General features: G+C 68.3%; 61 protein-coding genes (1 of these 61 running past the window's edge). 28 read left to right on the top strand and 33 right to left on the bottom strand.

Annotated elements, in window-relative coordinates; translation table 11 throughout:
* The first annotated feature begins 54 nt into the window (after nt 1-54).
* Complete coding sequence (locus RQG82_RS08290; protein WP_311258621.1) at nt 55-381, top strand: hypothetical protein; 327 nt, start codon at nt 55-57, stop codon at nt 379-381.
* Between the two features lie 37 nt (nt 382-418).
* Here the strand turns inward: RQG82_RS08290 and dinB are convergent, their stop codons facing one another.
* Together dinB and RQG82_RS08300 are read right to left on the bottom strand one after the other, a co-directional pair.
* Complete coding sequence (dinB, locus tag RQG82_RS08295; RefSeq protein ID WP_311258622.1) at nt 419-1,615, bottom strand: DNA polymerase IV; 1,197 nt, start codon at nt 1,613-1,615, stop codon at nt 419-421.
* An 81-nt stretch (nt 1,616-1,696) separates the two neighbouring features.
* Nucleotides 1,697-2,440, bottom strand: a complete 744-nt coding sequence (locus RQG82_RS08300; RefSeq protein ID WP_311258623.1) for a hypothetical protein — start codon at nt 2,438-2,440, stop codon at nt 1,697-1,699.
* Nucleotides 2,441-2,643: 203 nt separating this feature from the next.
* Between RQG82_RS08300 and RQG82_RS08305 the strand changes: the two genes are divergently transcribed.
* The 4 genes from RQG82_RS08305 to RQG82_RS08320 all read left to right on the top strand — a co-directional run bounded on the left by RQG82_RS08305 (nt 2,644) and on the right by RQG82_RS08320 (nt 5,416).
* Nucleotides 2,644-3,351 (top strand): hypothetical protein, encoded by a 708-nt coding sequence (locus RQG82_RS08305; RefSeq protein WP_311258624.1) that lies wholly within the window; start codon nt 2,644-2,646, stop codon nt 3,349-3,351.
* Entirely contained in the window at nt 3,329-3,742 is a 414-nt protein-coding gene (locus RQG82_RS08310; RefSeq protein WP_311258625.1) for a phage holin family protein, read from the top strand. The genes RQG82_RS08305 and RQG82_RS08310 overlap by 23 nt, the downstream gene beginning before the upstream one ends.
* A complete protein-coding gene (locus RQG82_RS08315) occupies nt 3,739-4,302 on the top strand; it encodes a DUF3618 domain-containing protein (RefSeq protein WP_311258626.1) in 564 nt (187 codons plus the stop codon). The genes RQG82_RS08310 and RQG82_RS08315 overlap by 4 nt, the downstream gene beginning before the upstream one ends.
* A gap of 61 nt (nt 4,303-4,363) precedes the next feature.
* On the top strand, nt 4,364-5,416 hold the full coding sequence (locus RQG82_RS08320) for a YihY/virulence factor BrkB family protein (protein ID WP_311258627.1): 1,053 nt from the start codon (nt 4,364-4,366) through the stop codon (nt 5,414-5,416).
* Nucleotides 5,417-5,427: 11 nt separating this feature from the next.
* On the opposite strand, the gene RQG82_RS08325 is transcribed toward RQG82_RS08320, so the two are convergent.
* Together RQG82_RS08325 and RQG82_RS08330 are read right to left on the bottom strand one after the other, a co-directional pair.
* Nucleotides 5,428-6,144, bottom strand: a complete 717-nt coding sequence (locus RQG82_RS08325) for a TetR/AcrR family transcriptional regulator C-terminal domain-containing protein (protein ID WP_311258628.1) — start codon at nt 6,142-6,144, stop codon at nt 5,428-5,430.
* A gap of 18 nt (nt 6,145-6,162) precedes the next feature.
* Nucleotides 6,163-6,825, bottom strand: a complete 663-nt coding sequence (locus tag RQG82_RS08330; protein WP_311258629.1) for an ArsR family transcriptional regulator — start codon at nt 6,823-6,825, stop codon at nt 6,163-6,165.
* 116 nt (nt 6,826-6,941) lie between these two features.
* Between RQG82_RS08330 and RQG82_RS08335 the strand changes: the two genes are divergently transcribed.
* From RQG82_RS08335 to RQG82_RS08345, 3 genes are read left to right on the top strand one after another with little or no spacing between them, the layout of a single operon-like run.
* The gene (locus tag RQG82_RS08335) at nt 6,942-7,202 is read left to right on the top strand and encodes a DUF6458 family protein (protein WP_042540012.1); all 261 of its coding nucleotides are present in this window, start codon (nt 6,942-6,944) and stop codon (nt 7,200-7,202) included.
* Nucleotides 7,203-7,209: 7 nt separating this feature from the next.
* A complete protein-coding gene (locus tag RQG82_RS08340; RefSeq protein WP_311258630.1) occupies nt 7,210-7,884 on the top strand; it encodes a phosphatase PAP2 family protein in 675 nt (224 codons plus the stop codon).
* Nucleotides 7,881-8,693: a DUF1206 domain-containing protein gene (locus RQG82_RS08345; protein WP_311258631.1), complete on the top strand. Its 813-nt coding sequence runs from the start codon at nt 7,881-7,883 to the stop codon at nt 8,691-8,693. Before RQG82_RS08340 ends, RQG82_RS08345 begins: the two co-directional genes overlap by 4 nt.
* A gap of 28 nt (nt 8,694-8,721) precedes the next feature.
* Here the strand turns inward: RQG82_RS08345 and RQG82_RS08350 are convergent, their stop codons facing one another.
* The 3 genes from RQG82_RS08350 to RQG82_RS08360 all read right to left on the bottom strand — a co-directional run bounded on the left by RQG82_RS08350 (nt 8,722) and on the right by RQG82_RS08360 (nt 10,563).
* Nucleotides 8,722-9,042, bottom strand: a complete 321-nt coding sequence (locus RQG82_RS08350; RefSeq protein ID WP_311258632.1) for a carboxymuconolactone decarboxylase family protein — start codon at nt 9,040-9,042, stop codon at nt 8,722-8,724.
* Nucleotides 9,039-9,449 carry a cupin domain-containing protein gene (locus tag RQG82_RS08355; protein ID WP_311258633.1) on the bottom strand — a complete coding sequence of 137 codons (411 nt, stop codon included), beginning with the start codon at nt 9,447-9,449 and terminating at the stop codon, nt 9,039-9,041. Before RQG82_RS08355 ends, RQG82_RS08350 begins: the two co-directional genes overlap by 4 nt.
* Nucleotides 9,450-9,537: 88 nt before the next feature.
* Nucleotides 9,538-10,563 carry a zinc-dependent alcohol dehydrogenase family protein gene (locus tag RQG82_RS08360; RefSeq protein ID WP_311258808.1) on the bottom strand — a complete coding sequence of 342 codons (1,026 nt, stop codon included), beginning with the start codon at nt 10,561-10,563 and terminating at the stop codon, nt 9,538-9,540.
* A 147-nt stretch (nt 10,564-10,710) separates the two neighbouring features.
* On the opposite strand from RQG82_RS08360, the gene RQG82_RS08365 reads away from it, so the two are divergent.
* On the top strand, nt 10,711-11,613 hold the full coding sequence (locus RQG82_RS08365) for a helix-turn-helix transcriptional regulator (RefSeq protein WP_311258634.1): 903 nt from the start codon (nt 10,711-10,713) through the stop codon (nt 11,611-11,613).
* 18 nt (nt 11,614-11,631) lie between these two features.
* On the opposite strand, the gene RQG82_RS08370 is transcribed toward RQG82_RS08365, so the two are convergent.
* Nucleotides 11,632-12,570, bottom strand: coding sequence for a DUF1214 domain-containing protein (locus RQG82_RS08370; protein WP_311258635.1), 939 nt, complete (start codon nt 12,568-12,570; stop codon nt 11,632-11,634).
* 102 nt (nt 12,571-12,672) lie between these two features.
* Between RQG82_RS08370 and RQG82_RS08375 the strand changes: the two genes are divergently transcribed.
* The 10 genes from RQG82_RS08375 (at nt 12,673) to RQG82_RS08420 (ending at nt 20,993) form a co-directional block, all read left to right on the top strand.
* Nucleotides 12,673-14,451 carry an MDR family MFS transporter gene (locus RQG82_RS08375; RefSeq protein ID WP_311258809.1) on the top strand — a complete coding sequence of 593 codons (1,779 nt, stop codon included), beginning with the start codon at nt 12,673-12,675 and terminating at the stop codon, nt 14,449-14,451.
* Nucleotide 14,452: 1 nt separating this feature from the next.
* Nucleotides 14,453-14,908, top strand: a complete 456-nt coding sequence (locus RQG82_RS08380; RefSeq protein WP_311258636.1) for a MarR family transcriptional regulator — start codon at nt 14,453-14,455, stop codon at nt 14,906-14,908.
* Between the two features lie 123 nt (nt 14,909-15,031).
* Nucleotides 15,032-15,766: an ABC transporter permease gene (locus tag RQG82_RS08385; protein ID WP_311258637.1), complete on the top strand. Its 735-nt coding sequence runs from the start codon at nt 15,032-15,034 to the stop codon at nt 15,764-15,766.
* The gene (locus tag RQG82_RS08390; RefSeq protein ID WP_311258638.1) at nt 15,763-16,536 is read left to right on the top strand and encodes an ABC transporter permease; all 774 of its coding nucleotides are present in this window, start codon (nt 15,763-15,765) and stop codon (nt 16,534-16,536) included. The genes RQG82_RS08385 and RQG82_RS08390 overlap by 4 nt, the downstream gene beginning before the upstream one ends.
* Complete coding sequence (locus RQG82_RS08395) at nt 16,533-17,480, top strand: ABC transporter substrate-binding protein (RefSeq protein ID WP_311258639.1); 948 nt, start codon at nt 16,533-16,535, stop codon at nt 17,478-17,480. The genes RQG82_RS08390 and RQG82_RS08395 overlap by 4 nt, the downstream gene beginning before the upstream one ends.
* A 57-nt stretch (nt 17,481-17,537) precedes the next feature.
* Entirely contained in the window at nt 17,538-18,041 is a 504-nt protein-coding gene (locus RQG82_RS08400; RefSeq protein WP_311258640.1) for a MarR family transcriptional regulator, read from the top strand.
* Between the two features lie 93 nt (nt 18,042-18,134).
* Nucleotides 18,135-18,710 carry an NADPH-dependent FMN reductase gene (locus tag RQG82_RS08405; protein WP_311258641.1) on the top strand — a complete coding sequence of 192 codons (576 nt, stop codon included), beginning with the start codon at nt 18,135-18,137 and terminating at the stop codon, nt 18,708-18,710.
* 62 nt (nt 18,711-18,772) lie between these two features.
* Nucleotides 18,773-19,408, top strand: coding sequence for a DUF1684 domain-containing protein (locus RQG82_RS08410; protein WP_311258642.1), 636 nt, complete (start codon nt 18,773-18,775; stop codon nt 19,406-19,408).
* 61 nt (nt 19,409-19,469) lie between these two features.
* Nucleotides 19,470-20,558 (top strand): alkene reductase, encoded by a 1,089-nt coding sequence (locus RQG82_RS08415; RefSeq protein WP_311258643.1) that lies wholly within the window; start codon nt 19,470-19,472, stop codon nt 20,556-20,558.
* 90 nt (nt 20,559-20,648) lie between these two features.
* Nucleotides 20,649-20,993 (top strand): cytoplasmic protein, encoded by a 345-nt coding sequence (locus tag RQG82_RS08420; RefSeq protein ID WP_311258644.1) that lies wholly within the window; start codon nt 20,649-20,651, stop codon nt 20,991-20,993.
* Between the two features lie 39 nt (nt 20,994-21,032).
* On the opposite strand, the gene RQG82_RS08425 is transcribed toward RQG82_RS08420, so the two are convergent.
* The 3 genes from RQG82_RS08425 to RQG82_RS08435 all read right to left on the bottom strand — a co-directional run bounded on the left by RQG82_RS08425 (nt 21,033) and on the right by RQG82_RS08435 (nt 23,880).
* Nucleotides 21,033-22,436: a threonine/serine exporter family protein gene (locus tag RQG82_RS08425; RefSeq protein WP_311258645.1), complete on the bottom strand. Its 1,404-nt coding sequence runs from the start codon at nt 22,434-22,436 to the stop codon at nt 21,033-21,035.
* A 19-nt stretch (nt 22,437-22,455) separates the two neighbouring features.
* The gene (locus RQG82_RS08430) at nt 22,456-22,800 is read right to left on the bottom strand and encodes an ATP-dependent DNA ligase (protein ID WP_311258646.1); all 345 of its coding nucleotides are present in this window, start codon (nt 22,798-22,800) and stop codon (nt 22,456-22,458) included.
* A 129-nt stretch (nt 22,801-22,929) separates the two neighbouring features.
* Nucleotides 22,930-23,880 carry a manganese catalase family protein gene (locus tag RQG82_RS08435; RefSeq protein ID WP_311258647.1) on the bottom strand — a complete coding sequence of 317 codons (951 nt, stop codon included), beginning with the start codon at nt 23,878-23,880 and terminating at the stop codon, nt 22,930-22,932.
* Between the two features lie 269 nt (nt 23,881-24,149).
* Here RQG82_RS08435 and RQG82_RS08440 point away from each other — a divergent pair, with 269 nt between their 5' ends.
* Entirely contained in the window at nt 24,150-25,253 is a 1,104-nt protein-coding gene (locus RQG82_RS08440) for an acyl-CoA desaturase (RefSeq protein ID WP_311258810.1), read from the top strand.
* An 83-nt stretch (nt 25,254-25,336) separates the two neighbouring features.
* A complete protein-coding gene (locus RQG82_RS08445; RefSeq protein ID WP_311258648.1) occupies nt 25,337-26,521 on the top strand; it encodes an alcohol dehydrogenase catalytic domain-containing protein in 1,185 nt (394 codons plus the stop codon).
* A gap of 19 nt (nt 26,522-26,540) precedes the next feature.
* Here the strand turns inward: RQG82_RS08445 and RQG82_RS08450 are convergent, their stop codons facing one another.
* Together RQG82_RS08450 and RQG82_RS08455 are read right to left on the bottom strand one after the other, a co-directional pair.
* Nucleotides 26,541-27,362 (bottom strand): CPBP family intramembrane glutamic endopeptidase, encoded by an 822-nt coding sequence (locus tag RQG82_RS08450; RefSeq protein WP_311258649.1) that lies wholly within the window; start codon nt 27,360-27,362, stop codon nt 26,541-26,543.
* Nucleotides 27,363-27,419: 57 nt separating this feature from the next.
* On the bottom strand, nt 27,420-27,863 hold the full coding sequence (locus tag RQG82_RS08455; protein WP_311258650.1) for an SRPBCC family protein: 444 nt from the start codon (nt 27,861-27,863) through the stop codon (nt 27,420-27,422).
* A gap of 153 nt (nt 27,864-28,016) precedes the next feature.
* Here RQG82_RS08455 and RQG82_RS08460 point away from each other — a divergent pair, with 153 nt between their 5' ends.
* Nucleotides 28,017-29,363, top strand: a complete 1,347-nt coding sequence (locus RQG82_RS08460) for a cytochrome P450 (protein WP_311258651.1) — start codon at nt 28,017-28,019, stop codon at nt 29,361-29,363.
* Between the two features lie 55 nt (nt 29,364-29,418).
* Nucleotides 29,419-30,702, top strand: coding sequence for a hypothetical protein (locus tag RQG82_RS08465; RefSeq protein WP_311258652.1), 1,284 nt, complete (start codon nt 29,419-29,421; stop codon nt 30,700-30,702).
* Between the two features lie 350 nt (nt 30,703-31,052).
* On the opposite strand, the gene RQG82_RS08470 is transcribed toward RQG82_RS08465, so the two are convergent.
* From RQG82_RS08470 to RQG82_RS08500, 7 genes are all read right to left on the bottom strand, one after another.
* Nucleotides 31,053-31,610 (bottom strand): hypothetical protein, encoded by a 558-nt coding sequence (locus tag RQG82_RS08470; RefSeq protein WP_311258653.1) that lies wholly within the window; start codon nt 31,608-31,610, stop codon nt 31,053-31,055.
* Entirely contained in the window at nt 31,607-32,326 is a 720-nt protein-coding gene (locus tag RQG82_RS08475) for a hypothetical protein (protein WP_311258654.1), read from the bottom strand. Before RQG82_RS08475 ends, RQG82_RS08470 begins: the two co-directional genes overlap by 4 nt.
* A 36-nt stretch (nt 32,327-32,362) precedes the next feature.
* Nucleotides 32,363-33,268, bottom strand: coding sequence for an endo alpha-1,4 polygalactosaminidase (locus RQG82_RS08480; RefSeq protein ID WP_311258655.1), 906 nt, complete (start codon nt 33,266-33,268; stop codon nt 32,363-32,365).
* Nucleotides 33,172-33,867 (bottom strand): DUF899 family protein, encoded by a 696-nt coding sequence (locus tag RQG82_RS08485; RefSeq protein ID WP_311258656.1) that lies wholly within the window; start codon nt 33,865-33,867, stop codon nt 33,172-33,174. Before RQG82_RS08485 ends, RQG82_RS08480 begins: the two co-directional genes overlap by 97 nt.
* Before the next feature lie 61 nt (nt 33,868-33,928).
* Entirely contained in the window at nt 33,929-35,332 is a 1,404-nt protein-coding gene (locus tag RQG82_RS08490) for an MFS transporter (protein WP_311258657.1), read from the bottom strand.
* Between the two features lie 38 nt (nt 35,333-35,370).
* Entirely contained in the window at nt 35,371-36,441 is a 1,071-nt protein-coding gene (locus RQG82_RS08495; protein ID WP_311258658.1) for a YbdK family carboxylate-amine ligase, read from the bottom strand.
* 13 nt (nt 36,442-36,454) lie between these two features.
* Complete coding sequence (locus tag RQG82_RS08500; protein ID WP_311258659.1) at nt 36,455-36,721, bottom strand: Rho termination factor N-terminal domain-containing protein; 267 nt, start codon at nt 36,719-36,721, stop codon at nt 36,455-36,457.
* Nucleotides 36,722-36,844: 123 nt separating this feature from the next.
* On the opposite strand from RQG82_RS08500, the gene RQG82_RS08505 reads away from it, so the two are divergent.
* Nucleotides 36,845-37,009, top strand: coding sequence for a hypothetical protein (locus RQG82_RS08505; protein ID WP_164481676.1), 165 nt, complete (start codon nt 36,845-36,847; stop codon nt 37,007-37,009).
* 45 nt (nt 37,010-37,054) lie between these two features.
* Here the strand turns inward: RQG82_RS08505 and RQG82_RS08510 are convergent, their stop codons facing one another.
* The 3 genes from RQG82_RS08510 to RQG82_RS08520 all read right to left on the bottom strand — a co-directional run bounded on the left by RQG82_RS08510 (nt 37,055) and on the right by RQG82_RS08520 (nt 38,239).
* Nucleotides 37,055-37,261, bottom strand: a complete 207-nt coding sequence (locus RQG82_RS08510) for a CsbD family protein (RefSeq protein WP_079113471.1) — start codon at nt 37,259-37,261, stop codon at nt 37,055-37,057.
* Nucleotides 37,262-37,428: 167 nt separating this feature from the next.
* The gene (locus RQG82_RS08515; RefSeq protein ID WP_311258660.1) at nt 37,429-37,791 is read right to left on the bottom strand and encodes a hypothetical protein; all 363 of its coding nucleotides are present in this window, start codon (nt 37,789-37,791) and stop codon (nt 37,429-37,431) included.
* Nucleotides 37,792-37,891: 100 nt separating this feature from the next.
* Nucleotides 37,892-38,239 (bottom strand): hypothetical protein, encoded by a 348-nt coding sequence (locus RQG82_RS08520; protein ID WP_311258661.1) that lies wholly within the window; start codon nt 38,237-38,239, stop codon nt 37,892-37,894.
* Between the two features lie 312 nt (nt 38,240-38,551).
* On the opposite strand from RQG82_RS08520, the gene RQG82_RS08525 reads away from it, so the two are divergent.
* The gene (locus RQG82_RS08525; RefSeq protein ID WP_311258662.1) at nt 38,552-39,037 is read left to right on the top strand and encodes an FBP domain-containing protein; all 486 of its coding nucleotides are present in this window, start codon (nt 38,552-38,554) and stop codon (nt 39,035-39,037) included.
* A gap of 97 nt (nt 39,038-39,134) precedes the next feature.
* Nucleotides 39,135-39,761: a Type 1 glutamine amidotransferase-like domain-containing protein gene (locus RQG82_RS08530; RefSeq protein ID WP_311258663.1), complete on the top strand. Its 627-nt coding sequence runs from the start codon at nt 39,135-39,137 to the stop codon at nt 39,759-39,761.
* A gap of 52 nt (nt 39,762-39,813) precedes the next feature.
* Here the strand turns inward: RQG82_RS08530 and RQG82_RS08535 are convergent, their stop codons facing one another.
* The 4 genes from RQG82_RS08535 to RQG82_RS08550 are packed head-to-tail and all read right to left on the bottom strand — an operon-like array spanning nt 39,814 to nt 45,346.
* Nucleotides 39,814-42,114, bottom strand: coding sequence for a glycoside hydrolase family 3 N-terminal domain-containing protein (locus tag RQG82_RS08535; protein ID WP_311258811.1), 2,301 nt, complete (start codon nt 42,112-42,114; stop codon nt 39,814-39,816).
* 52 nt (nt 42,115-42,166) lie between these two features.
* Nucleotides 42,167-43,048 (bottom strand): carbohydrate ABC transporter permease, encoded by an 882-nt coding sequence (locus tag RQG82_RS08540; protein WP_311258664.1) that lies wholly within the window; start codon nt 43,046-43,048, stop codon nt 42,167-42,169.
* Nucleotides 43,045-44,070 carry a sugar ABC transporter permease gene (locus tag RQG82_RS08545; protein WP_311258665.1) on the bottom strand — a complete coding sequence of 342 codons (1,026 nt, stop codon included), beginning with the start codon at nt 44,068-44,070 and terminating at the stop codon, nt 43,045-43,047. The genes RQG82_RS08540 and RQG82_RS08545 overlap by 4 nt, the downstream gene beginning before the upstream one ends.
* A complete protein-coding gene (locus RQG82_RS08550; protein ID WP_311258666.1) occupies nt 44,051-45,346 on the bottom strand; it encodes an extracellular solute-binding protein in 1,296 nt (431 codons plus the stop codon). Before RQG82_RS08550 ends, RQG82_RS08545 begins: the two co-directional genes overlap by 20 nt.
* 163 nt (nt 45,347-45,509) lie before the next feature.
* Here RQG82_RS08550 and RQG82_RS08555 point away from each other — a divergent pair, with 163 nt between their 5' ends.
* Nucleotides 45,510-46,508, top strand: a complete 999-nt coding sequence (locus RQG82_RS08555) for a LacI family DNA-binding transcriptional regulator (RefSeq protein ID WP_311258667.1) — start codon at nt 45,510-45,512, stop codon at nt 46,506-46,508.
* Here RQG82_RS08555 and RQG82_RS08560 read toward each other — a convergent pair.
* From RQG82_RS08560 to RQG82_RS08585, 6 genes are all read right to left on the bottom strand, one after another.
* A complete protein-coding gene (locus RQG82_RS08560; protein ID WP_311258668.1) occupies nt 46,486-47,403 on the bottom strand; it encodes a PaaX family transcriptional regulator C-terminal domain-containing protein in 918 nt (305 codons plus the stop codon). The two genes, RQG82_RS08555 and RQG82_RS08560, sit on opposite strands and share 23 nt — an antisense overlap.
* The gene (locus RQG82_RS08565) at nt 47,393-48,646 is read right to left on the bottom strand and encodes an aminotransferase class V-fold PLP-dependent enzyme (protein ID WP_311258669.1); all 1,254 of its coding nucleotides are present in this window, start codon (nt 48,644-48,646) and stop codon (nt 47,393-47,395) included. The genes RQG82_RS08560 and RQG82_RS08565 overlap by 11 nt, the downstream gene beginning before the upstream one ends.
* Before the next feature lies 1 nt (nt 48,647).
* The gene (locus RQG82_RS08570; RefSeq protein WP_311258670.1) at nt 48,648-49,745 is read right to left on the bottom strand and encodes a hydrolase; all 1,098 of its coding nucleotides are present in this window, start codon (nt 49,743-49,745) and stop codon (nt 48,648-48,650) included.
* Nucleotides 49,745-50,599 carry a tryptophan 2,3-dioxygenase family protein gene (locus RQG82_RS08575; RefSeq protein ID WP_311258671.1) on the bottom strand — a complete coding sequence of 285 codons (855 nt, stop codon included), beginning with the start codon at nt 50,597-50,599 and terminating at the stop codon, nt 49,745-49,747. Before RQG82_RS08575 ends, RQG82_RS08570 begins: the two co-directional genes overlap by 1 nt.
* A gap of 86 nt (nt 50,600-50,685) precedes the next feature.
* Nucleotides 50,686-52,401 (bottom strand): amidase, encoded by a 1,716-nt coding sequence (locus RQG82_RS08580; protein ID WP_311258672.1) that lies wholly within the window; start codon nt 52,399-52,401, stop codon nt 50,686-50,688.
* Nucleotides 52,398-53,438, bottom strand: a complete 1,041-nt coding sequence (locus RQG82_RS08585) for an agmatine deiminase family protein (RefSeq protein WP_311258673.1) — start codon at nt 53,436-53,438, stop codon at nt 52,398-52,400. The genes RQG82_RS08580 and RQG82_RS08585 overlap by 4 nt, the downstream gene beginning before the upstream one ends.
* Before the next feature lie 92 nt (nt 53,439-53,530).
* Here RQG82_RS08585 and RQG82_RS08590 point away from each other — a divergent pair, with 92 nt between their 5' ends.
* Nucleotides 53,531-54,055, top strand: partial view of a TetR/AcrR family transcriptional regulator gene (locus RQG82_RS08590; RefSeq protein ID WP_311258674.1) — the 5' portion only. The gene runs 207 nt beyond the window's last position; 525 of the gene's 732 nt are visible here — the first part of the coding sequence; it begins with the start codon at nt 53,531-53,533; its stop codon lies off the right edge, out of view.

The raw sequence follows: 54,055 nt of genomic DNA on the forward strand, positions 1-54,055 counted from the left end.
CCGGGCCGGGGCAAGGGGCGGACGGAACGGCCCGAACTGCTCTAGAACGGAACCATGCAGACGATCATCTACGGCGGCGACGCCTATCTCACGGGGGACGACATCGCAGATGCGCTGCTGGCATACGGGCGCGCACTGGGCGAAGAAGAGCGTGCCGAGCTCGTGGAGATCCCGGTGCAGGAGCCGGACGGCGCGATCGTCACGGCGAAGTTCCTGATCGGACCCGCCAGCCAGATCGTGGCCAAGGAAGTGCCCGGCAGAGGGCCCGAACTCGAAGACCCCGAGCTGGTCGACCGGTTGCGCACACTCACTCGCGGCGTCGAATCGCCCACGACCTCTCCGATGGAGATGCCCGACGACGGCTCGTACGACCTCGGCTAGAGACGCGGCTGTCGCACCCGCGCGACGCCCCCATGGGTCACTCGTGCTCGGGGAGTATCGGGCTCGACCACCCCGGGTCGCGACCCATCTGCGCCGCGCGCGAGACGGACGTCGCGCCGAACCTATCGCGCAGGGTGTCGAGAACCGTGTCGAGTCGTTCTTCGTCGCCCCAGTCGATCGGCAGCTCTGGCTGCGCGCGGTCTGCGTGGTCGAGGTGCGACAGCGACAGCCCGATGAGGGTGATGCCACGCTCGGCGATCTCGGGGAGCGCGGCGGCGAGCAGTGCTCGAGCCACCGTGAGCAGGATCGCCGTGCGATCGGTGGCGGATCCGAGCGTGCGTGATCGGGTGGCCTTCGCGAAGTCGCCGAAGCGCAGGCGCAGCACCACCGACCGGCAGACCCGGTCTCCGTCACGCAGCCGCCGCGCGAGTCGGTCGACGATCTGCGTGAGGGTCAGATCGAGCTCCTCGGCCGAGCGCGGGCCCTTGCCGAGTGCGCGCTGCGAGCCGATCGAGCCACGGCGCCGAGTCGTGTCGACCGGACGCGGATCCCGCAGACGGGCGAGGGCGTGCAAGTGCGCGCCGACGGCCTTGCCCAGCATCCGCTCGGCCGACGACGACTCGAGCTCGGCCAGCTGACCGACGGTGCGGATGCCATAGCGCTGCAGTTTCTCAGCGGTGACGGCGCCCACGCCCCACAGTCGCTCGACCGGCAGCGGCAGCAAGAACTCCTCTTCGCGGTCGGGTTCGACCACGAGCAGTCCGTCCGGTTTGCTGACGGCGCTCGCGACCTTGGCGAGGAACTTCGTGCGCGCGACGCCGACCGAGATGGCCAGCCCGACCTCGGTGCGCACCCGCTCGCGCAGACGCACGGCGACCTCTTCGGGGGTGCCGACGATGCGCCGGAGCCCCCCGACCTCGAGGAACGCCTCGTCGATCGAGAGCCCCTCGACGAGCGGCGTCGTGTCGCGGAAGATCGCGAAAACGTCGTGGCTCGCGGCCGAGTACGCCTCCATGCGCGGGGGCACCACCACGGCGTCCGGACACAGCTGCAGCGCCTGTCGCCCGCCCATCGCCGTGCGCACCCCGCGGGCTTTGGCCTCATAACTCGCGGCAAGCACGACCCCGCCCCCGACGATGACCGGCCGGCCGCGCAGCTCGGGGGCATCGCGCTGCTCGACCGAGGCGTAGAACGCGTCGAGATCGGCGTGCAGCACGGTGGCTTCGCCCCGCATCCTGTTCTCCCGTCGACGTGCAGATCGTCGCACGCACCGGGGACATCGGCTCAGGCCGGCAGGGCGACCTCTCGGCAGCGCCTAGGCCCCGAGGCCCACGCGGTCGACCTTGCGGTGGTACCGCATTCCCGCGAGGCCGCCGAGCACAGCGCCGACGAGGGTGACGACGGCGGCGCCGAGTGCGGTGAGGATGCCGGTGATGGTCGCGGTCTCGGCGGTGACCGGAATGCGGGGGAAGCCCTGCAGGTTGCCGAGGATGTCCCACTGCGAGCCGGCGATCGCGGCGATGATGGCCACGACGATCGCGATCGCGACCGCCCAGATCCAGACCGCGATGCCCTGCTTGGCTCCGCTGAAACGGGCCATGCGGCCGGCGACGTATCCGCCGGCGAAGTAGGCGACGAACAGCACGACGCCGATGACGATCGCGGCGATGATGGCTCCGCCGCCCACGGCGGCCTCTGCCGCCTCATCGGCTGTGACGTCGCCACCGAGGCCGAGTGCTGCGCCGATCGCCGAGACGAGGGCGGTCAGCAGCACCGTGGCTCCCATCGCGGTCAGCCAGCCGAAGAACGCCGATCCGAACTTGAATCCGCCGAACTCGGCCTTCTCACGATCATGGACCTCTCCGCGGTGCACGACATCGCGATCGGCGGGCACGACCCGATCGGCGGGCGCGACATCGCGATCGGCGGGCAGGACCCGATTGCCGGGCGCGACATCGCGATCGGCAGGCACGACGAGGTGCTCGGAGTTCGAAGCGGCGGCCGGGGTGCCGACCTCGCGGGGCGGACGGGGATCTGGCGTGCTGTTGGTTGCGCTCATGCTGCGACGGTAGGGATTCGACGCCCGTCGAAGAAGGCGCTTGTTCGCAGCCCGACATGCGCGTATAAGGCCTGAGCTTACGCCGTAAGCCCGCGCGGTTTACACCGTAAGTCTGATGTGCGCAAGGGACGTGGTGAGATGCGATCAGGGGGTTTAGAAAGGGCCGACCGATCGCATCCGATCGGACCGCGAAAGGAGCCCCCATGTCGGACAACTATGAGACGACGAGCCCCCGAGGCTCGGACGTGCACTCCCAGAATCCGTCAGGCACGGTCGATGCTGCGAAGCACGAGGCCGCTGACCTGAAGGACACCGCCTCCGCCCAGGCGCACGACGTCGTCGGCACAGTCAAGGATGAGGCTGCCAGCGTCGTCGGAGAGGCGAAGACCCAGGCCAAAGACCTCTACGCGCAGACTCAGCGCGAGCTGAAGGAGCAGGCCGACACCCAGCAGCAGCGGCTCGCGGGCGGTCTCCGCTCGGTCAGTGACGAGCTCGGCTCGATGGCCTCGAACTCGACCGGCAGCGGAATCGCCGGCGATCTGGTGCAGCAGGTCTCCGGCCGCCTGTCCGCGATGTCGACGTGGCTCGGCGACCGCGACCCCAGCTCCGTCCTCACCGAGGTCAAGGGCTATGCGCGGCGCAAGCCCGGAACGTTCATCCTCGCGGCCGCCGTCATCGGCGTCGTCGCGGGCAGGCTCACCCGGGCCCTCGCCGCGAACGCATCCGACGACAAGGATGCCTCCCCGGCACCCGTGCCGCCGCCCGCGCAGGTGCATCCGGATCCGTCGGTCGCTGTCCCGGTCGGTGCGCCCGCAGGCGCATCGGGCGCGACCCCGCTCTACGCGCAGACCGCGTCGGAGCGACCGGACATCCTCGGAGAGGCCGGTCATGACCGACCCCACGCCCTCTGAAGCCAAAGCCGCGTCGACCTCGCTCGGCGATCTGCTCGGTGAGGTGACCCGTGACATCTCTACGCTGATGCGCCAGGAAGTCACGCTCGCCAAGGCAGAGCTCAAGGACTCGGCCGCGAAGTCCGCCAAGGGGGCGGGGCTCATGGGCGCTGCCGGCTACGGCGCGCTGATGGCCGTGTTCTTCCTGTCCGTCGCCCTGTGGTGGGCGCTGGGCACTCTGATCGGCGGCGGGTGGTCCGGCGTCGTCGTCGCAGCGATCTGGGCGATCATCGCCGCGATCCTGTTCGTCGTCGGCCGTGGCCAGTTCTCGCAGGTCGAGGGCGCCCCCCAGACGGTGGACACCCTGAAAGAGATACCCGAAACGTTGAGAAGGAATGAGGAGAACCGATGAGTGATTCACCCGATGCCATCCGCGCCGACATCGAGCGCACCCGTGAAGACCTGGGCCTGGACGTCGACGCCCTCGCCGACAAGGTCTCGCCCTCGAAGATCGTCGACCGTCAGGTGGACCGCGTGCGCGGTGCCTTCGGCTCGATCCGCGAGCGTGTCATGGGGGCCGCCGACGATGCGGGCTCTTCGCTTTCGGGTGCGGGGTCGCACATGGGAGATGTGAAGGACCGCGCAGTGGCCAAGGCCGAAGGCAACCCCATGGCGGTCGGCTTGATCGCCTTCGGCGCAGGCCTCCTGCTCGCCTCGCTGTTCCCGGCGTCATCGAAGGAGAAGGGCCTCGCCGCGTCCGTCAAGGATCAGGCTCAGCCCCTCGTCGACGAGGTCACGGATGCTGCGAAGGAGGTCGGCGAGCACCTCAAGGAGCCCGTCAAGGCTTCGGTCGCATCCGTGCAGGAGTCCGCGCAGGATTCCATGGCCACGGTCAAGGACGACGCACAGACCGCGGCAGGCGAAGTGAAGGACCAGGCGCAGCACTCTCGCGAGAACCTCGCGAGCAGCTGACCCGGTTGGATCAGGCGGACCCGCCTCGCGGCGGGTCCGCCTTCACGATGGAGGAACCCCGATGACCAGCACCACGCGCGGTCGCGACCGCACCGCCCCGGATCCCGAGGCATCTGACAAGCCCGACTCCCCGGATGAGCTGCACAAGCGCTCGTGGAAGTACGTCCTGCAGAAGACGATCCGCGAGTTCTCGTCCGATCAATGCACCGACATCGCCGCAGCGCTGACGTACTTCGCGGTGCTGTCGATCTTCCCCGGCCTCATCGCGGTCTTCTCCTTGCTCGGAGTGTTCGGGCAGGGACAGGCCGCCAGCGACGCGGTGCTCGAGATCGTCGAGCAGATCGCTCCGGGCGACACGGCAGACGCGATCCGCGGGCCCATCGAGCAGTTCGCGGGTTCTCCGGCCGCCGGATTCGCTCTGGTGACCGGCATCCTCTTGGCGATCTGGTCTGCCTCCGGCTACGTCGGGGCGTTCAGCCGGGCCATGAACCGCATCTACGAGATCGAAGAGGGGCGGCCGTTCTGGAAGCTCAAGCCGACCCAGCTGCTCGTCACGATCATCACTATCGTGCTCCTCGTGGTCGCTGCGGTGATCCTCGTCGTCTCGGGCCCTGTCACCGACGCGGTGGGAGACGCGCTGGGCGTCGGCGAGGTGCCGAAGACGATCTGGTCCATCGCCAAGTGGCCGGTGCTCGCCCTGCTCGTCGTGCTGATCGTCGCGATCCTCTATTACGCCACCCCGAACGCCAAGCAGCCGAAGTTCCGCTGGATCAGCATCGGCGCTCTCCTGGCGATCATCGTCCTGGGCCTGGCCACCCTCGGCTTCGGGTTCTACGTGGCGAACTTCTCCAACTACGACCGCACCTACGGCTCTCTCGCCGGGATCATCGTCTTCCTGCTCTGGCTGTGGATCGCTAACCTCGCTCTGCTGTTCGGTGCGGAGTTCGACGCCGAGCTCGAGCGCGGGCGCCAGCTGCAGGCCGGGATCGCGGCCGAAGAGGACATCCAGCTCCCTCCCCGCGACACGCGCAAGAGCGACAAGGCGGCCGAGAAGGAGCAGAAGGACATCGAGGAGGGGCGAAGGATCCGCACGGAGTCCGGCGCGGACGACTGATCCGGGCGGCCCTACTGCGTGAGCCGGAGATTCAGGCGATCGAGGAGGGCTTCGAGCGAGATGTCGAACTCTTCGTCGCTCCTCTCCTCACTCAGCAGCGGACGGAGACGCACGACCTCGGGCGCATTCGCCAGATCCTTCTGTCCGTCGTGCTCGGGGATGTCCGCTCCGCCCTCGTCGAGCGGCTCGGATGCGGGTCCGGTGTCCGCTCCGCGCACGGCGGACTCCAGAAGCAGGTGTCCCAGGAGCAGGCTGGTGAACGAGCGGTAGGCGTCGACGGCCTGCTCGTCCGTGAATCCGTAGCCGATCAGCGCGCTCAGGAAGGTGTCGACGACCTCGACGCTCCGCAGCGGCGGCCGCAGCCACGGGGCCGCCGGGTGACGCGTGGCCACGAGCGGGAACGCTCTCGGGTGTGCGATCGCGATGCTGCGGACCTCATGCGCGACGGTCTGCAGGAAACCCTGCCAGTGCTCGGTGAGGGTCGGATCCAGGTTCGCGTTCAGGTTGCCCATGAGCCGCGCGACGACGCCCTCGAGCAGATCCTCGCGGCCGTTGACGTAACGGTAGAGCGACATCGCCTCGACACCGAGCTGCTGCGCCAGCGATCGCATCGACAGAGCCTGTGGGCCGATGGCGTCGATCTGCGCCAGAGCGGTCCCGATGATCAGCTCTCGGCTCAGGCCCGCGGGTGCGGGGCGAGCCGGCTTCGGCTGCGAACGTTTCGGCATGCCCCCACGGTACTCGGCTCAGGCGGCGACGAGGCGAGACGAGAAGGCGCGGATGCGCTGCACAAGCGCATCGAAGGTGGCGTCGAACGCGGCGGCCGTGCCGATCCGAGCCGGGTCGCGGATCGACCAGTGCAGGTCGTCGCTGTCGTGGAGGCGTTCGTGGGCGTCGTCGCACACCGTGATCACCAGGTCGCCGTCGGCGCGCACATCGTCGAGATGGCGGGGCTGATGGTCGCCGTCGATGACGAGTCCGTGTCGAGCGGCCGACGCGGTGGCCTCGGGGTTCACCTTCTCGGCCGGTCTGGTGCCTGCCGAGGCGACCGCCACCGGGCTCGTATCGCGCCAGATCGCCTCGGCGAGCTGCGACCGTGCGGAGTTCGCGGTGCACACGAACAGCACACGACGGGGCGGGGCGACGCTGGGGGGCGCGAGAGTGCTGAAGACCTCGGGGCGCAGCCCGATATAGCTGCGCCGTCTGTCGAACTCCGAGCGGGTGCGCGCGATGATCTGCGCTGATTCGAGCACTCCGAGGTGGTGCGCGATGAGGTTCGAGCGGAGGTCGAGTGCCGTCCCGATCTCAGAGGACGACAGATCTCCGAGCGTCAGCAGGTCGACGATGCGCAGGCGCGTCTGATCAGCGAGTGCGGCGAAGATGCCGGCGCGGCGTTCGAGATCGGTCATCATTCCCATCCTTATCACGGGACGGTGAATGTGTCCATGCCCATTGACTCAATCTACGCTGACCCTATTCTGGTCGTCGCGAGTCCGCGAACGCGGGCTCGGAGAGGAATGGACATATGGGTATCGGAAGCGGCATCGCGCTCTTCGTCATCGGAGCGATCCTCGTCTTCGCACTCAACATCGACACCGGCGGCTACGTCGATCTCGACCTGATCGGCTACATCCTCATGGGTGCAGGAGTCGTCGTCTTCCTGATCAGCCTCATCCTCGTGATGCGCAGTCGGCGCACCGAGACCGTCGACCGCACGGCCGTCGACCCCGCGACCGGCGAGCGTGTGACCCGCCGGAGCATCCGCGACAACGAGCCCCTCGCCTGATCTCGATATGACCGAGGCGCAGCGCGGCACCGGCGCGATCGTCGTCGGTGCCGCAGCGACCCTCGCGTTCGTCGTGCTGCGGGCCGTGGTGGCCCTCGGCGGTCATGAGCCGCTCGTCGTCGACATCTGGTGGCACGATCTCATGGTCGCGCTCAGCAGCGACGCCTGGCTCGTCGTCGCCTGGGTGCCCGCCGTCGTCGGCGGCACGATCGGCATGATCGTGGTCGGCGCGCTGCTGATCGCCGTGTTCCTGTGGCGCGGGCGGCGGTGGGATGCCGCGACGCTGGCGATCGCGATGGTCACCGTGGTCGCGATCGGAGCGACCATGGCCGCGGTGATCGGCCGGACGCGTCCGGCCGACTCGCTCGCGGAAAGCGTCGCGACCTCCTTCCCGTCCGGGCACACCGCCGTCGCCACGACGGTCGTGGTGATCCTCGGGCTCGTGCTTCGGCGACGGTGGGTCTGGGTCGTCGGTGTCGCGTGGGTCCTCCTCATGATGTGGAGCCGCACCTATCTCCACGCCCACTGGCTCAGCGATGTGGTCGCCGGAATGCTCGAGGGCGTCGCTGTCGCCACGTTCGTCTGGGCTTGTGTCGAGGCGATGCGCGCGCGCCGCCTCGCTCGGTCCCGCAGCACCTCAGACATCTCCGAAGAACCGATCGAAAGCACCGTGAACCCATGAACACTCGCGACTCGGCCGCCTCCACCGCGAGGGCCGCTCAGGACTCGACCGCCTTCCGCGTGCTCGCCCGCGTCGGCTACGTCGTGCTCGGCATCCTGCACATCCTGATCGGCGGGATCGCGATCTCGATCGCCAACGGTGGCGGTGGCGAGAACGCCGACCAGGGCGGTGCCCTGCAGCAGATCCAGCAGTCGCCTGCCGGTGTGTTCCTGCTCTGGCTGATCGTGCTCGGCCTGTTCGCGCTCGCGATCTGGCAGATCGCCGAGGCCGTCGTCGAGCGCGATCCCGATCCGAAGAAGATGTGGGCGCACCGGGCGAAGTTCGTGGGCACGGCCGTCGCCTACCTGGCGATCGGCGCGACGGCTCTGGTCTATGCGCTCGGTGGCCAGTCGCAGTCGTCCGAGTCCTCGCAGTCGTTCAGCGCCCAGCTGCTGGCGGCGCCGGCCGGTGTCGTGCTGCTCGTGCTGGTCGGGCTCGGGGTGGCCGCGGTCGGGATCGCCTTCATCGTGCGCGGATTCACTCGCGCTTTCATGGAGCACCTCTCGGTGCCGTCGGCGAAGGCGCGCTCGGGCATCACCGCGTTCGGAGTGGCCGGCTACGTCGCCAAGGGCGTCGCGGTCGGGGTGGCCGGAGTGCTCTTCGTCATCGCGGCGCTCACCCACGACCCCGAGACCGCCGGCGGTCTCGACTCGGCGCTGCGCGCTCTGGCCGGACTGCCCTTCGGTCCGGTGATCCTGTGGGTCGTCGGCGCCGGTCTCGCTCTCTACGGCCTGTTCTGCTTCGCCCGCGCCCGCTACGCCCGCATGTGACGCGGTAGCTGCCCTCGCGGGTCGCTCTTCACTCCTCGTCGGCGAAGACCGAGCGCGCCACGGCGATGGCCGCCATGGCGCGGGGCCAGCCCGTATAGAAGGCGAGATGGGTGATGGCCTCGACGAGTTCCTCCTCGGTCACGCCGTTGTCGCGGGCGAAGGCGAGATGGAACGTGAGCTGCTCGGCCGCGCCGAGGGTGACGAGAGCTGACACCGTGACGAGGCTGCGGTCGCGGGGCGAGAGCTCGGGACGCGCCCAGACCTCGTCGAAGAGCACGGCGTCGGTGTAGTGGGCGAGGGCCGGGGCGATATCGCCCACAGCTCGCTGTCCGCCGGTCCAGCCGCTCATGCCTGCGCCTGCCCGTCGTACTCGGCGTCGGTGATGTGCTCTTTCCAGATGGTCGTCGTCGCGGGGTCGTCTCCGCTCTCGAGCATCGCGATGTGCTCCATGAACGTGCCGTCTGCTGATGCGTGCCAGTGATCCTGGCCCGGCGGGGTGTAGAGCGTCTGCCCCGGGTGGACCTCGATGATCTCCCCGTCGCGGGTGCCGAAGCGGGCGATGCCCTGCGTGACCCGCAGGTACTGGCCGCGCGCGTGCGAGTGCCAGGCAGTGCGGGCGCCCGGTGCGAACTTGACGATCGCGACCGACATCCGCTGGTCGCTCTCGTGCGGCACGGCGACCATGTCGACCCAGACATCGCCGGCGAACTGCTCCGGCGGGTTCTTTGTCGTGGACTGCGTGGGTTCGAGTTTCATTGCTTCGCTCCTTCTTTCTGCAGCGGGTGCTGAGTGCTGTCTGCGGTGGGAGGGCCGTGCTCCACGACCCCCCCCGCAGACAGGCGGTTCAGTCGGTGGTGAGCAGCACCTTGGTGGCGCGACGCTCGTCCATGGCCTTGTATCCCTCGGCCGCCTGCTCGATGGGCAGCGTCAGGTCGAAGACGATGCCGGGGTCGATCCGGTCGGTCATGATGAGGTCGATCAGCTCGGGAAGGAACCGGCGCACCGGTGCCGGTCCGCCGAGCAGGCTGACGGTCGAGAAGAACAGGTCGAGTCCGTCGAGCTCGACGCCGTGGCTGACGCCGACGTAGCCGATGTGTCCGCCGGGGCGCGTGGCGTGGATCGCCTGCATCATCGACTCCTGCGTGCCGACGGCCTCGATCGTGGAGTGCGCGCCGTAACCGCCTGTGAGCTCCTTGATCTTCGCGACACCGTCGTCGCCGCGCTCCTCGACGATGTCGGTCGCGCCGAACGTCGTCGCGAGGGCCTGACGGTCGGCGTGGCGCGACATCGCGATGATGCGCTCGGCGCCGAGCTGCTTGGCGGCGAGGATGGCGAGCAGCCCGACGGCTCCGTCGCCGACCACCGCGACGGTCTTGCCCGGGCCTGCCTCAGCGGCGACAGCGGCGAACCAGCCGGTGCCGAGCACGTCGGATGCCGCCAGCAGACTGCGGGTCTGTGCCGGCGTCGGGTCGCCCTCGACTGCGACGAGGGTGCCGTCGGCGAGGGGGATGCGGGCGTAATCGGACTGCGTGCCGACCGCGCCCATCATGACCTGGTGGATGCAGCGCGACTGGAAGCCGGCCCGGCAGATCTCGCACGTGTTGTCGGAGGCGACGAACGACCCGACGACGAAGTCGCCGACCTTGATGTCGCTGACCTCGTCGCCGATCTGCTCGACGATGCCGATGTACTCATGGCCCATCGGGGTGGGGCTGTTCACCGGCTCGATGCCGCGGTAGGGCCAGAGGTCAGAACCGCAGATGCAGGCGGCGGTGACCCGGATGATCGCATCCGTGGGCTCGACGATGGTGGGCCGCGCGATGTCGTCGACGCGGACGTCTCCGGGGGCGTGCATGACGACGGCGCGCATGGTGGCTGTGCTCGTGATGTCTGTGCTCATGGTCTCTGTGCTCATGGTGTCCAGCCTGTCCCTCTCGGAGCGCGTGAGGGAGTCCCTGTCGAGGGGTGTACTGGAAGAACCTCCCTCAGCGCGCCACTGCGGGGTAGCGTCCTGAGCATGGACAACAGATCCGAGGTCCGCGAGTTCCTGATGACCCGCCGCGCACGTGTCGCGCCGGAGTCGGTCGGCATCGCCCCCGGCACGAACAGACGCGTCGCGGGATTGCGGCGCAGCGAGGCGGCGGCGCTCGCCGGCGTGAGCGTGGAGTACTACGCCAAGCTCGAACGGGGCGCGATCGCGGGAGCCTCGGCGGCGGTGCTCGACTCCCTGGCATCGGCTCTCCAGCTCGACGACGCCGAGCGGGCGCACCTTCTCGACCTCGCGCGCGCGGCCGACGGCATCCCGTCGAGCGGTCGCTCGCGGCGGCGCACGGCGAAGCCCGGTGCCGCCCGCCCCAGCCTGGAGTGGGCGCTCGCGTCGATCACCGACGCGATCGCGTTCGTCCGCGACCCTCGACAGAACCTCGTCGCCACGAACGAGCTCGCTCGTGCGTTCTACTCACCGGTGATCGGCGACGGCGGTCGCACCCCCAACCTCGCCCGCTTCCAGTTCCTCGACCCGGCGGCGCGCGAGTTCTATCCGGATTGGGATCTCTTCGCCGAGATGTGCGTAGCGATCATGCGCGCCGAGGCCGGGCGCGACCCGCACGACAAGGGGCTGCAGGATCTCGTCGGCGAGCTGTCGACCCGCAGCGAGACGTTCCGGCGGCTGTGGGCCGCCCACGACGTGCGCATTCATGGCGCCGGCACGAAGCGGTTCCAGCATCCGCTTGTGGGCGAGCTGACGCTGGCGTACGAAGAGCTCGCCATCACGGCCGAACCCGGCAACGTGCTGCTGGTCTACTCGGCCGAGCCGGGCTCGCCCTCCGCCGAGCGTCTCGCGCTGCTCGCCTCGTGGTCGATGCAGCAGCCGCACGGCGAGTCCGTCGATGAGACCTCGGCCGCGCAGTCGAACGGCTGATCTCAGACATCGCCGACGCTACGGTCGGAGGGGCGGGAAGGTCCAGCTGCCATCCGCGATCTCCGGTCGCGGGCGGTAGAGCCGCACGAGGTAGTTCCATCCGTCGGGTGTGGGAATGGCGTTCGCCGTTCCGGCGGGCCAGTCACCGAACCTCACCGTCATCGAGCCGTCCGGATTCGGCTCGCCGGTGATGCTGTTCACGGTGTAGGCGCCGGCGTCATTGGGTTCGAAGTAGCCCACGGCGTTGTACACCGAGATGGACCAGAAGCCGTCGACGGGAACGTCTGCGACGGTGAGCTCGTATCGCCCGGGAGGCAGACCCGGGTCCACGCCGATGTACCTCGCCTCGCTGGTCGGCAGGCCGCCCCAGCCGGCCGCCGTGCCGATGAGGTGTCTGATCGGGTCGGTCTCCTCGATCGAGCCGAACATTCGGTCGAACCCGGTGAGTCGTCGGGCGAGAGCGAGCAGGGCATTCCGCGTGTCATCGAATGACACGCGGTCGTACTCGGGCGATACGAAGGGTGACGCCGATCCCGCGTTCACGTCGATCCGATCCTGAAGCGCCGCGACGGCTTCGAGATCCGAGGCATCCTGAGGGTCGACGAGAATGCGCACTGCCAGCACGACGTAGGGGGATCCGAACTCCTCGACGCTCAGTGTGTGCTCCCCGGGTTCGTGGAACACGCGGTTGATGTAGTGGTCCTGGTTGACGACCATCGCCGAGAGGTAGCGGTCGCCGTGCTCGGGAATCGTGAAGAGGGCACCGTCGGATATGTCCACGACGGCGAAGCTGTAGAGCGTGTCGCGGTTGAGGCGGATGACGGTCTGGCTGTCCACCGCGGCGGGCGCCCTGTTGTGCAGGAACCGGTTCACGCCGCCCGCGTCTCGCTGGAGGTCCTGGAGCATGCGATCGTTCTCGGCTCGGACGAAGTTGTCGGCGTTCACGATGAGGGCCATATCCGATGCTCACATATGGGCTTCGGCGCGCGCCACCCCTGAATCGAAGTCGCCTAGATGGTTGCTCCCGGTCTACAGTTGCACTTTCGCAACCAATAGCGTATAGTTGACTCTTATCAACTTTCTACACAGGAGCTCTCCACTGTGACCCACATCACTCCCACCTCTTCAGCCGAGGCGCCGCGTTCGCCTCGCGAGGTCTTCACCGCGATCTCCGGCCTCGTCGTCGGCATGTTCGTCGCCGTGCTCTCGGGCACCGTGGTGTCGACCTCGATGCCCGTCATCATCGCCGACCTCGGCGGCACCCAGTCGCAGTACACCTGGGTCATCACGGCCAGCCTTCTGGCGACCGCCGTCTCGACGCCCATCTGGGGCAAGCTCGCCGACCTCGTCGATCGCAAGATCCTCGTGCAGCTGTCACTCATCATCTTCACCGTCGGCACCGTGATCGCCGGCTTCTCGACCGACACCAACATGCTCATCGCCGTGCGCGTGATCCAGGGCATCGGCGTGGGCGGCCTCATGTCGCTCGTGATGATCGCGGTCGCCCTCATCATCTCGCCGCGCGAGCGCGGCAAGTACATGGGCGTCGTCGGCGGCATCATGGCCCTCGGCACCATCGGCGGCCCGCTGCTCGGCGGACTCCTCACCGACGTCTGGGGCTGGCGCTCCAACTTCTTCGTCGGTGTGCCCTTCGCGATCCTCGCCCTCGTGCTGCTGCAGTTCACGCTGCACCTGCCCAAGCCCCAGCGAGACAACAAGGTCTCGATCGACTACTTCGGCATCGTCCTGCTCGCCGTCGGCGTCTCGACCCTGCTCATCTGGGTCTCGATGGGCGGCAGCGAGTTCGATTGGGACTCGTCCACCAGCATCATGCTCGCCGTGATCGCCGCAGTCGCGATCGCCGGCTTCATCACCGTCGAGTTCTTCGTCAAGGAACCGATCGTGCCGATGTCGCTGTTCCGCAACCGCACTTTCACGCTCTCGGTCATCGCCTCCATCGCCATCGGAGTCTCGATGTTCGCGACCTCGGTGTTCCTCGCGCAGTACTTCCAGCTCGCTCGCGGCGCCACGCCCACCGAGTCCGGCCTCATGACGATCCCGATGATCATCGGCCAGATGGGCGCGTCGATCATCATCGGCCAGCTCGTCAGCCGGTTCGGCAAGTGGAAGGGCTGGATGGTCACCGGCTCCGTCCTCACCACGATCGGCGTCAGCCTGATGTCGACCCTGCGCTACGACACCCCGTTCCCGCTGGTCGCCGCCTACATGTTCGTGCTCGGCGCAGGCCTCGGCATGGTCATGCAGAACCTCACCCTCATCGTGCAGAACGACACGGCTCCGCAGCAGCTGGGCGCCGCCTCGTCGAACGTCAACTTCTTCCGCACGATCGCCGGCACCATCGGCGTCACGGTCATGGGTGCGACCCTCTCGACGAGCGTCGCGAACTACATCACCGATGCACTCGACGGCTTCACGCCGACGACGCCGGAAGAGGTCGACGCCCTGAAGCACCTCGCTTCGGGTGACGTGCCCAAGGTCACGCAGCTCCCCGACACGATCCGCACGATCGTCGAGGGCGCCTACGGCCACGGCATCGCCGACGCGTTCATCATCGCCATCCCGCTCGCGCTGATCGCCATCATCGCGATCGCGTTCATCAAGAACAAGCCGCTGTCGACCAAGAACGCCGCCGAGCAGCTGCGCGAGCAGGCCGAGGAGTCGGTTCTCGAGGTCACCGAAGCAGAGGTCGGTGCCACGATGTCGACCGGAGCGATCCGCCTCTCCGGCGCCGAACGCACGTCGACGTCGACCGGGTCCGTCACGGTGCTCGATCGTCAGAATCAGAATCAGAATCAGAATCCGGAGTCGAGGCACTGAGGTGATCACCTCAGACGCCGCGGCATCCCCCGATGTGGAGAGTGCCCTCGGTGACCTCCAGACGCATCTGAACCTCATCTTCGCGAGGACTCGGACGCTCTGGAGGGAATCGGCGGCCCGCATCGATCCCGAACTCCAGGTCAGCGGATACAAGCTGCTGGCGTTCATCGAGCGCGCAGGCACAGCCAACGCGCACGAGCTGGCCGATCGCTTCGAGCTCGACAAGTCGGTCATCAGCCGACAGGTGCGGATGCTCGAGGAGCTGGGTCTCATCGAGTCCCGCGCCGACGAGCGCGACGGGCGGCTGCGCGTGCTGACGCCCACGCCGGCCGCGTGCACGGTGCTCGCCGAGCTGCGTCGCGACCACGCGACTCGTCTGCGCACGGTCGTGGCCGAGCTGACGCAGGACGAGATTCAGGCGGCATCCAAGGTCTTCCGGCTGCTCGCAGAGGTCTGACCCGCGCACTCGCCGGTCGCTCCCACGTGACGTCGCGGCTTGTCGATCGACCTCTTCTGTGGTTCAGTCGAATGTCTTGTCTACGCGATTCGGCGTCCCAAGACCGTACAGAACGGTGCTTCGGTGAACTGGATCGCCTCCAACCTCGGCCTGATCTTCGATCTCACGATCAATCACGTCCGTCTGGCGATCGTGCCCATCATCCTCGGCTTCGTGATCGCGGTGCCGCTGGGCTGGGTGGCCAGCCGCAATCGCATCGCCAGGTCCTTCATCATCACCACGGGCAGCCTGCTCTACACGATCCCGTCCCTGCCGCTGTTCGTCATCCTGCCGGTCATCCTCGGAACACGGATCCTCGATGACACGAACCTGGTGGTGGCGCTCACGATCTACGCGGTCGCGATCATGCTGCGGTCGGCGACCGACGCATTCGGATCGGTCGATCGCTCGATCATCGAGTCGGCGAAGGCCATCGGCTTCTCGCGAGGCGGCCGGTTCTGGCGCGTCGAGTTCCCTCTCGCGGGTCCGGTGCTGATCGCCGGCCTCCGCGTCGTCTCCGTATCGACCATCGCTCTCGTCTCGGTGGGCGTGATCATCGGCTCAGAGAACCTCGGCTATCTCTTCCAGAACGGCAAGCAGCGCGGCATCCTCGAAGAGGTCGTCGTCGGCATCGTCATGAGTCTGCTCATCGCCCTCGTCTTCGACCTGATCCTGGTGGCGATCGGGCGGGTCCTGATGCCCTGGAGCCGCGCCGCCGACGCGAGGGGGTCGAACGGCGATCCCACCGACACCGGCGCCGATGCCGACAGCGTCGTCATCCGTCGAGTGCTCGCGCCCCCGGGGGCGGGTGTCCGATGAACTTCTTCCTCGATGCCATCGCCTGGATCTTCGACCCAGCCAACTGGGTGCCGGGCTCGCAGAGCCCGCTGCCCATCGGCGACCGACTCGTCGAGCACCTCATCTACTCAGGTGTCTCGCTCGTCATAGCGATGCTCATCGCTCTTCCGCTCGGCTTCTACATCGGGCACACCGGGCGCGGTCGACAGTTCGTGATCGGGTTCACCGGCGGCATGCGCGCTCTCCCGACGCTCGGACTCCTGTTCTTCCTCACCATGGTGCTGCGCTCGGGTCTCAGCACCACTCCGGCGGTTCTCGTCGGCTCCGTCATCGCGTTCGTCCTGCTGGCGATACCGTCACTGCTCGCCGGCGCCTACGCCGGCCTCGAGAGCGTCAGTCGCGAATCGATCGACGCGGCGCGAGCGATCGGGATGACGGAACTGCAGATCCTGCGCAAGGTCGAGATCCCCCTTGGCCTGCCGGTGATCATCGGCGGCATCCGCTCGGCCACGCTGCAGGTCATCGCGACGGTGACGATCGCCTCCTACGTCGGACTCGGTGGCCTGGGGCGCATCATCTCCTCGGGCATCGGCCTCAACGACTACACCGTGATCCTCGGAGGCGCGTTGCTGGTGACCGTTCTCGCGCTGAGCGTCGACGGCGTCTTCGCGCTCCTCCAGCGTCTCACCCGCACTCGGGGGCAGTCGACCCGCCCCCTCCGCAGTTCTTCGCAGCGCAAAAGGTCGGATGCCGCTGTGGCGCCGACCCTCGACGAAAGGATCCCCGCATGACCTCTCGAGCCCGCAAGACCCGGCTGGCAGCCTGCCTGCTCGCCGTCAGCACCACCGTCGCACTCGCCGGCTGCGCGACCGCCGACCCGACGTCATCCGGCGGCGAAGCGGCCGAGGGCGACGCCATCATCGTGGGTTCCTTCGCCTTTCCCGAGAGCGAGATCCTGGGCGAGATCTATGCGCAGGCACTCGAGGCCGAAGGCTTCGAGGTGTCGACCAAGTTCAACATCGGTCCGCGACAGCAGACGATCCCCGCCCTGCAAGACGGTTCGATCAACCTCATCCCGGAGTACAACGGCAACCTGCTGGCCTACTACGACACGGCCTACGAGGAGCGGACGACCGAGGACGTCGACGCCGCGCTGCCGGATGCCGTGGGCGCGGACGACCTGCAGGTGCTCGACTCGGCTGAGGCCGAGGACAAGGACGCCTATGTCGTGACGAAGAAGACCGCCGAGGACAACGACCTGGAGGAGATCGGCGACCTGAAGGCGCTGGAGCCCTTCTCGCTCGCCTCGAACCCGCAGTTCGGCGAACTCGGCTACGGCATCCCTGGTCTGCGCGACGTCTACGGCGTGGGCGTGGAAGCGGGTCAGGTCACGTTCGTCCCCTACGAGGACTTCGGCGGCCCCGACACGGTGCAGGCACTCGTCGACGGCACGGTTCAGGTCGCGGACATCTACACGACCTCGCCGGCGATCAAGGCCGAAGACCTCGTCGTCCTCGAGGACCCCGAGAACATGATCTCGGCGCAGAACGTCATCCCGCTGCTCTCGAAGGACATCTACACCGACAAGCTCGCAGAGGTGCTCAACGGGATCTCGGCGAAGCTCACCACCGACGACCTGATCGAGCTGCGCGACCGGGTCGAGGGCGATGAGAAGGCTTCGGCTGCGACAGCAGCGGAAGAATGGCTCACCGAGGCCGGCCTGCTCGACAAGTGATCTGATCGAAGCCCCGCCGTCTCTGAGACGGCGGGGCTTCGCCGTAAGCTGGCGAGCATGAGTGCCTCGCCCGACGAACCCGCCCGCGAGGGCGCGCCCGCCGCTGACATCGACGGTGCCGAGCCCCTCGATCCGGCCGAGCTCGACCAGGCGATCTCGAGGGTCGAGCACGAGCTGGGCCGGCTCTTCGCCCGCATCCGGGTGAGCTGGCGTGAAGCCGCGCAGACCGTGCATCCCGACCTGCAGCCGCTCGGCTATCAGGTGCTGACGTCGATCGCGACCGGCAAGGCGACCTCGGCCGGGGCGATCATCGAGCGCCTGCAGACCGACAAGTCCGCCGTCAGCCGGCATGTGCGCCAGCTCGAGCAGCTCGGGCTGGTCGAGAGCGTCGCCGATCCTGACGATCGCCGGGCGCGGGTGCTCGTCGCGACCGAGCTGGCGCAGGAGCGGGTCGCCCTGGCTCGCTCCCGCTACGAGGCGCGCCTCGGCGAGCGGCTGCGCCGCTGGTCGGCCGAGGACCTCGATCACTTCGCCGAGCTGCTCGCCGCGTTCGGCGACTGACCGAGGTCGGCGGCGCTCTCGTCGCTCAAGGGCTGGACTGGACAACGAGCCAGGACGAGACTGATTCCACCACTACAGGAATGAGGAACAGTCATGGCGTACAGGGTCGGATACTTCGTCGGAAGCCTCTCGTCCACCTCGATCAACCGCATCCTCGCGACCGCGCTGATCAGGCTCGCTCCGTCTGATCTCGAGTTCTTCGAGATCCCGATCAGAGACCTCCCTCTCTACAGTCAGGACTACGACTCCGACTACCCCGCTGTGGCGGTGGACCTCAAGGAGTCGATCGCTTCGGCGGATGCCGTGCTCTTCGTCACACCCGAGTACAACCGTTCGATCCCCGGGGGGCTCAAGAACGCGATCGACTGGGCCTCGCGGCCGTGGGGCCAGAACTCGTTCGATCACATCCCGGCCGCCGTCATCGGAGCATCGGTCGGCGCGATCGGCACGGCCGTCGCCCAGCAGAGTCTGCGCGGCGTGCTCAGCTTCTGCAACGCCCGCCAGATGACCGCCCCCGAGGCCTACATCCAGTTCTCGCCCGACACCTTCTCTGATGACGGCACGGTCACGAACGAGGGCACGGCGAAGTTCCTTCGCGACTACCTGGTCGAGTTCCGCGACCACATCGAGCGCGTACTCACTGTGTTGCCGCGCGACACGGATGCGTGAATCGACTCGCGTCGCAGGTCGTCGCGACCGCTACACCACCGCATCCGCGTAGCCTGAAGGACATGACGCTCACGAAAGCCCGCACCGCCGCCGAGGTCGTCGACTGGAGGCGTCGGGTCTTCGCCCTGTACGACGCCGTGCGCCGGGCGGACTCGGCCGAAGAAGCGCACGAGCTGTGGCGGATCGAGCGCGACGACCTCATGCTGCACCACGCGGCGAGTCCGCTGCTCGCTGACGATCGGCCGATGTTCGAGGGGCTGTCGATCGCCTCGTACGATCCGCAATGGCGTTTCGAGCTGCCCATCCTGTCCGCGGAGCCCGGCGGCTTCGACTTCGCGACCGGCACCGACGGGGTCGTGCCGTTCGAGCGAATCGGCAGGGTCGAGGTTCCCGACACCGGATCGCTCGACGTCTGGCGGCTGACGACCTACGGCGGCGGGATCTTCATCCCGGTGCGTGACGCGCTCGCCGGGCGGTCGGGTGGCACCTACGGGGGAGGCCGCTACCTGATCGACACGATCAAGGGCGCAGATCTCGGATCGGATGCCGAACGCGGCACGATCGTGCTCGACTTCAACTTCGCCTACAACCCGTCCTGCGCGTACGACCCCGCGTGGGCGTGCCCGCTCGCGCAGCCCGGCAACGTGCTGCCGGTGGCGGTTCCGGTGGGCGAGATATACGGCGGCGCCGCCGCCTGACCATCCGGCGTGCATATCGCGGTGGGGGAATACCGCACCCGTCTCGGGTCTTGTTCTGAGCGTGACTCTTTTCGAACCGGCCGTCTTCGGCGCCCTCAAGCTGTCCAACCGCGTCGTCATGGCGCCCCTCACCCGCACGCGTGCGGACGATGACGGGGTGCCCACCGAGACCATGGTCGAGTACTACCGCCAGCGGGCGGGTCAGGGCCTCATCATCTCGGAGGGCACGTGGCCGGCGGCCGAGGGCAAGTCGTACTTCGGGCAGCCCGGAATCGTCACGCCTGAGCAGATCGCCGGCTGGCAGCCCGTCGCCGACGCCGTGCACGAGGCCGGCGGCACCATCGTCATGCAGCTGATGCACGGCGGCCGCGTCTCGCACCCCGCGATCTCGGGTGAGACGCGCGTCGTCGCGCCGAGCGCGCTCGCCGCGCCCGGCCAGACCCACACCCCCGAGGGCAAGGTCGACATGCCGGTCGCCCATGCCCTGACCCTCGACGAGATCCCGATGGTCGTCGAGCAGTTCGCACAGGCGGCGCGCAACGCGATCGCCGCGGGCTTCGACGGCGTCGAGGTGCACGGTGCGAACGGCTACCTCGTGCAGGAGTTCCTGTCGCCGGTGTCGAACATCCGCGACGACCAGTACGGCGGATCGCCGGTGAACCGCGCGCGCTTCGCCATCGAGGTCACCCGTGCGGTGGCCGAGGCCGTCGGTGCCGATCGCACCGGCATCCGCCTGTCGCCGCAGCACAACATCCAGGGCGTCCTCGAAGAGGATGACGACGACGCGCTCGCCACCTACCTCGCCGTCGCAGAAGGCCTCGCGCCCCTCGACCTCGCCTTCGTCGACATCCTGAGCGCCGCCCCGACGAGCGAGCTGGTGCAGCGCATCCGCCGCACCGCCGGTGCGCCGCTGATCGTCAACTCCGGCTTCACCTCGCCCACGACCCGCGACGAGGCCGAGACCCTCGTCGACGAGGGATGGGCCGATGCCGTCGCCGCAGGGCGCCCGGTGATCGCCAACCCCGACCTGGTCGAGCGCTGGCGTGAGGACGCCGAGCTGAACGAGCCGCGCCCCGCGCTGTTCTACGGCCGCACCGCCGAGGGCTACACCGACTACCCGTCGCTCGAGGCCGTGCGCGCCGACGCCTGAGCGCAGGCCCAGGGGTTGAGCAGGTGCAGGCCGGGTCGGCCGCTCGAGATGCCCCTGTCGGAGTGGGATCGCGGAGCGTACAGTGACCGCATGATCACCGACGATCCCACTCTGACGAATCCTGATCACTACCGGACGCTCTGGGAGAACGAGTTCGTCCGCGTGCTCGAGTACACCGATGCGCCAGGTGATCAGACGACTCCGCACGACCACCCGAACAGCGTCATGGTCACCCTGAGCGACTTCTCGCGCCGGCTCTCAGCCGGCGACCGGACCTTCGACACGTCGCTGCCGAGCGGACAGGCGGTCTGGATCCCGGCCCAGAGGCACTCGGGCGAGAACACGGGAACGACACCGACGCACACGATCCTCGTCGAGCTGAAGGGCGACGCGGCGGGGGAGATGAACCCGGCCGCTCTGGGCCCGCGGACCTGAGCGCCTGCGTGCGGGGCCGGGCCGTCGACGCCGGACGGCTCAGCGCCGCACGACCCGAGCGCGCGTCTTCGCGACGCTGCTGAGGGTGGCTCGAACGGGCGTGCCCAGATACAGACCGAGCGATGCCCCCGAGGCCAGCGCGATGCCGATGACCACGGCGTCGACCAGCGACCCTCCGATGCCCACCACGCCCGATGCCGTCCCGGCCGAGTGGATCATCTCGAGCAGCCCCTGGAACACCGCGACACCGGGCACGAGCGGCACGATGGCCGCCGTCGTCACCGCGACGGACGGCACATGCAGCTTCACGGCGATCAGCATCCCGATGAAGCTGGCGAGCAGTGCGCCGATCGCGCTCGCCGCGGCCGGATGCAGGTTCAGGCCGACCATGGCCGAGTACCCGGCGATTGTCACGGCGCTGAGCAGCGCGCTCACGAGGATGATGCGGATGCCGGCGCCGTTGAAGACGGCGACGGCGATCGCGATGATGATCGCCCCGAGGAACTGATTCAGCAGCGGACCGAACGGGGCGGGGTCGTCGGGCAGGCCCATCGTGAACCCGAGCACGCTGCCGACTTCGAGACCGACGAGGATGCCGATCACGACGCCGAGCGTCTGCATCGTCAGATCGAGGATGCGCCCGCCCGCGGTGAGCGCGAAGCCGTCGATCGCGTCCTGCGCGGCGCCGACGACGGTGAGTCCGGCGAGCATGAGCACGATTCCCGAGGCCACGATGATCGAGGGGCGGATGCCGACGAACGGCTCTATCCCCGCAGAGCCCAGCGCCGAGACGGCGACCGCCACCACCGTGGTGACCAGGCCTCCGGCGATCTGGCTGAAAAACAGGGGAACCCTGACGCGCGCGAGACCCGCCTGGGTCAGTGCCGCGCACAGCGCCGCGACGAAGGTGAGTCCGACGATGAGCGCCGAGGCGCCGAGCATGATGCTGACGCCGACCGCCAGCAGCGCTCTGGCCACGATGACGACCGGCTGCTGGTAGCGGAACGGCACACGGCGCAGCACGCGGAAGGCGGTGCGAGCCGATTCGAGGTCGAGGCCGTCGTCGATGTCGGCGACCAGCGCCTGCACACGCTGCAGCTTGGCGTGATCAGGTGCCGCCACCCGCACGACGCGCACCAGCGTCTCTGGCCAGACCTCGCCGCTCAGATGGAACGAGACCGTGATCGAGTTGTAGGTCACATCGACCTGCACGTCTCGCATGCCGTACGCGGCGCAGACGCGGGTGATGGCCAGCGTCACCTCGTGGGCGGAGGCGCCGACGCCGAACATCGACTCGCCGATTCGGGTGGCGAGATCGAGGACCCTCGGCACGGTGCGTTCGTCGATGACGGGCATCGCCTCGGTGTGGGCGACGGCGGAGGGATCGGTGTGCAGGATGCGTTGTACGGAGGCGAGCAGTCGCCGCGGGGGGTTCGGGGACACCTCCCCATTCTCCCCTTCGTCAGGCGTGCGCGGGAACGTCGAGACGCTCAGCCGGCGGTGCGGTGCCCTCTGCGGGCTCGGGCACGAGGTACAGACCGCTCGGCGCACTGGCGGTGAAGGCGAGGGCTTCGATCCAGGCGCGGTTGATCGAGGGCTGACGGCTTCCGCTGTACTTGAAGACGAGCGAGCTGCCGGCATGCACCCAGACGGTGGTGCGGCCGCCGCCGACGCTCATGTCCTCACGCCAGGTGAAGCTGAAGGGCTCTCCACGCCGCAGCTTGGCGGTGATGACGAGCTGCAGGTGCGTGAGTGCACGGTCTTCGATGTCGGCCTTGACGCTGCCTTCATAGACGAGCTTTCCCATGATGATCTCCTCGCTGCGCCACGGAACCCATGTCATGAGACGGGATCTGATGATCACCGGTGGTGCTACCAGCATCCCATAATATCGTGGGCCGGCGGCTGTGCATCCGCCGGCCCATCACGCCGTCTCTCAGGGCATGCGACCGAAGGTGGCGTCGATGTCGGCCATCTCCATCGCGGCGGTCGCCTCGATCAGCGCACGCAGCTCCTTGTCGGCACCCGGCGAGAACTCCTCGAGCCGCTCGGGGGAGATCGTCATCGGCGCGCCGACGGGGGCCTGCTCGCTGGCATCCAGGGTGGTGCCGTCGTTCGACGGCGAGGCGCCCTGGAAGATCTTGCCCGCTTCGGACTGGGCAGTGAGATCGAATGAGTAGTTCTTGCTCTGCAGACCGAGGTCGAGCAGCTTCTTGACCTCGGGGAACTGCTCGGCGTTGGTCTTGGGAATGGGCAGCGACGTGCGCCAGTTCACCCCGAGAGTCTCGAGTGCCTTGGCATACGCGTTCTCATGCGCCTGGTCGCGGACGATCAGGTACGAGATCGTGCTGCGGGCGGTCTTGTTGTCGGTCATCTCGTACAGACGGCACTTCTGAAGGCGGCCCGTCGACTCGAGCATCAGGTTGTAGAGCAGGTCGAGCACGAGATTGCCCGAGTTGTAGACGTAGCTTCCCGACCAGGGGTTGCCGACGGCGTCGACGGGCAGAGCGCCCTGAGCTCCGACCAGGTAATGGTGGATGTTGCTCGTGTCGAGTGCGATGTTCAGGGGCGTCGCGCCGCCGGCGCCGGGCTTGTCGACCGGATCGGTCGGCTTTCCCTGATACTGCGGCGATCCGTCGAGCAGACGCGAGATCGTCGTGCCGATGAGCTCGACGTGGCTGATCTCCTCGGTGCCGATGCCCTGGATCAGGTCCTTGTACGGCTTGCCGTCGGGGCCTCTGAAGTTGATGCTCTGGAAGAGGTACTGCATCATCGTGCGCATCTCGCCGAACTGTCCGCCGAGACCCTCCTGCAGTGCGTTCGCGGCGGCGGGATCCGGCTCGTCCTGAGCGATCTCGTTGATGAACTCCTGAACGTGGAAATACATGTCGGCCTCCGTCGGTCGTTGCTGGGGTGTCGGGCCACTGTGCGCCTCTGCGACGGATCGACCTCCTCCCTCGACGGGGCGACCCGATGGACGTACTATGCGTGCCGACAGAGCGCGACCGGCCCCACACCCGCACCGGGGAATTGTCAAGGCCCGTGGTGCGCGGACGCGACCGGCGTACTCTGCGAACCAGAGTCCACAGGACACCACAGTGGGCCGTAGCGGAGCTGTTCGTGTCGACAGCGGATGACTTCGGAGAAGAGGTCGTCATGGACGCCACCGGTCAGACCATCCGCACTCGCCCACGCGACACCGCGCGCGGCGGATCGAGCGCCTTCACCGAGCTGGCGCTGCAGATCCGCGAACGCGGACTGCTGCGCCGTCGGTACGGCTATTACTGGACCAAACTCATCGCGGCACCGTTGGTCGTCGCGGTCAGTCTCACAGCCTTCGTGTGGATCGGCGACACCTGGTGGCAGCTGTTCACCGCCGCCGTGCTCGCGATCGTCTTCACGCAGATCGCGTTCCTCGGCCACGACGCGGCGCACCGGCAGATCTTCGTGTCGGGGCGGTGGAACGACTGGTCCAGCATCATCCTGGGCGATCTGCTCGTCGGCATGAGCTACGGCTGGTGGCAGCACAAGCACACGCGCCACCATGCGAACCCGAACAAGCTCGGGACCGACCCTGACATCGAGCTGCCGGTCATCGCGGTCACCCCTGAGACGGCCGCACGGCGGCACAGCGCGGCGGTCACCTGGCTGCAGGCGCACCAGGGGCTGCTGTTCTTCCCGATCCTGCTCTTGGAGGGGCTGTCGCTGCACGCGTCGAGCGTGCGACGAGTGGTCACCCGCGGGCGCCTCGAGCGGCGGTGGGCCGAGATCGCCTTTCTCAGCATCCGGATGATCGGATTCGTCACGCTCGTGTTCATCGTGCTGTCGCCCGGCATCGCGTTCGTGTTCCTCGCGGTGCAGCTGGGCCTGTTCGGTTTCTACATGGGCATCGCGTTCGCGCCGAACCACAAGGGCATGCCGGTGGTTCCGAAAGACCTGACCCTGGACTTCCTCCGGAGGCAGGTGCTGATGAGCCGCAATGTGCGGGGGAGTCGCGTGATCGATGTCGTGATGGGCGGCCTGAACTATCAGATCGAGCACCATCTGTTCCCGTCGATGCCCCGGCCGCACCTGCGTCGGGCAGCTCCCCTCGTCGCCGCCTACTGCGACGCCCACGACGTGAAGTACACGCAGGTCGGGCTGTTCGCGTCGTATGCGATCGTGGTGCGCTACATCAATCGGGTCGGACTCGGCGAGCGCGACGTGTTCTCCTGTCCGCTCGCCGAGCAGCGCGACCATCTGGTCGCGTCAGCTCGCTGACGAACGCCCCGCTGTCAACCCTCTGTCGCATCGCTCGCGCACGACGGAGGGTGGCAGTCCGCATTCGATGAGGAGGACGCATCATGAAGGCACTCACCTGGCAGGGCACGCGCAACGTGACGGTCGAGGAGGTGCCCGATCCGGTCATCGAGCATGCGACGGACGCGATCGTCCGGATCACCTCTTCGGCGATCTGCGGCTCCGACCTGCACCTGTACGAACTGCTCGGTCCGTTCCTCGACAAGGGCGACATCCTCGGCCACGAGCCGATGGGCGTCGTCGTCGAGGTGGGCGGCGCCGTGCGTGATCTGGCGGTCGGCGACCGGGTCGTCGTGCCGTTCAACATCTCGTGCGGCCACTGCTTCTTCTGTCTGCGGGGCCTGCAATCGCAGTGCGAGACGACGCAGGTGAAGGAGTACGGCAGCGGCGCCTCGCTGTTCGGCTACACCAAGCTCTACGGGCAGGTCCCCGGCGGACAGGCCGAGTATCTGCGGGTTCCGCTGGCCGACTACAACCACATCAAGGTCGCCTCCGACCTGCCGGACGAGCGCTACCTGTTCCTCAGCGACATCCTGCCGACCGCCTGGCAGGGCGTCGAGTACGCGAATGTGCCAGACGGCGGAACGCTCGCAGTGATGGGACTGGGGCCGGTCGGCCAGTTCGTCGCCCGTGTGGGCGCGCACCGCGGCTATCGGGTGCTCGCGGTGGATCCCGTCGCCGAGCGACGCGAGATGGCCGCCCGACACGGTGCGGAGGTCTTCGACCTGACCGACGACATCGTCGCAGAGCTGCGCGATCTCACGGACGGACGAGGGGCGGATGCCGTCGTCGACGCCGTCGGCATGGAGGCGCACGGCAACCCGGGCATCAAGCTCGTGCAGCGCGCCGTCGGCCTGCTGCCCGACCCGGCAGCCAGACAGGTCTTCGACAAGGCGGGCATCGATCGCCTCGCCGCCCTGTACGCCTCGATCGACGTCGTGCGCCGCGGCGGCACGGTGTCGCTCAGCGGCGTCTATGCGGGGGATGCCGACATCATGCCGATGAAGACGCTGTTCGACAAGCAGGTCAGCATCCGCATGGGCCAGTGCAACGTCAAGCGCTGGATCGACGACCTGATGCCACTGGTCGAGGACCTCAGCGACCCACTGGGCGTGATGGATCTCACGACCCACACCGCTCCGCTCGAAGACGCCCCCGCGCTCTATGAGACCTTCCAGCGCAAGGACGACGGCTGCATCAAGGTCGTGCTCCAGCCGTCCACCGTCTGAGCGACAACGCGTGTGAGCGTCAGCGCGTCGCGTCGAACTGCGCGGCGGGCGCGCTCTGCTGAACTCGACCGCGGATGAAGAACAGCAGGACGATGCCCACGATGATCACGGCGGGGTTGCCGAGACCCGCAAGAGCGCCGAGTCCGCCGTCGACCGGGTACGCGGTGTACAGGAAGATGCTCGGGTCGGTGCTGGCGTGCAGCAGGATCGGGGCGATGATCGTGCCGGTCACCCGCATCGCGAGGTACATGCAGACGCCGAATCCGAACGTGTAGACCAGCTGGATGGCCGTGGCGAACAGCGACTGCCCGGTGAGCAGGTTGCCCGCATGCAGGAGGGCGAACAGCGCGGAAGAGATCGCGGCGACGGCGATCTCGCGCTGCCCCGCCTTGCGGAGCAGGTTGACCACGAGACCTCGCGTCAGCACCTCCTCGGCGAATCCGATGAACACGCCGGCCAGCAGCCATGTCGCCACGACCTCGAACCCGGCAGCGCCGTAGTCGACCGAGAGGAAGTGGAGCACGTTGAACAGAAGCACGACGACGATGGCGATCCACATCCAGCCACGACCACGGATCGGCTGCGGGGCGAAGACCTCTTTCAGCCAGCCGACGGATGCCGCGAACGCGACCAGCAGCAGGCTTCCGACCAGGATCGGGATGACGTAGAACACGAGGAGGCCTTCGGCGCTCTGCGGGTCGTCGATCTGAGAGGCGATCGGGGTCAGCAGCAGCGACAGACCGTTGTACAGGACGAAGTACACGACGACGAGGACGAGGGCGCGCCACCAGCCGCCCTTTTCCCAGAACCGTCGCCAGCCGGACTGCGTCACATCGGTCATCGTGCTTTCCCTCCGCGTCCGCGCGGGTCGCGGCTCTCGACCAATATATGGGTGGGCCTACGTCAGGTGAGCGCGCCCCTCGGCGAGGTATCCCAACCGGTGCAGTGTCTCTGAGTTGCGCCAGCGCAGCAGGGGAGTGGTGATGACACCGGGCAGCAGTGTGGCGGGGCCCTCCACCGGTTCCTCGTCGATGCGCACCATCGTGCCACCGTCATACGAGCGGACACGCAGCGTCACCCGAGCCTCGCCGATCGGCCAGCCCTTCGCACGCATGACCATCCGGTGCGGAGGATCCCATTCCTCGACCACGGTCGTGTCGTCGAGCAGGGCGGGCCAGACGCCCACCGAGTGGTGCAGTTCGGCGCCGGGCTGCGGCCAGGTGTCATCGACGTCGCGCATGCGCGAGGCGCCGACGACCCACGCCGGGTAGAGCCAGGCGTCGGCCAGCACCCGGAACACGTCGTCGGGGTGGCAGTTCATCGTGCGGACGTTCTTGGCCATGGCGGCTCCTTCTTCTCGCGCGTCTCTGCATCGTCCTTCCATCGGCGCCGTCACCCCAGGGGGTTGACGGCACGGGATGCCGGGGTGCTAGCACACGCCCCGTATCCGCGCCTCCCCCTGGAACAGGGCGCTCGACTCTGCGAACGTCGGGTCATGGCACTCATCGATCTTCCCGTTCGCGCCGCCCGCAGATTCGGCGCTCTGGCGCACGACGACGCACCCACACTGCTCACCCGCGGCTACGGCTTCGGCCCACGGATCTGGCGCAGGGTGCGACCGGGTGCGAGGTCGGCGCCGATGCGTCTGCTGGGCGATGACACCGTGTTCGTGCGCGGCGTCGAGGGCGTCGAGCTCTTCTACGACGAGACTCGCATCGCGCGCTCCGGGGCCATGCCGGCCCTCGTGCAGGAGAGCCTGTTCGGCCACGGCTCCGTACACAGCCTCGACGGACACGAGCACAAGCATCGCAAGGCCACATTCATCGACGTCGCCTACGACGACGAGCAGGTCGCACGGTTGACCCCGTGGCTCGAGCGCGAGTGGGAGCGCGAGCGGCAGGCGTGGCTCGACGGCGGCACGCGCAGCGCCTACGACGCGGCCGTCGGCGCGCTGGGCCGCGCGATCATGGGGTGGGCGGGTGTGCCGGGCACGTCCGCAGCGAAGACGCGGTGGGCCGTGCGGCTCGCGCAGATCGTCGACGGGTTCGGCTCGCCGTACTCGCCGGAGTACCTCGCCGCCCTGGCCAACCGGTGGTGGTCTGACCGCCACTCCGCTCGGCTCATCGAGGCGGTGCGGCACGGCGGGCTCAGCGCCGAACCGGGAACGGCGCTCGAGCAATGGGCGCACCACCGCGATCAGGACGGCGAGCTGCTCCCCGCCCGCATCGCGGGCGTCGAGCTGCAGAACAGCATCCGCCCGATGATCGCGGTCGCGCGCTTCGTCGCGTTCGCTGCCAAGGCGCTCAACGAGCACCCCGAGTGGCGTGAGCGCATCGCCGCCGAAGCCGCCGAACGGGGATCACTCGTCGGCGGACCGCTGTCGATCATGTTCGCGCAGGAGATCCGCCGTACCTCCCCGTTCGTGCCGATGCTCCCCGGGTGGGCGATCGCCGACGTCGAACTCGACGGACACAAGGTGGATGCCGGAGGACGCGTCGTGCTCGACATCCTCGGCACGAACACCGACGACCGCTTCTGGGCGCGTCCTGAGCGGTTCGACCCGGAGCGCTTCCGTGATGTCGGCGCAGACTACGAGGCGCTCGCCGCGTTCATCCCGCACGGCGGAGCAGACGTCGCGACCGGTCATCGATGCCCCGGCGAGAAGCTCGCGATCGCGGGCCTCGGCGCCGCTGTCACGGTGCTCAGCGATCCCGATCTGCGAATCCTCGACGACGGTCTCGACGTCAACCGACGTCGGCTCCCCACCAAGCCCCGCTCCGGTGGCAAGGTGCGGTCGGCGACGGCACCCGCGTCGAGTGGCTGCCCCTTCCATCGGCAGTGAGACTGCGCCGGGCCGAGGCTCGGCTGAGGGTGCCCGACCGGCTACGGTAGGGCACATGTCACCGGCCCTCCGTACCTTCGGGCGCATCCTCACGCGGCACTGGCCTGCGCTCATGGCCTGGTACCTCGGGGGTGAGGCTCTGCACCGGGTGCTCATCGAGTTCGCCGGTTTCGTCGGCGGTCACACCACGCTCGGCGGCCTGCTGCTGCTGCCGCTGGCTGTCGCCGCCCGCCTCGTCTCGTACGTCGCGATGTACCTCACAGTGCGACCGTCGCTGCCGCACAGCCGGAGGGAGGATGCTGGCGGGATCCGCGAGTTCGGCTCGGCGACGCTCGCGGCGATCCTGCCGTTCTTCGCGTTCTACACTGCGTGGGGTCTGCTCGACGCCGACCAGATCGAGTTCTTCCAGATCGCGCTCGCCGTGGCGCTGCCCCAGTCCGGGGAGGGATTCTCGCAGATCGGCGACCGCGGTGGGCTGATCTCGATCGGTGTGCTGCCCGTGACGGTGCTCGTGATCGCCCTTGCTGCTCGTGTGCTCCTCACCCGCTTCGCCGACCGACTGCCGCGCTGGACCATCATCCTCGCCACCTATGCCGAGGTGCTGTGGACATTCATGCTGTTCACGCTCGTCGCGCGATGGTGGGCGAGCGTGCTCGACTGGTTCGCCGACCGCCAGGCGGTCGGCTGGCTGCGAGGGTTCGGCGACTGGTTCGCCGTGAACCTCGAGCCCATCGCCGCGGTCTGGGAGGGAACGTCCTGGCTCGTCGGAATGCTGATCGCCGCTCTCATCGTCCCCGCTGCGTGGCTCACAGTGGCCGGCGTGATCTTCGGCACGACCTTCGACTCGACCCCGGCGTTCTCGCGGTTCGGCGGGGGAGCGGCCCGCGGTGCGGCGATGAGCATCGCGCGCACCCTGGTGATGCGACTGGAGGGCCTCTGGGCGGCCGTCACGGTTATCTGGCGCGGCGGACCGCTGCTCTTCGGCGCCTACGCGCTGGCCTATGCGGTGTGGGCGTTCGCCGAGCAGGCGGGAACCCGCGGCGTGCTGCTGCTCATCGGCGGCCATGAACGGTGGTTCTGGGCCGGGGTCTTCCCGCTCATCACCGTCGCAATCGCGGCGGTGGCCGAGCCGCTGAGGGTGGCGATCGTCGCGACGGCGTACGACGGCGTCATCGGCCGCCCCCGCTCTGGCCTCGACACCCGGCCCTCAGGGGTCGATGCGGAACCGGGCGAGGTCGTTGTCGCTCCCCTCGATGTCGAGGAGGAAGGGACCGTCGGCGTCGTCGGGAAGCAGGAAGGTCAGCAGGATGCGGTACGACGCAGGCTCGGGAAGGCATGAGTTCTCGCCCTCGTCGGAGGGTACGACGAGACTCTTTCGAGAGCTGAGCCAGGTCCGATCCGTATCGATCTCGGTGAGTGTGGCCTGCCCGCAAAGTGAGGCATCCGACCCGCCGCTGGACTGCAGTCGGATGCTGAGCACGCGTGTGTCCTCGGGGCTATCGAACTCACCCCACTCGGTCGGCCCGAGCGTGAGCGTCTGCCCCGCGATGTCGACCGTCGACTCGGCCTCGATCACGCGATCGGTCGACCGGACGCTGGGCACGATGTCGAGCCACACGGTGGCGCCGAGCATGGCCACGACGGCGATCGCCAGTGCGATCAGTGCCCGGCGCTGCCTCCTCCACCACGTCACGGCGCGCTCAACTCAGGGTCGTCGAGCTCGACGCTCGGAGTGCGGGGCAGATCATCGAGGTCGAGCGGGATCGTGATCAGGTCGTCGAGCTCGGCGGTGAGATACGACGAGGTGAGCCGCAGCTCGGCGCGTCCGGACGTGACATCGGGCGGCAGCTCGAAGGCCAGGGTGCCGACTGTGTCGATACCCAGCCGCAGCGGGGTCGACATCAACGACGCGTCCGGTCGCTCGCTCGCCTGGAACACGCGGTCGCCGACGGCCAGCGTCGCCAGATTCAGCGCAGCGTCGACTTCTGTGTGCGCGGCCGAGGCGATGACCGTCACGACGAGCCAGTTGCCCTCCGCGCTCCAGTCGGCACCCGGCACCGCGACCTCATCGGTGAAGGTCGCATCGGTCGCCGCCGCGATCAGGGTGCGTGACTCGACGGGATCGCCGAACGATCCGTGCACCTCGGTGGGCGCGATGACGTCTTCGTCGGTGGGGGTCACGGCGGTCACGGCACCGGCGGCGATCACCAGGGCGGCACCGAGCAGCCAGGGCGTCGCGCGCCTCACGGTGCCTCCTGCGCGGTCATGGAGATGCGCGAGCTGAGTGCGGCGGGGCGCCAGCTGACGGCTCGCGACGAGAGGACGACCTGTCCACGGCGCGTCTCCGCCTCATACACGTCGAGCGACACCGCACCGTCGGGGAACGCATCCTCGGGAACGGTCCAGGCGAAGGTCACCTGGCTGGGGACGCCCGGCTGCAGGATCACCTGCCCCGATGAGCCGTCCGCCCGCCATACGTCGACCGAGTCGGTCGCGGTGACGCCCTTCAGTGCGAGGAGCGGATTCTCGGTGTTGACGAACCCCGTGCTTACTCGGTCGGCGGTGGTGCCGACCCCGATCGGTGAATCCGAGAGGTTCTCCATCCGGGTGCTCATCACGAGGAACTTCTCGCCCGGCTCCGCCTCGAGGTACTCCGATTCGATCTCGGTGGCGAACTCGGCGTCGAGCACGGTGATCGCATACATCGAGGTGCGCGCCTCGTCGTCTGTGCCGAGCATGGCCGGTGACGCCTCTGCCCTGGCGAGCCCGCCCATCGCCGCGACGACGATGGCCAGGGCGACCAGCGCGGCAGCCGCAAGCCAGATCCAGCGGGGCAGCTCTGCGACGGCGTGAGCCCAGCGCGAGAGGGCTGCGCGAACGACGGTTCGGGCACGCACTGCGGCAGGTGCGGCGGATGGCGCGGCTGATCGCGTCGTACCGTCGTGATCCCCCGTCTTGCTCACGAGGTCAGCCTACTCACGGCATCGAGGCCCGAGCGATCAGGAGCACGTCTCGAACACGTACTCCTCGTGCCCCGGCGTGACGAGGTCGCGATCCCGCAGCACCATCGACGCGGGCGCCTCGTCGTCGGAGCACATCTCGGCGAACGACCGCGGCAGCTCATCGGAGTACTCGATGTCGATCACGGCGTCGCCGTAGACATCGGTGAAGGCTCCGCACTCCTGATAGACGGAGCACTCCTCGACCACCGCGAAGTCGAACCCGGCGCGCTCGCGCAGCAGGGGCGCATCCTCGGCGGCGTTCTTCTGCCCGGCGGCGAGCCCGGAGTCATGTGCGACGTCGACGAGCAGCGCCGCGAGGGCGAGGTTGTCATCGAGGGTGAGCGCGCCGTCAGAGCGTGTGTACGAGTCGAGGTTGTCGAACTCCACCGCCTCGAACCCCGATTCGGCACACCCCTCGATCCACGGACCGACGATCTCGGCGATGCGCTCGCGGCGGTCGTCGGTCGACGTGTCGAGCAGCGCTTCATCGGGCCAGTCGGGGTCGAACACGGGCTCGCCGTCGCTCTGCAGCACCAGGTCATCGGGCCAGGTGTCGAGTTCACTCGGCTGGGTCTGGAATCCGTTCACGTAGCAGATCGAGTAGAGCCCCTCGGCGGGGTCATCCGAGCGGTCCCGCCCGACGATGCCGACACCATCGGCGGGTGCGTAGGCTCCGCCGAGCTGGTAGTCGGGGATCTCACCTGCGGGTGGGGGCGAGAAGGACGCAGGTGGATCGGAGATGGTCGTGACGCATCCCGAGAGCGCGAGGATCAGTGCGGTGACAGTGAAGACCGCGGTCGCCCGCCTCAGTTGCCGGCCCCGTACAGTGCGGCGATCTCTTTCGAACCCATCCCCTGATCGTACGTGCCGTGCTGGGGCCACCCGGCCGGGGAGTCCTCCCACTCCTCCTGCCGGCCGTAAGGGAGGAGGTCGACCAGCCCCTGAAGCTGACTCATGCGCTCGGTGCCGCGTCCGTTCGTGTGCCAGGTGCGATACACGGTGTCGCCGTCGCGGAGGAACACGTTCACGCCGAAGCCCTCGTTCGGACCGGCATCCATGTCGGCGCCGAACGTGCTGTCGGAGCTCGAGAACCACGTCATGCGATTGCCCACCCGGTCGCGGTAGGCCAGTGCCTCCTCGATCGGGCCGTTGGTGACGATCACGAAGCGCGCGTCGTAGTACCGCTCGAGAAAGTCGAGCCGCGTGAACTGCGACGTGAACCCGGTGCACCCGGGGCACTGCCACTCGTTGCCGTCGGTCCACATGTGGTTGTAGACGATGAGCTGTCGATGCTCGTCGAAGATCTCCGGCAGACGCACCGGCCCGTCGGCCCCGACGAGCACGTAGTCGGGCAGCTCGACCATCGGCATCCGCCTGCGCTGCGCCGCGATCGCATCGAGCTCTCGCGTCGCCGCCTTCTCTCGCACACGCAGTGCGTCGAGCTCGCGGCGCCACGTGTCGGCGTCGACGACGGGCGGAAGGGGCGTCTGGGTCGTGCTCACGGTGGACCTCCGGATGCTCGGGAAGACGGTGCACCCAGTGTGCGCCCGCCCACCGACATCGTCAACCGATCGGCGAAGGGGCGTCGACCGCCGGCGTCTCGACCTCTTCGGCCGGATTGCGCCGGATGCCGATCCACGACACGACCCCGCCGAGCACGAGCAGCGCTGCCGTGACCCAGGCCGCGTTGTGGAAGCCCGCGAGGTCGAGCGTGCCACCGATGATGGTCGACAGCATGGCGACGACGAGCAGTCCGGCGACGCGCGAGACCGCGTTGTTCACCGCGGAGGCGATGCCCGAGCGCGACTCGTCGATGGCGCCGAGGATCGCCGAGGTGAGCGGCGCCACGGTGAGCGAGAGGCCGAGACCGAGCACGATCATCGCCGGCAGCACCTGCCACCAGTAGTCGAAGTCCTCGCCGACGAACAGCAGCATGAGCGCGCCGACGGCCATGATGAGCGGTCCGACGGTCATGAAGATGCGCGGGCCGAAGCGCCCGGCCCATGAGCCTGCGCGCGAGCTGAGCAGGATCATCAGGATCGTCATCGGCAGGCTCGCGAGGCCGGCTGCGGTGGCGCTGAGACCGGCTCCCTGCTGCAGGTAGACGCCCACGACGAAGCCGTTCAGTGACAGGGCGGCATAGACGAAGAGGGTGGCGAGGTTGCCCCACGCGAAGTCGCGCACCCGGAACAGCGAGAGCGGCATGAGCGGCGACTCAGACCGCTGCTGTCGCACCAGGAACCAGGCGAACAGGGCGGCTCCGATCACGCCGGGCAGCCAGATGGCGGGGGACTGCCACCCGAGGTTCGGCTGCTCGATCAGCGCGAACACGACCGCGCCGAGACCGATCGCGCACAGGGCGCCGCTGAGCCAGTCGACGCGCACCCCGCTCGGGTGCTCCTGCAGCTTCAGACGCGAGAGCAGCACGAGCGTGACGGCGATCGGCACGACGTTGATGAGGAAGACGAATCGCCACGACAGGAAGTCGACGAAGAGTCCGCCGAGCAGCGGGCCGACCAGCTGCGCGGCGGTGGTGAACGCCGTCCAGACGCCGATCGCCCGTGACTGCACGTCGGCGCGCATGGTCGCGGTGATCAGCGCGAGCGAGCTCGGCACCAGCAGAGCACCGGCCGCTCCCTGTGCCGCTCGCGCGATGATCAGGATGAGGGGATCGGGTGCCGCGGCGACCGCGACGGATGCGACTCCGAAGGCGATGAGGCCGATGCGCATCACGAGCACCCGGCCGTAGGCGTCCGACAGCGAACCCGCGAGCAGGATCAGCGCGCTGAGGGTGATGAGATACGCGTCGACCACCCACTGCTGGGTGGTGATGCCGCCGCCGAGTTCATCGCTGATAGCGGGAAGGGCGACCGTCACGACCGTGCCGTCGAGGAAGGTCACGAAGGACGCGAGGACGGCGACCGAGATCACGAGCCGCTGCAGCGGCGCAAAGCGAGAGGATGCCACACGGCGACACTACTGCCGCCAGGGGACATCGGGGGCGGTCAGGTGGTCTCCGTGCTCGCGCGATACAGCTCGCGCAGACCCGCCGTGCCGTGGTCGGAATAGGCCCTGCGCTGCCGGTCGGCTCCCGTGCCGTCGGCGCGGATGCGGGCGATGCCGTCCCCGACGAAGTCCTCGTCGCCCAGGCGGGCGAGCGTCGGACGCAGTCTGTCGAGCAGCGCGGTCGCGACGTTCCAGAACGGCGCGATCTCACCGCTCGCCGGGTCGATGAGGCGTGCCTCGGTTCCGTACCGCGCCGCCGTCCACAGCGAGGCGTCGACCGCGTCGACGCCGATCTCGGGTGCGTCGTCGATCGCGTCACTCACCATGAGGGCGCGGGTGAGGGCCGCGGCGAGCAGGGTGTCGTCGACCGTCAGCTGCGCGTCGAAGACCCGCACCTCGACGGTCGGGAACCGCTCGGAGAGACGGATGGCCCACGACAGCGAGCTGGCGTCGGCGATCGCCTCCATCGCGACGAGCTGGTCGACGTGCGCGCGGTAGGCGTCGAGGTCGCGGAAGTGCGGCGGGCTCCACGACGACGGCAGTCGCCGGATGAGGATGCTGCGCCAGCTGGCGAACCCCGAATCCCTGCCGTGCGTGAACGGCGCGTTGCCGGTGAGTGCCAGCAATGTCGGAAGCCAGGCGCGCACGCGGTTGAGCACGCGGATGCGCTCTTCGTCATCCACCTCCTCGACGTGGACGTGCAGTCCGTTGACCTCGTGCTCGCGGGTGATCTCGACGAGCTGCGCAGCGACCGCGTCGTAGTGCGGCGAGGAGACCACTGTGAACCGGTTCGGTGAGATGAACGGCGTTCCGGTGGATGCCATGATCGCGCCCTGATCCGCGGCATACGTGCCGATCAGGCTGCGCGTGCGGCGCAGCTGCGTCTCGGCATCCGCTCTGGTGGTCGACGGCGACGTCGCCGACTCGAGCTGACAGGTGAGGTACTCGGGGGTGAGGCCCGCAGCAGCATCCTCGGGCAGGCGTTCCCTCGTGGCCGCGCTCAGCGCCGAGGGGACGAGTGTCTGCTCATCGAGCAGCACGAATTCTTCTTCGATGCCGAACCGGGCCATGTACGGCGAGGCCCTAGTGATCGCGCAGAGCCGCGACGAGCTCGGCCTTGCGCTTGCGGCTGTAGCCGGTCAACCCGATCTCCTTCGCGCGCGTGCGCAGTTGCTCGACGGTCCAATCCTCGTAGTCGCCGTGCTCGCCACCCCGGCGACCGACGGCGCTGCGGCCGTCGCGAGCGGCAGCGTTCGAGATGCGGGCGGCTTTCTCCTTCGAGGCGCCGTCGTCCCGGAGCTCTTCGTACAGCTCGGGATCCTTCAGCGAGTTGTTCCTGCGTCCTGGCACGTCGTCTGCTCCTCTCGCACGGCGGGAAGGCCCGAGTCAAGGCCCTCGGGTCATGGGGTGAAGCGGTCTAGGTTAGGTGACCGTAGATGGGCGCCTCCCCCGCGCCCCGAGAAGGGAAGACCGATGAACATCCTGCTGATCATCATCATCGTCGTTGCCATCATCCTGGCGATCACAGGCGGGCTCGTGCAGTCCCTGCAGTTCCTCCTGTGGGTCGGCCTGGTGCTGCTGGCCATTGCCGTCATCGCCTGGTTGATCCGAGCGATCTCGGGCAACCGCACCCGCTGATCCGCGCAGTGAGGCCCGCTCAGGCGGGCCTCACTCCGTTCGCGATCAGTCCCTGGAGCTGTCGCGCAGGTTGTCGCCGACGTTCTTGGCGGCGTCCTTCACGTTCTCGCCGGCCTGCTTGGCGGAGGCCTTCGCCTGATCGCCGCGGCCCTCGGCTTCGAGCTTCTCGTTGTCGGTCGCCTTTCCGACGCCCTCCTTGATCTTTCCGCCAGCCTTCTCCGCTGCGTTCTTGATGTCGTCTGCTCCACTCATGGGGCTCTTCCTTTCATCAGTCGATCAATGTCCCTCCACGGTCGCACGGGTCGAGAATCCTGCACACGGGATTGACAACGGCGAGCACTCGTGACAGCGTCCGCGAGGCATCGACGTAGATGCCGCACACGACTAACCTGGCCCCAGGCGGGTGGTCCTGCCCGCTCTCACCTCGGCTGCGGTCGACGACGGAAGCGGTAGAACATGGACTCGATGATGATGGGCGCCATGCGCTCGAACATGATGTCGATGCCTGACATGGCGACGATGGACATGTCTGTCATGCAGGCCTGCATGGATGCGTGTTCGGCCTGTGAGCAGGCGTGCACGGTGTGCTCGACGCAGATGATGGACTGCTCGCCCGCATGCATGAACTGCGCCGACATGTGCAACACCATGATGCGGTCGATGATGCGGATGCAGGGCATGACCCCCGCGTCGATGATGGCCATGCTCGACGCCTGCATCGCGATGTGCCAGACCTGCATGGACGAGTGCATGCAACACGCCGACAACAGCGAGGTCTGCAAGATGTGCGCTCAGGCATGCAAGGACTGCATGGACGCGTGCATGGCCGTCAAGGACATGATGATGGCGACCGCCTGAGCGGTCCCGGCAACGCAGAGGTGCTCAGCCGAGCGCGACGTTGAACTGCGTGCGGCCGACTGCCAGCACGCCGTAACGCGCGTGGAGGGCGATCGGCGTGCCCACGGGGGCCTCGAGCGCTGCGCTCGAGGCGTTCCACAGTGTGTGCGTGGTGCCGTCGAGCGTGCGCACGATCAGGTCTCCGGTAGACACGTCCGCGTGCTCGACGATCGCGTCGGCCCATTCGCTCGGCGTCGCCGAAGCGATGCGCGCCTGAATCAGGTGCAGCGCGTGACCCGCTTCGAAGGAGGAGCAGGCGAAGCCGTGGCGGCACATGCACGCAGAACGCTCACGCACCGAGAGGGGCGAAAGGTGGTTCAGCGGCGTGGACAAGGTGGTCTCCTTCGTGAGCGGACGTTCCGGCAAGAGTAGGTCGGCCTCGCGAGAGAGGGAACCCGCGCCGACACGGTGTGAAACAAACGGGCGTAGACTCGCCGGGTGCTGTTGTCGAAGAGTGCTCTCCGGATCTCGGATAGAGCGCAGTGGGGAGCCGTGGGCGCGTTGAGCGCCACGGACAGAGGCTGACGATCGGCCGGAGGCGGAACATCCCGTCCCCGGAGCCACGTCGTACCCGGCATCCGTCGTGATGTCGCCCTTTGACTCTCCTCTGCCGCACCCCGCGGCCCACACGAAAGCACTCTTCTCATGCGTCCCATCGACGAGCGCGCGCTGCGCGCCTCCTTCATCAACGCCTCCCGCAAAGAGGTCTCCGACCTCACACTGCCGCCCGGCTTCGCCGAACTCGACGTCGAGAAGCTCGACTACCTCGGCTGGGTCGACCCCAAACTGCCTCGTCGCTCGTACGTCGTGGCGTGGGTCGATGACGTCGTCACCGGAGTGATCCTTCAACGAGCCGAGCAGCGCGTGATCTCGCGAGCCCAGTGCTCGTGGTGCGACGACGTCACCCTGCGCAACGACGTGCAGCTCTACGTGGCACGCAAGGCCGGCCCTGCCGGCCGCAAGGGCGACAGCATCGGCACCCTCGTGTGTGCAGAGTTCGGGTGTTCGCAGAATGTGCGGATGCTGCCGCCGCTGGCCTACGACGGCTACGACCGGGAGCTCGCGCGCGAGCTGCGCATCCTCAAGCTGCAGGAGCATGTGAGCGCCTTCATCACGTCTGTGAAGGGCTGACCGCCGAGGACAGGTGCCTGCACGGAGCATGGCACTCCGTGCAGGCATCATCCTCGAGCGTCTCCTCGATGTCCTATGCCGTCCGTACGATGGGCTGGTGAAGCTCCTTCTCCTCTCGCTCAATCCCGGCGCGATGCGCTCGTTCCTCGACCCCGCGTCGTCGGGTGCGGCGCTGCGGATCGCCTACGTCGGCGATGCCCAGGACGCATATGCCGACGCGCCCTTCGTTCAGGCCGAACGTCGCGCGATCGAGGTCCTCGGTCACGAGCTCGTCGACATCACGGTCCGGCACACCACGCCATCCGACTTCGAGTCGACGCTCGACGGCGTCGACGCCGTCTACGTGGCAGGCGGAAGCACCTTCGCCCTGCTCGAATCGCTCAGAGTAACGGGCAGCGACGAGGTGCTCGTCAGACGCGTGCGAGATGGGCTGCCCTACATCGGCCTGAGCGCAGGCGCGATCATCGTGGGCCCCGACATCACCCCGGCGTCGCTCATGGACGACCCGCATGACGGGCCCGCACTGACGGACCACAGGGGATTGGGGCTGATGGGTCAGACGGTGATCCCGCACGCCGACGGGATGCTGCCGCACTACCCGCCCGCGCTCATCAGCGAGACGGTCGCGACGTACGGATCGACCCACCGGCTGCTGCTGCTGCGTGACGATCAGGCGCTGCTGATCGAGGGCGATCGCGAGACGATGGTCGACTCGAATCCGTAGGAGCCGAGCTTCACACGACCCCGCCTCACACGATCCCCTCACACGACCCCCCTCACACGATCTCGAGTCGCGCCACCGTCTCCTCGTCGTCGCAGGCGCTTCCGACCCAGAGGCGGATCGCGCCCGGTTCGACGCGCCTCACACCGTCGAGCCCCGTGAAGGCGAGCCGGTCGATCGGCACGTCGAACTCGACGAGCGCATCGGCACCTGGTGCGAGCGCGACCCGTCGGAAGTCCAGCAGCTGCGCGATCGGGCGGGTCACACTGGCGACCTCGTCGTGCGCATACAGCTGCACGACATCCGTCGCCGCGACCTCGCCGGTGTTGCGCACCCGCACCGTCGCCCGCAACGTCTCGCCGGGGGCGATCGACTCGGGCGCGGAGAGCTCGTCGTGCGCGAAGGCGGTGTAGCTCAGGCCGAAGCCGAAGGGCCGCACCGGGGTGGAGTCGGCGCTGGTGACATCAGTGCGTCCGCCGAGCACAGGGTGCAGATACGAATAGGGCTGCGCCCCGGCCGACCGCGGCAGCGAGACAGGCAGGCGGCCCGACGGTGCGACGCGCCCGCTCAGCAGACGCGCGAGAGCGGGGCCGCCCTCCTCGCCGGGGAAGAACGTCTGCAGCACCGCTGCGGGGATCCCCGCAGACGCGGTGCTCGTCGAGGCCGACGCATCGACCGCTCCGAGCCCGGTCATGGTCCCGGCGGCACCCGCGCGGGCAGGCAGCGCCCAGTCGAGAACGTACGGACGCCCGGTCATCGCGATCAGGATCACCGGAGTGCCGGTTGCGACGACGGCCTCGACCAGTTCACGCTGGATGCCGGGGAGTTCGAGGTCGTCGACGTCGTTGCCCTCGCCGACGGTTCCTCGTCCGAAGAGTCCGGCGCGGTCGCCCACGACGACGATCGCGACGTCAGCCGCAGCGGCGGCGTCGACCGCGGCGGGGATGCCGGAGCGGTCGGCGCCGTCGACCTCGCATCCGATCGTGGAGGTGATCTCGGCCGAGGGGAACTCGTCGCGCAGTGATCCGGTGACTGTGGGCAGATCGATGCCCGCAGGGGTGTCGGGGTGGTGGGCGAGCACGTGATTGACGAACGAATAGCAGCCCATCAGCGCTTCGGCGCTGTCGGCGTTGGGGCCGATCACTGCGATCCGCGAGGTCGTCGTCGGCGCGAGGGGGAGTGTGCCGTCGTTGCTCAGCAGCACGATCGACTCTTCGGCAAGACGCCGTGCGAGCGCTCGATGCTCGGCCGGGTCGAGATCGATGTCAGTCGGAGGGGTGTCGAAGTCGGCATCCAGCAGTCCGAGCTCCTCTTTCTGCGCGAGCACCCGGCCCACCGCCCTGTCGATCATCTCTGACGAGAGCCGACCGTCGCGCACCTGCTCGGCGAGGGTGACGAAGGCGTCGGGAGAGGGCAGCTCGACGTCGATTCCCGCGGTGAGCGCGAGCCTGGCTGCCTCGGCAGAGTCGGCGGCGGCGCGGTGCATGCTGTGCAGGAAGTCGACCGCGAAGTAGTCCGACACGACCACTCCGTCGAACCCCCATCGGTCGCGCAGGATGCCGGTGAGATAGCGCGCGTCGGCGGTGACGGGCACGCCGTCGATGTCGACGTAGGAGTTCATCACGCTGCGAGCACCGCCCTCGCGGATCGCCATCTCGAACGGCGGAAGCAGCACGTCCTCGATCTCGCGCTGCCCCGCGCTCACGGGGGCGTGGTTGCGTCCCGCCCTCGAAGCGGAGTACCCGATGAAGTGCTTGAGGGTCGCGTGCACGCCCTCGGACTGCAGGCCACGGACATAGGCGGTGCCCACCCGCCCGACGACCAGGGGGTCTTCGGCGATGCACTCGTCTACCCGACCCCAGCGGGGGTCGCGGATGACGTCGAGCACCGGAGCCAGGCCCTGATGGATCCCGAGGGAGCGCATCGATGAGCCGATCGCTCGGCCGACCTCCTCGACCAGCTCGGGGTCGAAAGCCGCGCCCCACGCCAGCGGCGTCGGGAACGTCGCCGCCTTCCAGGCGGCGAGACCCGTCAGGCACTCCTCGTGCACGAGCGCCGGGATCCCCAGCCGCGTCTGCTGCTGCAGACGGCGCTGCTCGGTCCACAGCCACGCCGCCCGCTCGACGGGGTCGACGGGACGGGTGCCGTACACGCGGGTGAGGTGACCGATCCCGTGCACTGAGGCGTCCTCGTAGCGCGTCGAGCTCTTCTTCTCGCCCGACATCGGGGCGACCACGTCGACGCCCTGGTCGACCCAGAAGCCGACGAGCTGCGCCTGCTTCTCTTCCAGAGTCATGCGGGCGAGGAGCGCCTCGACGCGGGGGGAGTGCGGCGCGGAGCCTGCGGGCTGCAACATCATGTTCTCTTTCTCGTTCTCGTCGACGTGGGGTGTCGCGACGGCGACCGCATCAGCCCTTGACTGCACCGGTCAGCCCTCCCACGATGCGCCGCTCGAACAGGCTGAAGAAGATCAGCGCGGGGATCATCGACAGTGATGTGAACGCGAGCACTTTCGCGGTGTCCACGGAGTATTGGGATGCGAAGGACTGCACGCCGAGCGGCAGCGTGAACGCGGCATCGTCGTTGAGGATGAACAGCGGCAGGAGGTAGCCGTTCCAGCTGCCGATGAACGCCAGAATGCCGGTGGTGATGACTCCGGGGAGCGAAAGCGGTAGCACCATCCGCCAGAAGAACCCGATGCGACTGCATCCGTCGATGAACGCGGCCTCCTGGATCTCGTCGGGGATCGCGCGCAGGAACGGCACGAGGATGATGATCGTCGTCGGCAGCGCGAACGCGATCTGGGGCAGGATCACTCCGCCGAGCGAGTTCATCAGGCCGAGACTGCGCACCACGATGTAGAGCGGGGTGATCGCCACGGTCAGGGGGAACATCAGCCCGGCGGCGAAGAACGCATAGAGCACCCCGCGGCCGGCGAACCGGTACCGAGCGAGCACGTACGCCGCCATCAGCCCCAGGGCCACCGTGCCGACGGTGGTCGCGAGCGCGACGATCGTCGAGTTGCCCACGAGCCGCCAGAACACGCTGCCGGTGAGAACGTCGAGGTAGTTCGACACCACCCACGGCTGCGGGAACCCGGATGGATCGGTCGTGATCTGCGCGTTCGTGCGGAACCCGCCGGTGATGATGTAGGCGATGGGCGCCAGCATCAGACCGACCGCGATCAGCGCGACGAAGTACACGGCGGGGTTTGCCCACGGCAGCCGAGGCTTCGCGGCGCGACCCGAGCGAGCCTTGCGCTGGGTGACGAGCACCGAGGTGGCGGTCATCGGACGGACTCCTTCTGTGTGGTGGCGTCTGCAGCCGTGTCGACGTCTGCGCCGGCATCCTGCAGCGCGGTGTTCTGCCGCGCACGCGATCGGGCGTTCTTCTTCCTGCCCGATGCGCCGGTGAGAGCGCCGTCCGTGTCCTTGCGCAGCACCGCGCGCTGATAGATGAGGGCGACCACGAGCGAGATGAGGAAGAGCACGACCGCGACCGCATTGCCGTAGCCGTAGTTGCCGGCGTTGCGCCCCTCAGAGACCATGTAGGTCGCCATGGTCGAGGTGCCGGCGGTGGATGCGATGTACTGCCCCCAGATGATGTAGACGAGGTCGAACAGCTGCAGCGAGCCGATGATCGACAGGAACGCCCAGATGCGCAGGGTGGGTGCGAGCAGCGGCAGCGTGATCCGCCACTGGATCTGCCAGTAGGACGCGCCGTCGATGGCCGCGGCCTCGTTCAGCTCCTCGGGAATGCCCTGCAGTCCGGCGAGGAACAGGATGACCGCGAAGCCGACGTACTTCCAGGTGATGATCGCCATCAGCGTCCAGATCGCGATCCCGGGGTCCGACAGCCAGTCGGTCGCCAGGAAACCCAGACCCATGTTGGTCAGCATCGCGTTGAGCGCGCCGTTGGTCTGCAGCATCAGGCTCCACCCCGTGCCCACGACGACCTCGGAGATCACGTAGGGCACGAAGATCAGCACGCGGATCAGCGACTGGCCTCGCATCTTGCGGTTCAGCAGCAGCGCCAGCACGATGGCGACCGGACCCTGGAGCACGAGGGAGAACACCAGGATGAAGCCGTTGTGCGCGAGCGCGTCGTGGAAGAGGGGATCCTGAAGGATCGTGAGGTAGTTCTTCAACCCGACGAAATCGGTGGGCGGGCCGTAGCCCTGCCAGCTGAAGAACCCGTAGTACGCCGCCATCAGCACCGGGAAGATGACGAAGGCGAGGAAGACGAGCAGGGCGGGCCCGGCCAGAAGCATCACTTCCAGCCGGGCACGCGTGTCACGCTTTCGCTGCGGCATCCTGCACAGCCTTGACCAGGTCCTCGGCGCTGCTGTTGCCCGCGAGCAGATCGACCACCGCGACGTTCAACGCATTGCCCACGTTCTGGCCGTAGACCGTGTCGAGCCACTGCGTCGCGTACGGAGCCGCGTTGTACGCCTCGAGGATCGTCTGCAGGTAGGGCTCGGTGACGGCCTCCTGCGCGACGGTGTTGACCGGCGGGGCGTTGAAGGCCTTGTAGTACGCCGTCTGCACGTCCGAGGTGCCGATGTAGTTCAAGAAGTCGACGCAGGCGTCGGGTGCATCGACCGAGCACGAGTAGCCGTCGACGCCGCCCATCATCGAACCGGGTTCGCCGTCTCCGCCGTCGACCTCGGGGAACGGGAACCAGCCGAGGTCGGCCAGCGGCTTCTCGTCAGGGGTGAGAGAGCCGATGACGCCGGGGTTCCACGCGCCCATGAGCTCCATGGCGGCCTGGTGGTTGGCGATCAGGCCCGCAGAGCTGCCTGCGCCCTGCTGAGCGGGGGTCGTCAGGAAGCCCGAGTTGAAGGGCTCGGTCTCGGCGAACTCCTTCAGGTCTTCACCGGCGCGTACCCAGCACTCGTCGGTGAAGTCCATCTCGTCGGCGGCCTTGGCGAGGGTGTCCGAGCTGCACTCGCGCAAGGCGAGCCAGTAGTACCAGTGCGCGGCCGGCCAGGCGTCCTTCGCGCCCAGCGCGATCGGGTCGATGCCGGCGCCCTTGAGTGCGACCGTCGCCTCTTCGAGCTCGTCGAGCGTCGTCGGGTTCTCGGTGATCCCCGCCTGATCGAAGAGGTCCTGGCTGTAGAAGAGGCCGCCGGGCAGCACGGCGACAGGCATGGCGTAGATCTTGCCGTCGAGGCTGTTCGCCCCGTAGGAGGCGTCGGGGATCTCTTCGGCTGCGGGGCCGGAGATCGCATCGGTGAGGTCCTTCAGTTGGCCGGCCTTCACCATCGCGGCCATCTTGCCGCCGCCGCGCTGCAGGAAGATGTCGGGAGCGTCTCCCGAGTTGAGGGCCGTCTGCAGCTTGCCGTCGAGATCCTCGTTCTGGATCGACTGGATGTCGATCGTGACACCCGGATTGTCCTTCTCGAAATCGGCGACCGTCTGTTCCCAGAACTCCACCCCTGGGCCGGTCGTGGAGTTGTGCCAGAGGGTCATGCTGGTGTCGCCGCCGTCGCCGGTGCCAGACGAGTCTGCGGTGCAGCCCGAGAGCGCGAGCGCTCCGACGGCCATTGCTGCGACCGCGGAGGCGAGGGGGAGCCTTCTGCTGTTCATGTGATCGTTCTCCTCATCGAGTTGCGCACCGCGTCGTTGCGGGGCGCATGCGGACACTCGGGTGAGACCGCAGTGGGATGAGTCTTCTGTCGGCCGAGAGAATCGTCAAACGTTTTCGAAAACAGTTTCCATGTCTCACGGCGCGCGGCTACGCTGGCGTGTCATGGGGGCACGAACGACGATCCACGACGTCGCGAAAGCGGCAGGAGTGTCGGTGTCGACCGTCTCGAAGGCGGTGAACGGCCGATACGGGATCGCGGATGCCACAGTGCAGCGCGTCCTCGACACGGTGAAGGAGCTCGGCTACGAGTCGAGCCTCGTCGCGAGCAGCATGAGGGCGCGGCGCACGGGTGTGATCGGCGTGCTCCTGGCGGACTTCGAGCCCTTCAGCGCCGAGATCCTCAAAGGCGTCGGCTCGGCCGTGCACGACACGGCGTTCGACCTGCTCGCCTACAGCGGGTCGCACCTCGGCGCAGGCGACGGCTGGGAGCGGCGATCGCTGAGCAGGCTCTCAGGCACGTTGATCGATGCGGCGATCATGGTCACCCCGACGGTCGTCAGCGCCGGCACCGAGATCCCGGTGGTCGCGATCGATCCCCACACGGGCCGGGCTGATCTGCCCACGGTCGAATCCGACAGCTTCGGCGGCGCGCTCGCCGCGACCAGACACCTGATCGAGCTGGGCCACCGCCGGATCGGCTTCGTCGCGGGCCGACCCGATCTCAGATCTGCCGGGCTCCGAGACGCCGGCTACCGCAGGGCCCTCTCCGACGCGGGGATCCCACTCGATCCGTCACTCGTCGGCGTCGGGCGTTATGAGCTCGATGCCACCAGGGAGTCGGCACGCATCATGCTGAGCGGTGCGTCTCGACCGACGGCGATCTTCGCGGCGAACGATCTCTCGGCGATCGCGGTGATCGATGTCGCCCACGAGCTGGGTCTGCGGGTTCCGGACGATCTGTCGGTGATCGGGTTCGACGACGTGCCGGAGGCCACCAGAAGGGCGCTGCCGCTCACGACGATCCAGCAGCCGATGCGCAAACTCGGGGCCGTCGCAGCAGACATGGTGTTCACGCTGCTCTCGGGGCAGGAGATCGACGAGATGCACGTGATCCTGCCGACGCGGCTGGTGGTGCGGGCTACGACCGCGCCGCCGAGGTGAGTTGTGCCCGTGTGGCGTCCGCTCCGGTGACTTCGCGCACGCGTTGCCACGCGGCATCCGACAGCTCCGTCGACAGCCGCAGGAACTCGGCGACGCTGCGCCTGCCCGGCCAGTCAGCCGGCAGCATCGAGGGCGGCAGGCCCGGATCGACGTAGGGCAGCACACGCCAGCGGTCGATCAGCTGCACGTAGGCGGCGAACGGTGCGTGCGCAAGCGTCTCGAGCGAGGACTGGAACTCGAGGTGCTCGGTGCGCAGGGCGTCGAGGTCCCACCAGTCCGCGGCCGCCTCCGGCAGGGTGCGCGCGGTCGTCGGAGTGCCGGCCTGGAACAGCGTCACCCACTCGCTGGCGTCGAGGTCGTCGACGATCTCGAGAACCTCGTCCTGAAGGTGTCCAGGACAGATCCACAGGGCGGGAGACACGACGCCCGCGCCGATCCACTGCAGGCGGCGGCGCAGCTGGTGCCTCGTGGCGCGGGCGCTCTCGGGCATCGAGAACGAGATGAGGCACCAGCTGTCGGCATCGGTCATCTCGCGCATCTCGAAGATGCGTCGATCGCCCCGCTCGAGCATCGTGGCGGCATCCGGATTGAGCCGATAGCCGACTGCGTGTCTGCGCTCGGCGAGCAGCAGCCCCTTCTGCTTGAGGCGGGTGACGCCGGTGCGTGCCTGGGCCGCGGGAATGCCGAGATCGCCGGCGAGCGCGACCAGATCGGCCGCCGAGATCCAGCCGCCGAGGGGTCGCAGATACAGCCCCACCAGGGTGCGCAGCAGCGATGCCGTGCTGCCGGGGCGTGCATCGATATCGTCGAGCACGGGGCCCACGGCGGCGTCGGTGCCGCTGCTGCTGTTCGTGGCTGCGACCATGGCTGCGTCGGCGACCGTGTCAGCGGTCATGCGACTCCAGGGCGTCGCGCACGGCGAGGACGCCGGTGAGCGTCTCGACGTACGAGGTGCTGAGCGGCGAGAGCCCCAGGCGGATGCCGTCGGGGAAGCGGAAGTCGGGGATGATGCCGTCGGCCCACAGACGCTGCGTCACCGCCCGGAAGTCGGGGTGGCCGATCGTGACGTGGCTTCCTCGGAGTGCGGCATCGCGCGTGCTGAGCAGCCGCACGCCGAGCGGGGCGAGGGCCTCGTCGTAGGCCCGCACGGCGAAGTCGGTGAGGGAGAGCGACTTCTCGCGGATCGCCTCGATCGACGCCTGCTCGATGAGGTCGAGCATGCCCTGCATCGCCAGCATCGAGGTGATCGGGGGAGTGCCGCTGAGCAGCTGCCGGATGTCGCCGGCCGGCGCGTACTGCGGTCCCATCGCGAAGATGTCTGCGGCGCTCCACCAGCCTTGGATCGGCTGACGCAGCACGCCCTGGTGTTCCCGTCGCAGATACGCGAACGCCGGCGAGCCGGGGCCGCCGTTGAGGTACTTGTACGTGCATCCGACCGCCATGTCGACGCCCCAGGCGTCGAGCTGCATCGGGATCACGCCGGCCGAGTGGCAGAGGTCCCACATCATCAGGGCGCCGACCTCGTGCACCGCGGTCGTGATGCCGGGCATGTCGGCCAGGGCGCCGGAGCGGTAGTCGACGTGGCTGAGCGAGACGAGGCCCGTGCGTTCTGAGACGGCGGCGACGACGTCGGCGATCTGCACCCCGAGCACCGGGTCGGGCTCGATCCAGCGCACCGTCATGCCGGTCTCGGCGGCGACGCCCTCGGCCATGAACCGGTCGGTGGGAAAGTTGCCGGCCTCGATCACGAGCTCGGTGCGCGACGGGTCGGCGGTCGCGGCGGCGCGCATCAGCTTGTAGATGAGCACGCTGGTCGAATCGGCCACGACGGTCTGGCCTGCAGCGGCGCCGAGCGTGAGGCTGCCGATGCGATCGCCGAGTTCCATCGGCAGCGCCATCCACTGCTCGTCCCACGAGCGGATCAGGCGGGTACCCCAGTCGTCGCGCACGAACGCCGCGAGCTTCTCAGGAGTGTCTTTCAGCGGTCGTCCGAGCGAGTTGCCGTCGAGGTAGGCGCCGACGCCCGGAGCATCCGCGAATGCGTCGAGGTGGGCGTGCAACGGGTCGGCGGCGTCGAGGGCGCCGGCGAGGTCGAGGAGCGAGCGTTCGATGGTCGCGGCGTCGCGGGTGTCTGTCATGTCAAGCCTTCAGATCGGCGCTGGTCAGCGGGCGGGCGAGTGTCGGATCGGCGTCTGTGGCGGGGAGCCGGAGCAGTAAGGATGCGGGATCGAGGGGATTCTGCGGTGCGAGAGCGCGCAGCAGGTCGGTGCCGTCGATGCCTCCGTCGCGGAGGGCGGCGAGCTCGGCGGGGTTGAGGTCGACGGGTGTCGGTCCGTTGCCCATGTCGGTGCCGTAGAGCACGGTGCCGCCGGCCTCGTGGAAGCGGCGGACGTTGTCGACGGCCGTGGAGCGTGTCTCGCCGTCGGCGTCGTGGATCGCGAGCGTCGAGATCCACGAGACGGACGCCGCCTGGGCGACGAGTTCGGCATCGTCGAGGCGCTCGGTGAACGGGGCGTGAGCGAGGCGCGCGGCGCCGAGAAGGGCTGTGCGCCGAGCTTCGCCTGCTCCCTCCACGTGTGCCACGACGGGGAGGCCGCGTGCGGCAGCGGCCTCGACGATCGCGCGGAACAGGAGGTCGCTGAAGACGGGCCCGGCGGAGCTGTTGCTCGCGACCTTGATGCAGGATGCTCCGGCATCCGCCATTTCGCCCACCGCGCGTTCGGCGGTTGCGGTGTCGGCGATCTCGCGGAACGATCCGGCGGGGGCCCAGTGGCGGTCGCTCGGGTAGCCGCCGACGGGAGTGAGGAACGCGCCGGCGAACTCGACCGAGACGGGGTGCGATGTCCGGCGCGGAGTCTCGTGCGGGGTCGTCATTCCGTGCGGGGTCAAAAACGCACCGGAGAACGTCGATTCGGATGCGTTTTTGGCCCCGCAGGGATCTGCGGATGCGATTTTTGCCCCGCGCAGGGCGGCGGAGAGCGTGGCGATGACCGCGGGGTTCGCGCCGAGATCGACCACGCGACCCAGCGTCGACCGGTGCAGCAGCGCATGGTCCACGAGCTGCAGGTGCACGTGGTGGTCGGTGAAGCCGCCGATGATCACGCCGTCGAGCCTCGGCCGATCGGAGAAGGGCAGATCGGATGCCGGCGGCTCGTCGCGCAGCAGCATCCGCTCACCGTCGAGGTCGATGATGCCGTCGCGCCATCCTTCGCCGTCGAAGAAGGTCGCCGCCTTCATCAGCCGCCGATCTCGGTGCGCACGGTGTAGAGCTCGGGGAAGAACGTCAGATCGAGGGCGCGCTGCAGGAATCCGACTCCGCTCGAGCCGCCGGTGCCGACCTTCATGCCGATCGTGCGGGCGACGGTCTTCAAGTGGCGGAAGCGCCAGAACTGGAAGTTGTCTTCGAGGTCGACCAGGTCTTCGCAGGCCTCGTAGAGGTCCCAGTGCTGCTGGTGGTTCTGGTAGATCTCGCGGATCGCGGGCACCAGTTCGGGGGTCTCGCGGTACGGGAGACGCACGTCCCGCTCGAGGATCTCGGCCGGGATCGGCAGGCCGCGGCGCGAGGCGTAGCGGAGGAACTCGTCGTAGAGCGTGGGCTTGTGCCACTCGGCGGTGAGCAGTGCCAGGTTCGCGGGGTGGTCGGCGAAGACGCCGAGCATCTTCTCGTTCTTGTTGCCGAGGGCGAACTCGACAGCGCGGTACTGCACCGACTGGAAGCCCGACGAATTGCCGAGCGCTCCGCGGAACTGCGCGTACTCGGTGGGGGTCAGCGTCGCGAGGATCGCCCACTGCTGCGTCATCACGTCTTGGATGCGCTTGACCCGCGCGACCCGCTTCAGCGCTTCGCGCAGGTCATCGCTGGCGAGCAGCTCGCGGGCCGACGACAGCTCATGCAGCAGCTGCTTGAGCCACAGCTCGGTGGTCTGGTGCTGGATGATGAACAGCAGCTCATCGTGGTGCTCGGGGACGCTGACCGGATTCTGCGCGGTGAGCAACTGGTCGAGCGACAGGTACGACCCGTAGGTCATGCGGCCGGACAGATCGGTGACGATGCCGGCCTCGAGCTCGCGCTCGTTGTTCTCGGTGCTCATGGGTCGCTTCCTGTCGTGACGGACAGGGCAAACATATAACAATCGTGGCGAGCGTCACAATAGTGAAATGTCGCGCTGGTGCGCGGTCAGAGTCTCGGCGTGCGCGGCGGCGGGGTGCGGCGTTCGCCCGGAGCGCCGATCGCCTCGAACGCGGCGGCGAGACGCAGCAGGGCCGTGTCGTCGTATGCGCGGCCGGCGAACGTGAGCCCGATCGGCATGCCGATGTCGGCCATGAGTCCCATCGGCACGGTCACGGTCGGGATGCCGAGGTGGCGCACGGTCAGGTTGCCGTTGGCGATCCAGGTGCCGTTGCGCCAGCCGAGGTCGGCGGAGGCCGCGTTCACGTCCATGTCGGCGGGGCCCACATCGGCGACGGCCGGGAACACGACCGCGTCGAGCTCGTGCTCGTCCATCCACTCTTCCAGGTCGACGCGACGCGTCTCCTCGAGCGCGCGCAGGCCGTCTGCGAGCTCGGGAATGTCTTCGAGTCCGACGCCCGGGTTGGCGCGCACCCAGTCGGGGTATTCGGCGATGTCGTCGTCGAAACCCGTATAGCGGTCGGGGAGTGCGCCCTCCGGATGCGGGAAGATCCCCGCTCCGTCGACGGCGGCGAGCGTGTTCAGCCGCGGATCCCCGTTCGCCTGCAGGAAGTCCTCCCACCCCCACGCCGACAGATCGACGATCTCGCGTCGCAGATACTCCGGCGACACGAGACCGCGCGTCGCGACGGTGGGTGCGCCCGGTCGGTCGCCCTCGTAGTTCGTCACCACGGGGAAGTCGACCTCGACCACAGTCGCGCCGGCGGCGTCAAGGTCGCGTCGTGCCGCTTCCCAGCGCGCGATCACCGAGGCGCGCGTCTCGATGCGCTGCCCTGTGGGGCCGCCGATGCCCGGTTCGGCGGCGGTGCCGGCATGCGGGTCGGCGTTGATGTACATGCGCGGAATGCCGATGCGGATGCCGCGCAGAGCTGTCGCCGCCTCGGCGGCCAGGGCGGAGTACGACTCCGGGCGCACGTCGGAAGAACTCGGCAGCGTCACCCATGGTTGTGCGCGCCAGAAGTCGCCACGCACCTCGGCATCGTCGGCGACGATCACGTCGAGCACTTCGAGCAGGTCGGCCATCGTGCGCGAGTGCGGCACGACGACGTCCATGGTCGGCACGAGCGGCCAGTTGCCGCGGGTAGAGATCACGCCGCGTGAGGGGGTGTAGGCGCAGAGGGCGTTGTTCGTGGCGGGGCCGCGACCGCTCGACCATGTCTCCTCACCCAGGCCGAAGGCTGCGAAGCTCGCCGCCGTCGCGGTGCCTGAGCCGTTCGACGACCCCGAGGCGAACGGTGCGGTCAGGAAGTCGGCGTTGTATGGGCTCTCGGCCCGGCCGTAGACGCCGCGCTGCATGCCGCCGTTCGCCATCGGAGGCATGTTGGTCAGCCCGAGGCAGATCGCGCCACCCGACCGCAGGCGTTCGATCGTGAACGCATCGCGCTGCGCGATGAGGTCGGCGAAGGCGGGGCTGCCGGCGGCCGCGGTCAGCCCGCGCACCAGGTAGCTGTCCTTCGCTGTGTACGGGATGCCGTCGAGGGGCCCGAGCGTCTCGCCGCGCGCCCGACGTGCATCCGATGCCTCTGCCTCTGAGCGGGCGTCGGGATTGCCGACGATGACCGCATTCAGAGCGGTCTCGGTCTCGGGGCCGTCGTAGGCGTCGATGCGCGCGAGGTACGCGTCGACGAGCTCGACGGCGGTGGTCGTGCCTGTCTCGAGCGCTCGCCGCAGCTCTGCGATGGACGCCTCGACCACGTCGATCATGCGGGAACCCCCACGCTCGGCTGCTGCTGGGTGATGCAGTGGATGCCGCCGCCGCGGTCGAACAGCGGACGCGCATCAACCGTGACGACCCGGCGCCCGGGATAGACGTCGGCGAGGATCGCCCGTGCCGCGGCATCGGCCTGCTCGTCGCCGAACCCGCACGCGACCACGCCATCGTTCGTGACCAGATGATTGACGTAGCTCCAGTCGACGAACCCTTCGTCGTCGCGCAGAGTCGCCGGCGCGGGCAGGTCGACGATCTCGAAGCGGCGACCCGCTGCATCCGTCTGCTGCGCGAGATGCGCGCGCAGCTCGCGGGTCACCGCGTGGTCGGGGTGCTCGGGGTTCTGCTGTTCGTGCAGCAGTAGGCGGCCGGGGGAGACGATCGTCGCGACGATGTCGACGTGCCCGTTGGTGCCGAAGTCGTCGTAGTCGCGGGTGAGGCCCCGAGGCAGCCACACGGCCGTCGTCGCCCCGAGCGTGCGCGCCATCTCGGCCTCGACGCGCGCCTTGTCGGCGTAGGGGTTGCGGCGGGGGTCGAGCTGCACGGTGTCGGTGAGCAGCACCGTGCCCTCGCCGTCGACGTGGATTCCACCGCCTTCGTTCACGAGGGTCGAGCTCACGAGCTCGGCGCCGACGGCCCCTGCGATGATGCGCGCGTGCTGCGCCGCCTTCTGCCACTGCGCCCATGCCGGCGCGCCCCAGCCGTTGAAGATCCAGTCGACCGCGCCGAGCACGCCGGGCCGCTCGTCGTCGATCACGAAGGTCGGGCCGGAGTCGCGCATCCAGAACTCGTCGACCGGGGCCTCGACGATGTCGATGCTGCTGCTGAGCATCCGCCGAGCGCGGGCGACCTCGGCCGGGTCGACGATCATGGTGACCGGCTCGAACTCGGCGACCGCGTGGGCGACGGCCGTCCACGTGTCATAGCCCTTGTCGCGCTCGGCCGCCGTCTCGCCCAGCGTGGGCCCCTCGGCGGGGAACGCCATCCAGGTGCGGTCGTGCGGTGCGGTCTCGGCGGGCATGTGCCAGGCCATGGTTGTCTCCCTCGCTGCTGATCGCGACCTCGGGGATGAGGAGCCGTGATCCCTATTGAACACGTGATCAACGAGTGATACGGTAGCCCGTGATGGAGACCACGTCAAGAGCCGCCGCTCCCCGCCGGCTGCCGCCCGAAGAGCGCGAGCGCTCGATCCTCGACGGTGCCGTCGCGCTCGCAGCAGAGAGCGGGCTCGAGGCCCTCACCGTGCGTGCCGTCGCGGCCAGGGTCGGCGTCACGCCGGCTCTCGTCGCGCACTACCGGCCGGTGATGGAGTCTTTCGTCGCCGAGGTCTTCACCACGATCGTCGCGGCCGAGCGAGACGAGGTCATCGCGTCTTATGACCCGAGCGTCGACCTGCGCACCAACCTGCTGCGGCTCATCGAGACGCTGCTCGACGACTCGCGCGACGACGTCGCGATGGTGTGGGTGCAGTCGTGGGCGCTGGGGGCCCGCAACGAGGCGCTCGGCACCAGAGTGCGCACCGAGATGGACCTCTGGCACAGCGCGCTCGAAGACCTCATCGCCCGCGCGATCGTCGAAGACCCGGTGCTGAGAGAAGACCCGCTGAGGGTAGACCCCGACTCGTCGGCATGGATGCTGCTCGCCATGGTC

Origin of the sequence: Microbacterium sp. WCS2018Hpa-9, assembly GCF_031843745.1 — a bacterium.
Lineage (GTDB): Bacteria > Actinomycetota > Actinomycetes > Actinomycetales > Microbacteriaceae > Microbacterium.

Bases quoted from the DNA above. Each gene is read 5' to 3' on its own strand.
- RQG82_RS08290 (WP_311258621.1), top strand. From the start codon at position 55: ATGCAGACGATCATCTACGGCGGCGACGCCTATCTCACGGGGGACGAC.
- RQG82_RS08325 (WP_311258628.1), bottom strand. From the start codon at position 6,144: ATGCCGAAACGTTCGCAGCCGAAGCCGGCTCGCCCCGCACCCGCGGGC.
- RQG82_RS08525 (WP_311258662.1), top strand. From the start codon at position 38,552: ATGCGTCCCATCGACGAGCGCGCGCTGCGCGCCTCCTTCATCAACGCC.
- RQG82_RS08410 (WP_311258642.1), top strand. From the start codon at position 18,773: ATGACGCTCACGAAAGCCCGCACCGCCGCCGAGGTCGTCGACTGGAGG.
- RQG82_RS08445 (WP_311258648.1), top strand. From the start codon at position 25,337: ATGAAGGCACTCACCTGGCAGGGCACGCGCAACGTGACGGTCGAGGAG.
- RQG82_RS08310 (WP_311258625.1), top strand. From the start codon at position 3,329: ATGACCGACCCCACGCCCTCTGAAGCCAAAGCCGCGTCGACCTCGCTC.
- RQG82_RS08465 (WP_311258652.1), top strand. From the start codon at position 29,419: ATGTCACCGGCCCTCCGTACCTTCGGGCGCATCCTCACGCGGCACTGG.
- RQG82_RS08510 (WP_079113471.1), bottom strand. From the start codon at position 37,261: ATGAGTGGAGCAGACGACATCAAGAACGCAGCGGAGAAGGCTGGCGGA.
- RQG82_RS08550 (WP_311258666.1), bottom strand. From the start codon at position 45,346: ATGAACAGCAGAAGGCTCCCCCTCGCCTCCGCGGTCGCAGCAATGGCC.
- RQG82_RS08340 (WP_311258630.1), top strand. From the start codon at position 7,210: ATGACCGAGGCGCAGCGCGGCACCGGCGCGATCGTCGTCGGTGCCGCA.
- RQG82_RS08505 (WP_164481676.1), top strand. From the start codon at position 36,845: ATGAACATCCTGCTGATCATCATCATCGTCGTTGCCATCATCCTGGCG.
- RQG82_RS08360 (WP_311258808.1), bottom strand. From the start codon at position 10,563: ATGCGCGCCGTCGTCATGCACGCCCCCGGAGACGTCCGCGTCGACGAC.
- RQG82_RS08405 (WP_311258641.1), top strand. From the start codon at position 18,135: ATGGCGTACAGGGTCGGATACTTCGTCGGAAGCCTCTCGTCCACCTCG.
- RQG82_RS08370 (WP_311258635.1), bottom strand. From the start codon at position 12,570: ATGGCCCTCATCGTGAACGCCGACAACTTCGTCCGAGCCGAGAACGAT.
- RQG82_RS08450 (WP_311258649.1), bottom strand. From the start codon at position 27,362: ATGACCGATGTGACGCAGTCCGGCTGGCGACGGTTCTGGGAAAAGGGC.
- RQG82_RS08345 (WP_311258631.1), top strand. From the start codon at position 7,881: ATGAACACTCGCGACTCGGCCGCCTCCACCGCGAGGGCCGCTCAGGAC.
- RQG82_RS08395 (WP_311258639.1), top strand. From the start codon at position 16,533: ATGACCTCTCGAGCCCGCAAGACCCGGCTGGCAGCCTGCCTGCTCGCC.
- RQG82_RS08545 (WP_311258665.1), bottom strand. From the start codon at position 44,070: ATGCCGCAGCGAAAGCGTGACACGCGTGCCCGGCTGGAAGTGATGCTT.
- RQG82_RS08365 (WP_311258634.1), top strand. From the start codon at position 10,711: ATGGACAACAGATCCGAGGTCCGCGAGTTCCTGATGACCCGCCGCGCA.
- RQG82_RS08570 (WP_311258670.1), bottom strand. From the start codon at position 49,745: ATGAAGGCGGCGACCTTCTTCGACGGCGAAGGATGGCGCGACGGCATC.
- RQG82_RS08300 (WP_311258623.1), bottom strand. From the start codon at position 2,440: ATGAGCGCAACCAACAGCACGCCAGATCCCCGTCCGCCCCGCGAGGTC.
- RQG82_RS08320 (WP_311258627.1), top strand. From the start codon at position 4,364: ATGACCAGCACCACGCGCGGTCGCGACCGCACCGCCCCGGATCCCGAG.
- RQG82_RS08495 (WP_311258658.1), bottom strand. From the start codon at position 36,441: ATGGCCCGGTTCGGCATCGAAGAAGAATTCGTGCTGCTCGATGAGCAG.
- RQG82_RS08400 (WP_311258640.1), top strand. From the start codon at position 17,538: ATGAGTGCCTCGCCCGACGAACCCGCCCGCGAGGGCGCGCCCGCCGCT.
- RQG82_RS08350 (WP_311258632.1), bottom strand. From the start codon at position 9,042: ATGAGCGGCTGGACCGGCGGACAGCGAGCTGTGGGCGATATCGCCCCG.
- dinB (WP_311258622.1), bottom strand. From the start codon at position 1,615: ATGCGGGGCGAAGCCACCGTGCTGCACGCCGATCTCGACGCGTTCTAC.
- RQG82_RS08355 (WP_311258633.1), bottom strand. From the start codon at position 9,449: ATGAAACTCGAACCCACGCAGTCCACGACAAAGAACCCGCCGGAGCAG.
- RQG82_RS08540 (WP_311258664.1), bottom strand. From the start codon at position 43,048: ATGACCGCCACCTCGGTGCTCGTCACCCAGCGCAAGGCTCGCTCGGGT.
- RQG82_RS08305 (WP_311258624.1), top strand. From the start codon at position 2,644: ATGTCGGACAACTATGAGACGACGAGCCCCCGAGGCTCGGACGTGCAC.
- RQG82_RS08330 (WP_311258629.1), bottom strand. From the start codon at position 6,825: ATGACCGATCTCGAACGCCGCGCCGGCATCTTCGCCGCACTCGCTGAT.
- RQG82_RS08390 (WP_311258638.1), top strand. From the start codon at position 15,763: ATGAACTTCTTCCTCGATGCCATCGCCTGGATCTTCGACCCAGCCAAC.
- RQG82_RS08455 (WP_311258650.1), bottom strand. From the start codon at position 27,863: ATGGCCAAGAACGTCCGCACGATGAACTGCCACCCCGACGACGTGTTC.
- RQG82_RS08535 (WP_311258811.1), bottom strand. From the start codon at position 42,114: ATGTTGCAGCCCGCAGGCTCCGCGCCGCACTCCCCCCGCGTCGAGGCG.
- RQG82_RS08585 (WP_311258673.1), bottom strand. From the start codon at position 53,438: ATGGCCTGGCACATGCCCGCCGAGACCGCACCGCACGACCGCACCTGG.
- RQG82_RS08435 (WP_311258647.1), bottom strand. From the start codon at position 23,880: ATGTATTTCCACGTTCAGGAGTTCATCAACGAGATCGCTCAGGACGAG.
- RQG82_RS08315 (WP_311258626.1), top strand. From the start codon at position 3,739: ATGAGTGATTCACCCGATGCCATCCGCGCCGACATCGAGCGCACCCGT.
- RQG82_RS08440 (WP_311258810.1), top strand. From the start codon at position 24,150: ATGGACGCCACCGGTCAGACCATCCGCACTCGCCCACGCGACACCGCG.
- RQG82_RS08460 (WP_311258651.1), top strand. From the start codon at position 28,017: ATGGCACTCATCGATCTTCCCGTTCGCGCCGCCCGCAGATTCGGCGCT.
- RQG82_RS08580 (WP_311258672.1), bottom strand. From the start codon at position 52,401: ATGATCGACGTGGTCGAGGCGTCCATCGCAGAGCTGCGGCGAGCGCTC.
- RQG82_RS08420 (WP_311258644.1), top strand. From the start codon at position 20,649: ATGATCACCGACGATCCCACTCTGACGAATCCTGATCACTACCGGACG.
- RQG82_RS08565 (WP_311258669.1), bottom strand. From the start codon at position 48,646: ATGACAGACACCCGCGACGCCGCGACCATCGAACGCTCGCTCCTCGAC.
- RQG82_RS08555 (WP_311258667.1), top strand. From the start codon at position 45,510: ATGGGGGCACGAACGACGATCCACGACGTCGCGAAAGCGGCAGGAGTG.
- RQG82_RS08575 (WP_311258671.1), bottom strand. From the start codon at position 50,599: ATGAGCACCGAGAACAACGAGCGCGAGCTCGAGGCCGGCATCGTCACC.
- RQG82_RS08430 (WP_311258646.1), bottom strand. From the start codon at position 22,800: ATGGGAAAGCTCGTCTATGAAGGCAGCGTCAAGGCCGACATCGAAGAC.
- RQG82_RS08335 (WP_042540012.1), top strand. From the start codon at position 6,942: ATGGGTATCGGAAGCGGCATCGCGCTCTTCGTCATCGGAGCGATCCTC.
- RQG82_RS08560 (WP_311258668.1), bottom strand. From the start codon at position 47,403: ATGACCGCTGACACGGTCGCCGACGCAGCCATGGTCGCAGCCACGAAC.